Below are 45,030 nucleotides of genomic sequence, written 5' to 3' on the forward strand. Positions count from 1 at the left end.
TTCCCCTGTGGCCCCCCCCCCCCCACACCCACTGGTCAGCGCCCCAGGGCGACTCCGCCGCCCGCCGTGGGGCGGGCAAATCGAAGGTGCCAGAGACTTGGTGACCTTGGAACGAATCTTTTGCGCGTCAGGAGGCAGGGATGGCGGTCACCAGACCGCCGCCGACGGTGCCGCTGTCCTGTGGCTCGGTGACGATGGCCGAGCGGGACATGCCCCCATGGCGGCTCTGGTGGGTGACTGGGGAAATGTCAGGCCTGGCGGGTCGGCAGGACGATCGACTGGCGCAGGTTGACGTGCTGGCGACGGCTGACGGTGTACGCGATGAGGTCGGCGATGTCCTCGGCGACGAGGGCTGGGATCGCCGTGAACATACCGCCGAGCTGCTCGCGCAGTTCCGGGTTGTCGATGTGCTCACCGAGTTCGGTGTCGGTCAGGCCCGGCTCGATGGTGCTGACCCGGACGTCGCGCGGGCCCAGCTCGGTGCGCAGTGCTGCGGACAGCTGGGTGAGGGCGGCCTTGGTGGCCCCGTACACGGCGTAGTCGGGGAAGGGAACATGGGAGGCGATGGAGGAGACGTTGACAAGGTCGGCGGTGCGGCCGTCGGCGGCGGCTGCGGTGAGGTCGGGGGTGAACGCGCGGATGACGCGCAGGGCGCCGGTGAGGTTGGTGTCGATCATGCGGGTCCACTCGTCAAGCCGGCCCTCGGCGAGGGGGTTGGGAAGCATCACGCCGGCGTTGTTGACCACCAGGTCGACCCGGCCGTAGGCATCGTGGACGGCCTTGGCGGCGGCGTCGACGGAGGCCTGGTCGGTGACGTCGGCGGTGACGGCCAGGGCTTGGCCCCCGGCGGCGGTGAGTTCGGCGGCCAGCGCGTCCAACCGATCGGTGCGCCGGGCGAACAGGGCGACGCGGGCGCCACCCGCTGCGAGCAGGCGGGCGGTGGCCGCGCCCATGCCACTGGCCGCTCCAGTGACGACGGCGGTACGGGCGGCGAGGGCGGGATAGCTCATGGGGTGCTCCTGGGTCTGCTACGCGGGCCGGTCCCGGTGGACCGGCCCGGCGGGTCGGTGCGGTAGGGCGGATGCGGACCACTCTGCGCCCGGCCGGGACGGCCAACTAGGGCCTGCCTTTCCCTGGGAGAGCCAGTACCCCCCTGGGCCGGGCGGCCGGGTCTGCGCTGCGGGCTGGAGAACGCGGGCTTGGAGATGGCGGGCAGCCGCTCGGCGACCGTATCGACCAGCTCGCTATGGCGGCCGGGTACGACGCGGCGGCCTGGTTGCACATCGCAGACCGGCACGAGCAGCCCAGCGCGCGGGGGCGGCGTCGCTCACGCCTCCGTACGTTCCTCGGCCGACTTCCCATCGCCCGCAGTGCGGGGGCCTGGCACCGCAGCCACTGCGAGATTGAGGCGAGCGTCCATGTCGAGGTTGACCTCTCCGTAGGGGCGGACATGGGACCAGAACAGCGGGGCCAGGCCGCGCCGGTCGGCCGGTGTCAGAAGGTCGGCCCACTCCGGCTCGCCGAGGATGTCCTGGAGCATGAGGGTGTTCACGTAGACCAGAGCGGACTGGAGGATCCGCAGGCAGAGGACGAACATTTCCTGCTCGTCGCGCCGGTTCGGGGACTGTAAATCGTTCGGGTCTGTTCCGTAGTCGGTGGTGACGGAGGGTGTCGTCAGCCCAGGAGGAACCGGTGGCGGAGGAGAGAGAAGCTCGCGCGACCGTACATCTGGCACTTGATCAGCTTGGTTTTGTTGTTGACGCCTTCGGTACCGCCGTTGTGGTGCGGCAGGGTGAGGGCGGCGTCGACTGCGGCGCGGTCCTTCTCGAGGCCCCGGGTGAAGGCATGCAGGTGGGGCAGGTCCTCGGCCTGGACCGAGGTGATCCAGGTGCTCAGCAGGGTGGCATTGCCGTCGGCGGGATCCAGCAGCACGGCGAAGTGGTGGATGAGGTCGGCCAGAGCGGTCATCTCGTGGCAGGCGGTGCCGGCGGCCTCGATGCGTTCCCGCTGGTGGTCCTTGAGCCGGTCGGGTCGGGTGAGCAGCTAGCGGGCGAGGCGCCGGGGCGAGAGTGCGGGCCGGTCGGCCTCGACTCGGCCCTGGTTGATGTAGCGGACGAGCAGGTTCGAGCTGCCGGTGTAGCCCAGTTCCCTGATCTCCTGGAGGAGATGGGTGACGGGGACGGCTGGGTTCTCCAGCCGGCGTCGGCGCAGGTGATCGCGGTAGGGATCCACGAGGGTGGGCCGGTACTTGGGGGCGCGGATGAGGCGCTCGGGCTCGGCGACGCGGTCGTAGCGCTTGACGGTGTTGAGAGCCAGGTTCAGGCACGCGCGCACTCAAGAAGTCCGACTCCGCGCTCGCGCAGGGCGTGGACCTGCTGCCAGCGCTCGCGGGTAGTGGCCGGCCTGTCTCCCCTCGGCCGGGGGCGGGCCCGATTTCGCCCAGCAGGTGCTGTGCGCGGCGACCTCCTTGCGGACGGCCTCGGCGTAGGTGGCCGATCCGTCCCGGCACACGGCCTCGATGCCCGCGCAGCCAGGCTTCCAGAGTGGCGGCTTCGCGGCCGGGCAGTACCTCGATTCGCTCACCAGTCTCGGCGTTGATGATGATCGTGGCGTAGCTGTGCCGGCGGGGCACCGACGGAATGCGCTGGTCAGCAGCTCCCCGCGTGCAACGGAGATCGTTTCCCGGGAAGAGATTGATCGTTTCCCACCGTGCAGGTCCCACGGGCTCCCGGTCAGATCAGGCAGGTGGCCTGTCCTCTCAGATCTCCTCAATCAATGCCGACAGACTCTTCGTCACATTGGAGGTAAGCAGTGTTGTCTTTCTGATCTTGAGAGCTTCTGATCATGGACAGAGTTTGGATCGAACCGCAGTGGCAAGAGTTCGGCATCGGCCCCCTGGCTGCCTCGGAGGCCATTGAGCGACTCTGTCGGTGATCTTGAGATTCCCCGGCGCGATGGCGTGATCATCAGGCAGGCTCGGCTCGGTTTCGAAGGTCGGACGTCTTCGTGAGGTGAGTTGGTGTCGCTGCGTGCTCGTCCGGGTGGGCAAGTTCCGTCGTTGACCGCGCAGGTGGCGCGGGCGAGTAACCCGAACGGGACGACCGCGATGTGGGTCCGTGACAGGCTGGACGGGTTGTGGCGTGATGAGGACTTTGCCGCCTGGTACTCGCGCAACGGGCGGCCGGGATTGTCCCCGGCCCAGCTCGCCACGGTGAGCGTGCTGCAGTTCCTGCTGAACCTCTCGGACCGGCAGGCGGCCGAGGCGGTGCGGTGTCGCATCGACGTGAAGTACGCCCTCGCGCTGGAACTGGACGATCCGGGCTTTCACCACAGCGTGCTGTCCGACTTCCGGGACCGGCTCGCCGAGAACGGCCGCGCTGACGCCCTGTTCGATCTCGCGCTGGCACGGCTGAAGGATGCGGGCCTGGTCAAGGCCCGTGGGCGGCAGCGCACCGACTCCACCTGCCTGCTGGCCTCGGTGCGTGAGCTGACCCGTCTGGAGCTGGTGCTGGAGGCGGTCCGCGCCGCGCTGGAGGAGACCGCCCGCACCAACCCGCAACTGCTGGACGGTCTGGTGGACGAGGACTGGGCCCTGCGTTACGGCCGACAGGTCCGCCTGGTCAGCCAGCCCAGCCGGCCGGCCACGCGGCTCAAGCAGGCCGGCGCCGATGCCTTCCGGCTCCTGGACCACGCCCGGGGCGCGGGGACCACTCCGGGCCCCGCTGTGGAGGCACTCCGCCAGATCACGATGCAGAACTTCCTCGTTGACGCTCACGGCAGGCCATGCCCGCGGGCTGAGAAGGACGGGCTCCCGCCCGCCCGCTTACGCATCGAGTCGCCGTACGGCCTGCAGGCACGCTGGGTGCGCCGCGGCCACCGACGCTGGACCGGCTACCTCGCCCACGTCACCGAGACCTGCGACGACAGGGGCGTCAACGTGATCACGGACGTGGCCACGACCGTCCCGACCGCGGACAGCACCGCCTTGCCCGGCATCCGCACCCGGCTCGAACGGCGCCACCTGCTACCCGCACAACACCTGGTCGACGGCGGCTACACCTCCGTCGCGCTGATGGACACCGCCGCCCGCACCCACCGCATCGAGGTCATCGGTCCCGTCGCGCCCGACAACTCCTGGCAGAGCAAGGCCGGCACCGGCTTCACCCGCGAGGACTTCGCTGTCGACTTCGACCGTCGTCAGGTCACCTGTCCCGGCGGAAAGACCAGCGGAAACTGGACTGAACCGCCCTCCCAAGCGCCCTATACCCTCGTGGCGTTCGACGCCCGGCACTGCAGCCCGTGTCCCCACCGCAGCGGGTGCACCCGCTCAACCGATCCACGCAAGGGACGAACCGTACACTTCCTCCCTCGTCGCCTCCACGACCTCCAGGCCCAGAACCGCGCCGACCAGCAAGATCCGCAATGGCGGCGCCTCTACGCCTCCCGCTCCGGCGTCGAGGGCACGGCCAATGTGCTGGCCAACGCCCATCAGATGCGCCGCTGCCGCTACCGGGGCACAGCCAAAGCGCACATCCAGCACGTGCTGACCGCGATCTCTGTCAACATCGCACGCCTCAGCACGCAGGAGCCAGACGACTCCACCTACCGGCCCCGACCGCCGACAGCATTCCAGCAGTACCTCGACGCCCAGGAACTGCCCCGCCCCCGCTGGTGGCGCCAAGGACAGTGACCAAGGAAAACCAAGATCACCGAAAGAGTCGCTCATTCGCCGCTTGGCGGGCGGCTACTGCGCGGTTGCGTGTGAGCCTGCAACGACCGACCGGGACTTCGGAACGACAAGGCGGGCTACGCCAAGGCTCAAGCCAAGATCGCCAAGGCGTGGGAAGCGGTGGCTTTGAGCCTTTCACCAGGGGCGTGTACCTGCTGGACCTACCCTGCGCCATGCCTCCGACTCCCGGGAGAGGTGGCAGAAGCGGTTCGGCCGGTGAAGGGCCTGAGGTGCGGGAGGCTTCAGCGCACCCGCGGTCTGGCCCGTTGAGGCCGCCGCCACATCTCTGACCAGGGATCGGCCGCCCGCAGCTTGGGAGTTGTACACCTGCCAGCCCGCTTGTCGACCTTCTGCCGTTCGGGGCCGCCGTACTCCAGGGGCTGCCCTGCTTGTCGTCGGTCTCGGGGCTGATGTGCTCAGTGCATGGGTGTCGTCGGCGCGTTCGACGATGGCGAGGTTGGCTGAAGCTTGTCGGTTGCCCAGGCCCACTCGGCACCGTCCGTTCACGGGTGATGAGGGACTCACCACGCCCTGATCACTGGACCAAGACTCCTGTTCGGCCAGCCAAGCCCCATGCTCGGAGGGATGCCATCTCACCCATGTGAACCACTGATCCACCCCCGCCTGGTCGCGTGAACAGCGAGTTCGAAGCGGCTGCGGGCACTGACGCGGCCCATCAGGTCAGCGGTAATGCGGCGGGCAGTGCGGACCGAGACGCCGAGACGGCGGGCGACGGTCTCGTCCGTGTGCCCGTCGGCCAGCAGATCGAGCAGGGCCCGCTCCTGGGCGGCGAGATCGTCGTCGGCCTTCGGGACCCTGTGGTCCACGGTCAGCGGACGAGATTCCTGCCACAGGAGGTCGAAGAGCTGACACATGGCGACGAGGACGGCGGAGCCCTTGACCACCAGGGCGCCGCTTCCCGAGGCGTCCGCGTTGAGCGGGGCGACCGCGACCTCCCGGTCGAAGATGAGCATGCGCGAGGGAACAGTGGCTCGGGTGCGAACCTCCGCTCCCAGATCGGTCAGCCATTGCGCGTACTCAACAGATTCCCGGTCGTTTCGGAGACTGTCGAGGTAGATCGTTTTGAAATTGACGCCGCGCTCCAGAAGCATCTGGTTCAAGGGTCGTCCGGCGGAACGATTTTGCGCCGTCTGCGCACCGTCTGGCGCACAGGACAGTACCTCGCTACGGCAGTCATACGAAAGCTGCTCGATCCGTGCGCGTATGGCCTCGATGCCGATGAGGCGCTCCACATCGCCGTTTTCCTTGGCTCTGACGGACTGCACGAAATCCTCTTCGAGTCGCGCCGCGAGAACCTTGCTCGCCGCCAGGTCGCTCTGAAGCCGCATCAGGTCGACTTCTTTGCGCGCGATCAGCGCTGCCAGTCCCAGCTGAGGGCTTATGGGCTGATATGCCCCGGAAGACTCCCATGAGGGCCGAACCAGTTGCTGCTCGGCCAATTCGGCGAGAAATTTTCGCACTTCTTCAGGAGACCACCCCAGTTCACCGGCGAGCTCATCCACACCGGCACTGGGCTTGCGCAGCATCTCCTGATAGACTTTGAGCTGCCGCTCCTCCAGCCCCAGGACGTCCACAAAGCACCCCCATGTCTGCCTTGTCACGCGAACCCGGGTCGGTCGAGGCCCCAGGTTCGAACAGATTCAACATTGACGTCCGGGGGAGTTGCAAGACTGCCCCGTCTTCGACGGCAGGATGGCCGAAACACGCTTGAGGAGTGCGGTGACTCCGCGCGGGACGCGGACCAGCAGAGAGTCGGTCTTTCTCCCCTGCCGGTCCGCGGACCCGTGCACCAACAACGTGTCCGCTCAGCGCAGACGTGCCCCGAATTCCCGGTGCAGTGCTTCGACCACGTCTGCGCGCACGGTGCCGATGGACTCCGAGGTCAACGTCGTCGTCCGGGACCGGAGCGTCACCCGGAGGGTGAGCGACCGGTGCCCCTCGGGCACCCACCCGTCACGGAACTCACCGATATAGGAAACGGCAGAGATCGCCTCGTCGACTTCCCTGACGGACTTCTCGATCCGTTCCCAGGCCACCTCGTCGGCGACCACCACCGATAGATCGAAATCCGCATCGGGCAGCTCGGGGATCGACCGGAAGGTGTTGTGGCGCGACGCGTGCCGGTGCAGCGGCCCGAGATCGAGTTCGAGGCAGGCCACCTGCACCCCGTCGATCCCCGCCGCCCGCCGGATGCGGGGCGGCAGGAGCGCGAGCGTGCCCACGGGGGTCTCGTCCGACCTGACGGCCAGCCGCGCGGTGCCGTCCGCCCACGCCGCGTCGCCCCCGCGCGCCCAGCCCACCCGGTCGAGGTGGGCATGGCGGACGATCAGCTCCAGGACGCCCTTGGCCCGCCGGAAGAGGACCGGTCCGTCCTCGCCCACGAGGGCGAGGACGAGCGCCTTGCCCATCCGCGGAAGCGGTTCGTACCGTCCCTGGTACGGCTGGAGCGGACCGGCCGCGAAGACGGTGCCGATCTCGAACACCCCGAACTCCGGGGTGTGACGCAGGTTGGTGGCGACGGCCTCCAACAGGCCGGGGACGAGCGAGGGGCGCAGCGCGCCGCGGTCGGGCGCTGGCCCGCCCTCGAACCGGACCAACCGGTCCACCGGGAAGCCGACGGCGGCCATCAGCTGCTCCGGGGGCCAGGGGTAGGTGATGACCTCCTGCAACCCGGACCGGTGGGCCAGCACTTCCCGGATCACGCGGTCCACCGGCGCGCGGTTCAGCGACCGCACGGGGTGCAGGGTCACGCTGGTCCGCGTCCTGGGGAGCCGGTCGTACCCGTGGATCCGCGCCACCTCTTCGAGGACGTCGTGGGCCAGGGTGATGTCGCCGGTCGAGCGCCAGGTCGGTGCCGTGACCCGGAGCGTCGTGTCGTCGATCTCCGCGTCGAAGCCCAGAGCGGTCAGCATGCGGTGCAGCTCGGATGTCTCCAGGGCCTCGCCGATACGGCTGTCGAGGAACTCCCGGGTGAGCTGCACCCGCGCCCGCTCCGTGGGCTCCACGGTCACATCCTGCATCCCCGTGATGCCGGCGCCGGGCACGACCTCCCGGAGCAGGTGCAGGAAGAGGTCGACGGCTTGGTCCACACGCTGGGTGTCGAGCCCCTTCTCGTACCGTGCCGACGCCTCGGTCCGCAGGCCCAGGCGCTGCGTGGCCGCCCGCACCGGTCCGGGCAGGAACGTGGCGGCCTCCAGGAGGAAGCGGCGGCCGGCCGCGTCCACCGCGGTGGCCTCGCTGCCCATCACGCCGGCGACGGCCACGGGCGTCGCGTCGTCCCGGACGACCGGGGTGGCCTCGGTGAGCTGGGCCTTGTGGCCGTTGAGTAGTTCCAGGGCGGTGCCCGCCTCGGCGCATCCCACCGACAGCGGCGGGGCGAGGCGGTCACGGTCATAGACGTGGGTGGGCTGGCCGACCGTGAACATCACGTAGTTGCTCAGATCGACCAACAGCCCGTTCGTGCTCTCGCCGATGCGGCGGAGCCGGTCCTGGACGTACCGCGGTGTGCCGGCCACCTGGTCGACGGTGAACTCCACGGTGGTGAAGCGCCGGCACAGCGCCGGGTCCAGCGTGCCGATCAGGCCGTCGACCGCCCCCGGCCGCGCGGCGGCTGGTAAGGTCCGCAGCGGCAGGCCGTAGATGACCGCGAACTCCCGCGCGATGCCGTAGTGCCCCCACAGGTCCGGCCGGTTGGTGAGCGACTTGTTGTCGATCTCCAGGACGACGTCGCCCTCGACCTCGACGACGTTCTCCACCTCGACCGTCTTCAGGGTGAGGTCGTGGGCGAGCTGCGCGGGGCTCCTGTCGGCGGGGAGGTCGACGAAGTCGGAGAGCCACTCGAGCGATACCTTCATCGTGCCCTCCTAGGCGAACTGGCTCAGGAACCGCAGGTCGGCGCTGTGCATCAGCCGGACGTCGTCGATGCCGTAGCGCATCATGACGAGCCGGTCCAGACCGACGTTGACGTAGAAGCCGGTCCAGCGGTCCGGGTCGAGGCCGCCCGCGCGCAGCACGTTGGGGTGCGGCATGCCGCCGGGCATGATCTCCAGCCAGCCGACTTGGCCGCAGGTGCGGCAGCCCTGCCCGGCGCACACCTGGCACTCCATGTCGATCTCGAAGCCAGGCTCCACGAAGGGGAAGAAGCCCGTCCTCATGCGGGTGCGGACGGGCCGCCCGAAGACGGTGTCCAGGATCGTGTCGACGAGGAACTTGCCGGCCGTCATCGGCATGTTCTCGTCCACCAGCAGCACTTCGTACTGGAAGAACGCGCGCTCGTGCCGGGCGTCCGTGCTCTCGTTCCGGTAGACCCGGCCCGGATATACGAACCGGAACGGCGGCTCGTGCTCACGCATGTACCGCACGCTCGCCCCGGTGAGGTGCGGACGCAGGCACAGGCGCTCCGCCCCCTGGCGTTCCTCGGTGCCGCCGAGCCAGAAGGTGTCCATGCTCTCCCTGGCCGGGTGACCGGCGGGGAAGTTCATGTGGTCGAACTCGTACAGCTCGGAACTGATCTCTGGGCCTTCGTAGACGTCGAAGTTGAGCGCGGCGAACGCGTCGTTGAGGTCGTACATCAGCTGCACGGTCGGATGCATGCCGCCCGTGCCGGGGCCGGGCCGCAGGCCGGGGAGCGTGACGTCGAACGGCGCGGACAGGGCGGGTTCCGCGTCGAGCAGCTCCCGCTCCCGCGTGTCCAGGGTGGCCGTGAGCAGTTCATGCGCCTCGTGCAGGGCCGCACCGATCACCTTGCGGTCCTCGGGTGCCAGGGCGCCAATGCCGCGCCGGAGCCGGAGCAGGGAACCAGACTTGCCCAGCACGTCGCGCCGGACGTCCGCAACGTCGGCCGGTGCCGAGGCGCCGCTGATGTCGGCGAGCGCCCTTTCCCTGATCTCCTCCACCTCACGCAGCAGAGATGCCGGATCGCGGGTGCGATCGGTCATGAAAGTCTCACTCTCTGGAAGTCATGGCCCGTCCACCGGGCAGGGCTTGGGTCGGCGCACCGTGGAGAAGGGGGGAGAGTGCCCCCGGGGCTGCCCTACGGTGCTTGCCGCTGGCGCCGGGGAAGGACTGCTAGCTCGACGCGTCGTGGCACCCGGCAACCCCGGGGCACATAAATCGGAACGCGGAGACCTTCATGGGCCGCAAGTGTGCCAGCCGCACCGCGAGCAGGCAAACGGACCGGCGGCCCGGCAGGTCTCAAATGGCTTGATCCCGCCCCGCCTTGCCGGTGAGCACGGAGGCGACGCGGGCCAGCGCCGGGGGGCTCGCCAGCTGCTCGTGGACCGCGTCGACGGTGTGCTGCTCGATCACGCCCGTGACGTACGGCCGCCACAGCTCGGCCGAGCCGGCGGCCACGGGCCGTCCCCGCCCGGCGTCGAAGGCCAGCACGTCTCCCGCGTACGTGCCCGGGGTGTGGTGGCGCATCAGCCGCACATGGTGGGCCGACGCCTTCATCAGGGCCGCAACGGCCTCCTCATCCAGCTCGGCGAGCGGGCTGCCCACGGTGCGGGCGGCGTGCAGCACCTGGCCCGGCGTCGTCCCGCCCTCCGGCAGCAGGGCGGGGTCCAGGCCCAGCCCTTCGGCGAACAGCCGGTGCTCATTGGCCGGGGTGGGCGCCGCGTCGTCGGCGGCCCGGGGGAAGGAGTCCAGCAGGGCCAGCAGCTCCACCCGTTCCCCGCGTTCCTGGAGTAGGCAGGCCACGGCGTGGGCCACGACGCCGCCGAACGACCAGCCCAGGAGCCGGTAGGGGCCCGTGCCCTGCACCCGCTGGAGCAGGCCGAGATAGTGCTCGGCCATGGTCGCCACGGAACCGGGTGCCGCGCCGGGGTCCGTGAGAACGGCGGCCTGCACGCCGTAGAGCGGCTGGTCGGGGCCGAGGAGGCGCGCGAGTCCGGTGTAGCACCAGCTGAGGCCGCTGCCGGGGTGGAAGCAGAACAGCGGGGTCGGACCGCCCTCGCGGCGGATCGCCATCAGCGTGTCGAGGCCGGCGGTCGAGGAGCTGCGCGTGCCGTCCTCCGAGGGGGCGGCCCAGGCCAGCATCCCGGCCACCGTCGGTGCCTCGTAGAGCCGGCGGACGGTCAGGCGCAGCCCCGCTTCGCCGTTGACCCGGCCGACGATCCGGGCGGCGGTCAGCGAGTCGCAGCCCAGGTCGAAGAGGTTGTCGTCGAGGCTGACGTCCGGGACGCCGAGGATGTCGCCGACGGCCGCGCACAGCGCCTTCTCCCGCGGGGTGCTCGGCGGCCGGCCAACCTGTGGAAGGGCGGCGTCGGGGGCTGGCAGGGCTTTGCGGTCCACCTTGCCGTGCACGGTGACCGGGAGGGCGTCCAGCCGCACGAACACCTGCGGCACCATGTAGTCGGGCAGCAGGGCGGCGAGGTGGCGCCGCAGCTCGGCGTCGCCGGGATCCTCGTCCGGCCGGGCGACGACGTAGGCGACCAGCCTGCGGCGGCCCGGCGTGTCCTCCCGGGCGAGGACGACGGCGCCGGTCACCGACGGGTGGGCGGCGAGAGCGGCCTCGATCTCCGCCAGCTCGATCCGGTATCCCCGGATCTTGACCTGGTGATCGGCCCGGCCCAGGTACTCCAGTTGCCCGTCGGCCCGCCAGCGGGCCAGGTCGCCCGTGCGGTACATGCGGGTGCCGGGCGCACCATACGGGTCGGGCCGGAAGGCGGCGGCCGTCATGGTCGGCCGGTTGAGGTAGCCGCGGGCGATCCCGGCACCGGCCAGGTACAGCTCGCCCATCACCTGCGCCGGCAGGAGTTCCCCGGCCGGGCCCAGGACGTAGGCCCGGTCACCGGGAACGGGCCTGCCGATGGGGGCGATGGCGCCCGGCGGCACCGGCGCGCGCTCGCGCGGGCTGTTGTTCCAGCGGTCCAGCAGGTCGCGGCGCTCCTCGTCCCCGACGACGTCGACGTCCCCGACCGGCAGGTCGGGCCGACGGGCCATCTGCTCCAGCACCAGGGCCAGCCGGGCGAGCAGCCGATCGGCGCCCCCGGGCACGGCGGCGCCGGACCGGTACGTCAGGTCCAGGAGCAGCTCCTCACCGGGCACGGCCATGAGACTGACGGGGTAGTGCGTCGCGTCGTGGGCGTCGACGGTGCTCACGCGCAGCCCGTGGACGGGCGTCTCCTCGTCGGGGCCGCCGGGGTAGTTCTGGAAGACCAGCAGCGTGTCGAAGAGGTCCCCGGCCCCGGCGAGGCGCTGGATCTCGGCCAGTCCGAGGTGCTGGTGGTCCAGCAGGCGTGTCTGGGCGTCCCGCAGCCGCCCGAGCACCCGGGCGACGGATTCGTCGTGGCGCATGCGCACCCGGACGGGGACCGTGTTGATGAACAGGCCGACCATCCGCTCTGCACCGGGCAGCTCGGGGGGACGCCCGGAGACCACGGTGCCGAAGACGACGTCGTCCCGCCGGGTCAGACGCCCGAGCAGCAGGCCCCAGGCGCCCTGCACGACAGTGTTGAGGGTGAGCCCCTGCCCATGGGCGAGCCGCGTCAGGGCGGCGCTCGTCCCGGCGCTGAGGGTCCGCCGCAGCTTGCGGGGGGCACCGGTGGCCCGCCCGCCCGGCACGAGATACGTGGGGCCGTCGACGCCGTCCAGCGCCTGGCGCCAGTGCGCCCGGGCCGCCGCGTCGTCGCGGGACTTTAGCCACTTCAGATAGTCGCGGTAGGGCACGGCGGGCGGCAGACCGGCGTCCTCGGGCAGCCGTCCGCCCCGCACCGCCGTGCCGTAGAGCGTCATCAGGTCGTCGACGAGCAGCGGCAGGGACCAGCCGTCCAGCAGGATGTGGTGGCAGGTCAGCAGCAGCCGGTGCGCGTGGTCGCCGAGGCGGGCGAGGGCGAACCGCACCGCGGGAGGGCGGCGCAGGTTGAAGCGGGCGGTGCGCTGCTCTTCGGCCAGCCGGGCCAGTGCGGCGTCCTGGTCGTCCGCGCCGAGTCCGGACAGGTCGTGCTCGGTGCGGGGCACGCGGACCCGGGTGGGGATGACCTGGATCGGCTCGCCGGTGCGGCGGTGCCGGAAGGCGGCCCGCAGGGAGGAGTGCCTCTGGAGCAGGGCGTCCGCGGCGCGCCACAGCGCGGCCGCGTCCAACGGCCCGTCCAGCCGGAGCACGAGCTGGATCGCGTAGGAGTCCTGGTCCGCCTCGTCGAACTCGGCGTGGAACAGCAGGCCTTGCTGGAGCGGAGAGAGTCCCAGGACGTCCTCGATCCGGGGTCCGCCGGCCTGTGCGGCCGACGGGGCGGCGGCCCCGTGGGGGGTGGTGGTCGGGGGAGTCGTCATGACAGAGCCTTCTCGTCTCGTCGCACCCACACGGCCGAACTCCTGCCGAGTTCCGTGCCATCGTGGCGGAAGATCGCAGTCTCGCACCGGACGGCCCGGTCGGCGGACGGCACGCCGCGGGCCGTGAGGACCGTGGTCTCGCCCGCGCGCGGCAACGCGCGGACGCGTGCAGTCATCCGGCCGAGGACCATCGGCGTGGCCACCGGGTCGAACGTCCAGCCGCCCGGGCAGTCCAGCACCGCCCAGACCAGCTCGGGCCGGACCAGTCCGTCGTCGCCCGTGTGCTCGTCCCCGGGGGTCCAGGTGCACGCCGTGGTGCCGGCGCGGCCGGCTACCGGTCCTGGCGCCAGCCGCAGCCCGTGGTCGTCGTGCCGGGGGCCGCAGACGTAGCAGGTGTCGAAGGGGTGGCCGGCGCGGCCGGCGTAGCCCTGCTCGGCCCGGCGCGCCGTCGGCGGGTCGACGAAGCCGACGGGCTCCTGCGGTACGGCGCCGACCGCGGCCGAGGCGATGAGGTCGTCCCCGTCCCAGAAGGTGACGCGCCGTCCGGCGACGACCCTCAGGTCGGTCTCCAGCGGCGGCGGCGCGAGGAGCTGGACGACGACGTCCCCGGTGCCACCGCGCCCGCCGGTGCCGAGCACGGGGCGCGCCGCCTCGGCGAAGACACCGCAGGCGTAACCCCCGTTGGCGCTATCGGGAGGGCCGTTGTAACGCCGGCCGATGCGTACGTGAGTGGGCACGGTCCCTGGCTCCCTGGTCGGTGGAGAGGCGGACGGATCAGTCGCCATTCCCGCACCGCACCGAGGCGCGTCACAACCCCTACCACCCCCCTGCCCGCACCCCGGGAATCCGGAATGCGCAGGGGGCGAGGTCCCATTCTTCGCCGACGCGCGTTGTCCGCCGCGCAGGCCGTGTCTACGGTCGTCGGGCGAAAGGGTGTGTCGTTCTGAAGCAGTGCTTCCCGCAACAGAATTCGAGGCCGTATGAATGCCGAAAACGCTTCATGGGAAGGGCGCACGGCAGGCGCTCTCTTCCTGGCTCAGGCGGCGCGCCGGCCCGGCGCGGAAGCCGTTGTCGACGGAGAGGCCCGCCGCACGTACGGCGAACTGGCCCGGGACGTGGAGAAGCTGGCCGCCGATCTGGTGGCCCGCGGCGTCGGGCGGGAGGTGTCCGTCGGCGTCCTGCTGCCCCGCTCGTACGAACTGGTCGTCTCGATGCTGGCGGTGCTCGTCGCCGGCGGTGTCTACACGCCGCTGAACCCGGCGCTGCCGGACTCGCGGCTGAGCGCCCTGGCCGAGGACACCCTGCCGCCCGTGGTGCTCTCCCGTCACGCGCTGGACGACCGGCTGCCCGGCCTGACCGCCGCGCGGGGCGTGGCGCGCGTCGAGGTCCCGGCCCTGCTCGCGGACGCGTCCGCGCCGACGGCGGGATCCGCGGTCGCCGACCGGCACGCGTCGGCCGCCGCCGCGTACGTGATCCAGACGTCCGGTTCGACTGGCCGGCCCAAGAGCGTGCAGGTCGGGATGGCTTCCCTGATCAACACGCTGACCTGGTGCCGGGACGCATGCGGCATCCACGAGGACAGCCGGGTCCTGCAGGTGATCGCCTCCAGTTTCGACGCGTCGATCCGCAGCTATCTCACGCCCCTGCTCACCGGCGCCGCCCTGGTCCTCTTCCCCGAGGGCCCCTTCGACCCCGCCGCGCTGCTGGAGCACCTGGCCCGGGAGCGGATCTCCGTCTTCAACCCGGCCGTGCCCAGCCAGTTCCACCCGGTGGTGGAACTCGCCGCGGCGGAGGGCTTCCGGCATCTGGACGCGCTGCGCTGCCTGGCTCTGGGCGCCGAATCCCCGGACCTGACGGCCCTGCGCCCGTGGATCGACTCCGGGCACTTCCACGCCCGGATCCTGAACGTCTACGGCCCGACCGAGGCCGCGGACATCGCCTGCTACGCGGAACTCGTCACCACCCGCTGACCCCACGAAGGAGTTCCCATGGCCCCCCTCCACTCCGACACCACCGTCTTCGAGTCCGTCGAGTCCGAGGTGCGCAGTTACTGCCGCACCTGGCCGACCGTCTTCACCCGCGCCCAGGGCAGTCATATGTACGACGAGGACGGCAGGGCTTTTCTCGACTTCTTCGTGGGCGCCGGAACCCTGAATTACGGGCACAACAATCCGGTGCTGAAACGGGCTCTGCTCGACTACCTGACGCACGACGGCATCACGCACAGCCTGGACATGTACACGGAGGCGAAGCGGACGTTCCTGGAGTCGTTCCGGGACCTCATCCTGCGCCCGCGCGGCCTCACCTACAAGGTGATGTTCCCGGGGCCGTCGGGCACCAACGCGGTGGAGGCGGCGCTGAAGCTCGCGCGGAAGGCGACCGGCCGCGAGGCCGTGGTGTCGTTCACCCACGCCTTCCACGGGATGACGCTGGGCTCCATGTCGGTCAGTGGCGCCGCGGCCCGCAGCGAGAACCCCGGCATCCCGCGGCTGCCCTCGTACCACCTGCCCTTCGACCGTTACCTGGACGGTGACACGGGCGCCCCCGACGTCCGCTGGTTCCGGCAGCTGCTGGACGACAAGGGGTCCGGCTTCCCGCATCCGGCCGCCGTGATCGTCGAGGCCGTCCAGGGCGAGGGCGGCGTCAACGTGGCCCGCCCGGAGTGGCTGCGCGAGCTGAGCCGGATCTGCAAGCAGCACGACATGCTGCTGATCGTCGACGACATCCAGATGGGCTGCGGCCGGACGGGAACGTTCTTCTCCTTCGAGGAGTCCGGCATCGAACCGGACATCGTCACCCTCTCCAAGTCGCTGAGCGGGTACGGCCTTCCGCTGGCCGTCACCCTGCTGCGACCCGAACTCGACGTGTGGCGGCCCGGCGAGCACAACGGCACGTTCCGGGGCCCTAACCCGGCCTTCGTCACGGCCACAGCCGCCCTGCACACCTACTGGTCGGACAACCAGCTGGAGAAGCAGGTATTCACGCACGGCGACCAGACGGAGCTGGCGCTGCGCCGCATCAGCCACACCCGGGCTGGCGAGGGCGTCTCGGTGCGCGGACGCGGCCTGGTGTGGGGGCTGGCCTTCGACATGCCCGAGCATGCCGCCGAGGTCCGCCGCCGGTGCTTCGAGCAGGGCTTGGTCATCGAGACGGCGGGCCCGCGCGACGAGGTGGTTAAGCTGCTGCCCCCGCTCACCTGCACCGTCGACGAACTGGAGTGGGGGCTGGACGTGATCACCCGGGCGGTCGCCGAGACGGGGTGACCACCGCACCCGGCCATCAGGACCGGACGATCCGTACGGTACGGCGGTGCCGTACGGGCGGCCGGTGCGGCAGGTGCGCCGCTCAGGAGGCCAGGACCGCTGCGGCGTGGGGTCCGGCCGGGGAACCTGGCAGATGGGTCGGCAGCTCCTTGCGGCTGCGCACCCCGAGCTTGCGGTACACCCGGGTCAGATGCTGCTCGACCGTGCTGGCCGAGACGAAGAGCCGGGTGGCGATCTCCCGGTTGGTGTGCCCGCGGACGGCGAGCGCCGCCACCCGGATCTCGGACTCCGTGAGCACGGCCGCACCGTCCCCGTCGGCCGGATCCGCGGCCGGGTCGCCGGCCGGCAGAGCCCCCGGCCGCACCGACGGCACCGCCGGGGGCGCCGCGCCGTGCACCTCGGCCATGCGGCGGGCGCGCCGGGAGTAGGCGCGGGCGCGGGCCGAGTCGCCCAGCCGGTGACAGACCTCGCCCAAGTCCATGAGGACACCGATCGGCTCGTACTGGTCCCCGCAGGACTCCAGCACCTCCAGCGCCTCGGTCAGCAGCGGCAGCCGCCGCTCCAAGGGCGCCGCGGCGGCCCGCAGCCGCAGGGCACGGCCACGGTCGGCAGGGGCGCCGGCCGCCGTCGCGAGCTGCTCCGCGGTGAGCTTCGCCGCCTCCTCGGGGCGGCCCAGCAGGAACCAGCACTCGGCGGCGGCGGTGCGCCAGGGCACGACTCCGGGCACGTCGACGCCCCAGGCGCGCATCAGTTCGCCGCATCGGTGGAAGTCCGCCAGAGCGGCATGCGGGCGCCCCGCCGCGAGGTGGTGGCGGCCGCGGGCGTACAGGTACTGCAGGCCGTAACGGGTCTCGAACAGGGCCGCGGGGACCGGCCTCGCCAGCAGCTCGGCGGCCTCGTCGAGGTGGCCCGTGCGGACGGCCGTCAGCACGGCGACGCTTAGCGGCAGCCCGGACACCACTCCCCAGGAGGCCGGGGGCAGCGCGTCGAGGGCGGTGCCGCTGTGCTCCCGCGCCGCGTGCAGATCACCCAGGTGAAGGGCGGCCTCCGCCCGCACGGCGTGCAGGAGGGCCCGCCAGGCGGGGGCGAGGAGACGGGCCGGCCGGGGCAGCTGCAGGTCGCACCACTGGGCCGCCGCGCCGGCCCGGCCGGCGGCGACGAGCACGGTCAGGGCCGCGCAGGTCGTTGCGGTGGCGGTCAGGTCGCCGGACCAGGCGCAGCGTTCGGTGAGCACCTGCTCGGCCCGCGCGACGGCCTCGCCGGGACGGCCCCGGGTCAGCGCGTCGAGCAGGTGAGCGGTGGGGCGCAACCACAGCTCGGGGCCGGTCTGTGGAGGCGGGCTGGCGATGGCCCGCTCGGCGGCGGTCACGCCCGGGTGGGCCCAGGCGATCCATCGCGTGGTGTCGAGCAGTCCGGCGTTCACCGTGGGGTCGCCGCCGGCGCGGGCGCGCAGCGTGGCGAGCGCCCGGCGGGCCGCGTCGTGCCGGCCGTGCCACAGCGACTGATGGAGCAGGGCGCGGGTGTCGGGCACGCCGAGGTGCCCGTCCTCGGCGGCGCACACCAGGGCGTCGAGGTGGGCGCAGGAGCCAGCTGGGGACACCTCGAACTGCGCCGCGGCCAGCGCCGCCCGCACGGTCGCCCGCTCCCGCTCGTCGGCGCATCCCTCCAGCGCCAGTTCCAGGGTGGCGACCGCCCGCTGCCGCTCGGCGTCGCGCCGGTCCCGCTCGGCGGACTCCAGCAGCACAGGCACGGCCCACGGCTGCGGGGGCAGCCCGCAGGACAGCAGCAGCCGGGTCACCCGGGCGCCGTCCGCTCCGTGGTCGTGCAGCAGCTGCGCGGCCCGCAACCGCAGCGTCGCGCGCTCGCGCACCGGCAGCGCGGCCAGGATGCCCCGCCGGGCGGCGTCCCGGCGGAACACCCCGCCGGACAATAGGCCGGCGCCGGTCAGCAGGTCCAGGCACTGCGCGGCGGCATCGGCCTCCACGCCGACGAGTTGGGCGACCAGATCCGGGGAGGCGTCGTCACCGAGCACCGCCAGCGCCTGGGCGGTACGCCGCAGGCCGGGCGGGGAACCGCGGTGGATCAGGGACAGCACCGCCCGGACGTACGCTGAGTCGCCGTATCCGGCGGCGCCGCCCGCGCGGACGTCCTCGATCAGGGCCCGCAGCAGCAGCGGGTTGCCGCCCGCGTCGGCCAGATCCTCCGCCAAGCGGTCGGCTCCCCGCTGCCCGAGCGCGGCACGCGCCATCCGCAGCGCCCCCTCGTGCGACAGCGGGGCCACGCCCATGCTCTCGCAGTGCGGCTGGCCGAGCAGCTCCGCGCGGAAGGCGGTGCGCACGGACGGGGACTCCGGGCCCTCGGCGGGCAGCGCGCTGGCGGTGAGCACCATGGTGATCCGGGTCGAGCGCAGCCGGCGTACCAGGTAGAGCAGGCAGTGCAGGGACGGGGCGTCCGCCCAGTGGACGTCGTCGACGGCGATCACCACGGCCGTGCCCTCGGCGAGTTCCAGCAGCGGCAAGGTCAGTTCGCGCAGCGACCGGGCCAGTTCAGGGCCGACCGTGCCGAACCCGTCCGTGTCCTGCGGCGCCCGGGCGGCCGCCCGCTGGAGCGACCCGGCGGCCTGGGCGGCAAGCCCGTCGGGCAGCCGGACGCTGTGCAGCAGCTGCTCGAACACGCCGAACGGCAGGGAGTGCTCGGCTGCCGAGCAGGCCGCGTTCAGGACGAGGGCGCCGGCGCGGCCCGCGTCCTGCACGGCCCGGTGCAGCAGCTCCGTCTTCCCGGCCGACGGGGCGCCCTCGATCAGTGCGGCGCCGCCGGTGCCCACCGCACCGCGCCGGAACGACGCCTCCAGCCGGAGAAGTTGTTCGTCCCGTTCGACCAGGTACACCGGTTGATCCCCCCCAAGGTGCGCGCGGTGGTGAGCGGAGCGGGCCGGTCAGGCCACGGGCGCCTCGCGGTTGCCGAGCACGTACAACAGGGCCGCCGCCGCCGCGGACTCCTTGTGGTAGGCCTGGCTGCGGACCAGCGACAGGGGGCCGTCGATGACCTCGGAGGTGGCCTCCAGCTCCCGGATGGCTGGCAGGTCGTGCATGAAGAGGGCCTCCGTGCCGCCGCTGAAGCGGCGCATGGTGTCCGCCGTGACGGCAAACGGACGGAAGGCGTCCGCCCAGTCGTCCTCCTCGTAGGGCACGCCCATGGACTGCCAGCGCGTGGTGTACACGGCGTCCACCGGGTCGGGCGCGGCCGGGAGGCGGTCGTATTGGGTGATCGCGTCCCGGTCCGCCAGGGCGTTCAGCGCCTTGACCTCATCGTCGGTGAACCCGCGCCCGACCGGGCTGTAGACGTCGAGGGTGAGGCCCGGCGTCCTGGTCGCCAGCAGGGCCAGCGCCCGGGCGGTGTTGTTGACCAGCCCGAGGTAGGCGAGGCGCAGGCCGCGGCCGGAGGGGCCGCCGACGGGGCCGAAGTGGCCGCGCAGGGCGCACAGGTCGGCGATGGCCTGGGTGGGGTGCTCCTCGTAGCTGAGCGCGTTGACCGTGGCCGGCAGGGAACGCGCCAGCTCCTCCATCTCCTGCTGCGGGCCGTTGGTGCGGACGACCGCCGCGTCCAGGTAGTTGCCTAGGACCAGGCCGGTGTCGCCCCAGCTCTCGCCGGTGCCGACCTGGAGGTCGGCCGCGCCGAAGTGCAGGGTGTCGCAACCCAGAGTGCGGGCCGCGCTCCAGAACGAGGTCCGGGTGCGGGTGGAGGGCGCTGTGAAGAGCAGACCGACCTTGGCGCCGTCCAGCAGGCCGCGAAAGGGTGCGCGGGAGGTGCCGTAGGCGAACGCGACGTCGCCCAGCGCGGCGATGTCGCCCGCCGACAGGCCGGACAGGCTCAGCAGGGGCTGCCGGGGCGAAAACCTGGTGGCGTCCATGTGCTCTCTCCGATTCTTCTCGGTACTAGTGGGCGCTGGCTTGGGGGAAACCCGCGCGGGCAAACGCGTCCAGTCCGTCGGGGATGTCGAGCACGCCGCACTCCTCGAACAGCGCCACGGTCCGGGCGGAGGCGTGGACGATGCCGTTCAGCACGGACACACGGTCGTAGGACTCGTTGATGACGGTGGTGACGGTGTCGTCGCTGAGGCCGGCGTGCCGGAGCGCGGCACGGGCGGACCGGGTCGCCGGCTGCAGGGACTCCACGACGATCCCGGGCAGCAGCCGGGCGACGAGGCGGCGCTCGCTCGTGCTGAGCTGCCCCCACAGGTGCTTGAAGAACTCGGCGAAGTACGCGTGGTGCCGGCCCTCGTCGATGGCGTGGTCCTTGACGATGTCCCGGACCAGGGTGATCACACCGGTGTCCTTGGGCACATCGTTCAGCAGGGCCGTGATGAGCGTCTCGAAGACCACCACCTGGAGCAGCTGCACCAGTCGGCGATGGTCCGGGTGGGCGTCCGCGACGCCGTCGAGGCGGGCCAAGAAGGGCTGGAACTCGTAGTCCAGCGACTTGATGCCCGACCGGTGCTCCAGCTGGTCGACGGCGTCCATACTGTAGAGCGCGTGGTAGTTCTCGTCGACGCAGATCTTGAAGGCGTCCATGCGCAGGCGCCGGGAGAGTTCGAGCCCGCTCTTGTTGTCGGCGATGCGCTGGGTGGCCCGCAGGACCACCGAGACCTCGAACTCGGCGGTGAAGTTCAGCCACTGGTAGAGGTGCTGGGCCTCGACATAGCGCCTCAGCGGTGCTTCCTGGGCCGCGACCAGCGGGTGGTTCAGGTGCGGGATCAGGTGCTTGGGGAAGAAGTGCTTGAGAACGTCGCGGTCCTGCGGGGTGAGACGGCGGGGCGTGGCCCGCACTCCCGCCTTGTCGTACCAGTTCTCGAACACCTTCAGTTCGGCCATGGTGTACGTCATCGGTCAGCCACCCGGGGCGTCGGTCGCGGCACGGTCACTGCCAGCCGACGTCGCCGGCCGGACCGTCGCTGACCGCCACCCGGACATCGTGACCGACTGGCGTCTCCCCACCCGCCGCGAGCGGCAGCACGGCGGCGGCCACCAGGGCCGGGGCGATCCACCTGATGATCGTCTTCAGAACGGTCATGGCTCGTCCTTACCTTCATCGGAACAGGGGTCTGCTGCGGCATGACCGGACCGGACCCCCCGTGCCGGCCGGGCACGGAGGGGGCCGTCGGTCTCACAACAGAAACTTTGTTGGCTGTGAGGCGTGGAGAGAAGACGTAACCGCTGGCAGACAGGTGCGATGGCAAGGTGATGCCAGGTACCGGTCCGGCCCGTCAGGGGGCTCAGGCCGCCTGCTGTCCGGGCTTGCGCCACGGCACGCGACCACCGAGCGTGAGCCGTGTGCCCACGAACGAGGGCACCACCACCAGCGCGCCGAGCAGAATCCAGCCGGCGCCGTGCGGAACACCCAGCACCAGGCCGGTGACGAGCATCGGCCCGACGATCTCCTGGGTGTCCAGGCTCAGCCCGAACACCGCCTGGTACTCGGTCACCCGGGACTCGTCGGCGAGCATGTACGACAGCCCCCAGGCCCCGGCCGACTGGACCATCTCGCTCACCGTGAGCAGGACGACCGCCCCGGTCAGCAGGGCGTACTCGGTCACCCCGAACCCGCCTGCGGTGAAGCACAGCAGGGCACAGCCAGCGCCCATGGCGAGCGTGCCCCGCCACTGGGCCAGCGCCGCGCCCCCGGTCGTGTCGGTGCCGCGGGTCAGCCGGGTCTGCAGCAGCACCACCAGCACACAGTTGGTGACCGTGATCGCCGGCACCGTCCAGTGCGGCGCCCCCGTGCGCTGGATCAGCCACAGGGGCAGCCCGATGAACAGGGCCGAGTCGTGCAGGCAGCCGAAGAGGTTGGTGACCGTCGCGACGAGGAACGGCCGGTCCCGCAGGGCGGCGTACCCGCGCCGGGGCGGGGCGTCCGGCTCGGCCGCCGCCGCGGGCGGCAGTGTCATGGTGAGCACGGCGCACACCAGCAGTGCGGCCACGTCGACCAGCAGCAGCACCTTGTACGCCTGCTGAGTGCCCACGCCGATGGCCCAGGCGGCGCCCAGACTGCCCAGCGCGAACCCGCCGTTGAACGCCACGTAGGTGGCCGCGCGGACGCGTACCCGGGTCGCCGGGAAGATCACCGCGATCAGCCCGGACCGGACCGGCGACAGCAGCCGCTGCACGATCACCACGGCCCCGGTGACCACCACGAACCCGGCCAGGGAGACGGGCAGCAGGTAGCCGAGGAAGGCCAGCCCGCTCGCCAGGTGGAGCAGGGCAAGCAGGCGCCGCCGATCCAGCCGGTCCGCCGCCTTGCTGAACGGCAGGACGAAGACCATGGCGACCGCGCCGGCGGTGCTCAGCGCGACACTGATCTGCCCCGGGGTGCGGTGCAGCGACTCGGTGAAGAACAGCACCTGCGACGCGGTGAAGGCGCCGGCGCCGAAGGAACCGATCCCGAAGATGGCGAACAGCCTGCGCTTGGCCCGCCGTAGCCGGGGGTCGTTCTCCTCGGCCTCCATCGCCGCCTTGCGGCGCTCCTCCTGGTCGGCGTCAGTGCCGGTGTCGACGCTCATGCCCGCTCTCCCTTCAGTGCCGCGGCGCTCGGCAGCTCCCAGCCCGACAGCGTCACCTCACGCTCGACGCCGTCCTCCTCCCGGAGCCGCACGGTGAACCGCAGCAGATGGTGCACCCGTTCCAGCAGGCTGTACATGGCGTCGTGGTCGTCGGCCACCGCGTTGAGCATGTCCAACTCCTGGGTGCTGACCCCCGGCCGCATCGGCCGGCCCGGTGCCAGCAGCAGCCGGTGGTTGATCACGCCCGGCAGCTTCTTCAGCCGGTCGGTGCCCTCCACTCGCACCAGGCAGGTCGACGTGGGCGACGCGAGGTGGCTGAACTGGAAGGCGAGCCGGTCCTCGGGCGGCGGCGTGAACGGGGGGTTCTCCCCTAGCGCCAGGCACGCCGCGTGCATGACCAGGCTGGACCCGCCCGCGTGGGAGATCACCTCGTTGGTGTAGCCGCCCATGCGGCCGTTCACCTCGATGATCCGCGGCCCCCGCGCGGTCAGTTTGATCTCGGTGTGGGTCACTCCCCAGCGGAAGTCGAGCGCCTTCAGCGCCCGGTCGGCGAGATCCGTCACCTCGGCCCGGGCGGCGGCGTCGAGGTGGCTCGGGCAGAACTGCCCGGGCTCCCGGAACGGGGACACCAACCGGAGCTTGGACAGCGGCAGATGGACCGCCTTGCCGTCCGCGACGATGCTCTCCACCGAGCAGTAGTCGCCGTGGTGGCCCTGGTCAGTGCCGATGAGCATCTCTTCCAGGATCAGCTCCCGCTCGGGCGCACCGCCCTCCCCCGGGGTGAGCAGCTCCCGCACGAGCGCCGCACCAGCCGCCGCGTCGGTCACCGGGAAGGTGTTGCGGCTCGCGGAACCCACCGTGGGCTTGACGACCGCGGGCAGCCCCACGGTCGCCACGGCCCGCTCCCAGTCCCGAGGGTGCCGCAGCAGCGCGCAGCGGACCGCGTCGACGCCGTGCTCGGCCAGCGTGGTGCGCTGCACGAACTTGTCGGTGAGGGCGACCGCGGTCTGCGGCGACTGCCCGGGCAGGCCGTGCCGCACGGCGAGGTCCGCCGCCGTGCGCACGAGGCTGTCGGAATACGTCACCACCCCGTCGATCCCGGACATGTCCGGGCCGGGGCCGTCGGGGTCGTAGAACACCGGCGGGAGCATCTGCGACAGCATCGCGATGCCGGGGTCGTCCCGCAGCGGCCGCGGCACTGCGACGACGAGGTCGGCCACCGGCCTGAGGGTGCGCATCAGCTCCACGGGGCCCAGGGCCCCGGGCGCGTACAGCACCTTGAGGACCTTGCGCCGGCCCGTCACGCCGCCCTCACCCTCTCGTGCACGGCACCGGCGAACTCGCCGAGGGTGGGGTGGTCGAAGATGTCCCGCATGGACAGCTCCACTCCGTAGTGCTCGTTGAGCCGGCTGACCAGCTGCAGCACGGCGAGGCTGTGGCCGCCCTCCTCGAAGAAGTCGGAATCCGGCCCGACGTCGGTGAGCAGCACCTCCTTCCAGATGCCGGCGACCACGTCGAGCACCTCGGCCATGTTCTGGGTTCCTTCCGCTGTCGTCATACGTAGTGCATCCATTTCTGGGGATCGGGGGCCAGCCCTCGTTCAATTCCGGAGAGCAGGTCCGAGAGCATTCCGGCCACCAGTCCGGGCCGGCCGTCACCGACGCTGAACTCGTCGCGGGCCGTGCGGACCGTGCCCACGGAGGTGACCTGTGCGGCGGTGCCGCAGGCGAAGACCTCGCTGATCCGGCCGCTGCGGCAGCCCTCGCGCCACTCGTCGACGGCGATGCGCCGTTCCTCGACGTCCAGGCCCAGTCCGGGCGCCGCCCGCAGCAGGGTGTCGCGGGTGACGCCGGGCAGGATCGTCCCGGACAGGGGCGGCGTCACCAGCTTCCTGGCAGGGCCGTCCCGCTCGACGAAGAAGACGTTCATGCCGCCGAGTTCCTCCACCCAGCGGCGCTCCTGCGAGTCCAGCCAGACCACCTGGTCGCAGCCGTGCTCGCCGGCCTGGGCCTGCGCCGCGTACGAGGCCGCGTAGTTGCCGGCGTACTTGGCCGCCCCGGTGCCGCCGGGGGCCGCCCGGGTGTGGTCCTCGCTCACCCACACGGTGATCGGGCGGGGTTCGCCGAAGAAGCCCTCGGTGACGAAGGCGATCAGCAGGAACCGGAACTCGTCGGCGGGGCGCAGGGCCAGCCCGGTCTCGGAGGCGAACATCAGCGGGCGCAGGTAGAGGCTGCGGTGGGGCTCGCCGGGGACCCATGCCTCGTCGGCCGTGACCAGTTCCTCCACGGCGCGGACGAAGGTCTCCTCGGGCAGTTCCGGCATGAGCAGCCGGGCCGCCGAGCGGCGGAAGCGTTCGGCGTGCGCATGCGGACGGAACACGGCCGTGCGGCCGTCCGCGGTCCGGTAGGCCTTGAGCCCCTCGAAGACGGCCTGCCCGTAGTGCAGGCCGACGGTCGCCGGGTCCAGGGCGAGCGTCGCGTACGGCTCCACCCGGCCGTCGTGCCAGCCCTCCTGGCGGGTCCACCGCAGGGTGACCATGTGCTCGGTGAAGGCGGTGCCGAAGGACGCGTCCGCGGACCGCGCGGCCCGCTCCTGCGCGGTGGCACGCCGGGTGCTGAGCCGCCGGGTGAAGACGGCCGGTGCGGCATGCGTGGCCTCCGTGGCCGAGTCAGTGGTGATCATGAGGCATCACACCATCGGGGTGAAGAAGAAGGTGTCCCGCTCGGTGAAGCGGCCGTCGTCGTCGAGCGTGAAGAAGTCCGCGAACCGCAGGCCCACCTCGCGGCCGTCCTTGACCGTGCCGTTGAACGTGCCGTTGACGGCCACCCTGTTGCCCTCCGCCACCAGGGTGGTGACGGAGTGCCGGCCGTCGACGATGACGCGTTCGCCGCGGTAGAAGGCGGCCAGCGCCTCCCTGCCGACCAGCGGCTCGTACCCGGGCCGCCGGTAGACGGCCGTGGGCGTGAACAGTTCGACCAGTCCGGTGAAGTCCTTGGCGTCCACCAGGCTGTAGTAGGTGCGCACGGCTTCCTCGGGGGTGACGGCGGCGGGCGCGGGCCGGGCGGACGCCGCCCGCTGGAGCGCGTCCGAGACGATGGCCATGACTGCCTCCCTGTTGGTGTCGTCGTGGTGAAAGAAGTGGCCGCCGGGCAGGACCGAGATCGTCGCCGGCAGCCGGGTGAGGTCGCGCCAGGGGCCGAGGGAGTCGACCGGGGTGCCGGCGTCGGCGTCGCCGCCGAGGACGACGAGCGGCACCGACAGCGGGGCCTCGTCGCCGTGGACGTACGTCTCGCACGCCCGGAAGTCCGCGCGCAGGGCGGGGACGACCAGCTCCAGCAGGTCCTGGCTGGTGAGCACGCTGCTCGGGGTGCCGGCCAGCGCGCCGAGATGGGCCATGAGGGCCTCGTCGGACAGCAGGTGGAGCGGCTGGTCCCGCACGACCGGCAGGCTCGGGGCTGGCGCACCGGAGGCGATCAGCACGGCCGGCGGGCGGCCCGCCGCCTCCAGCAGGCGGGTGACCTCGTAGCCGAGCCACGCGCCCATGCTGTGGCCGAAGACGGCGTACGGCAGGCCGGCCGCCCGCCGGGCCAGCGGCTCGGCCAACCGGGCGGCGAGGCGGCGCATGTCCCCTTCCGGGGGCTCGGCCACTCTGCTCTCCCGCCCCGGCAGGTGGACGGGTACGACCTCCACCTCCGGCCCGAGAGCCTCCTGCCAGCCGCGGTACGCGGAGGCGCCGGCGCCCCCGTGCGGCAGGCAGAACATCCTGACGCGGGGATCGGTGACCCGGCGGCGGCCCGGGAACCAGGCGGCGTCGTTCATGTCAGGTCAGCTTCTTCCGTGAGCCTGGCGGACGCCTCGTCCTCGCTCATCGCCAGCAGCTCCAGCAGCAGTTCGGCGGCCGGTTCGGCGGCGTCCGGGCCACCGAGTTCCGTGGTGAGCCGGGTCGCGAGACGGCCGATGGTGGGGGCGTGGAACACCACGGCGGCCGTCAGCGGCAGGTCGAACATCTCCTGCAGCGAGCCAGCCAGGGCGACCGCCGACAGCGAGTGGCCGCCGAGGGCGAAGAAGTCGTCGTCACGGCCGAGTTCCGGCACCGCGGTGTCCAGCATGTCGCTCCACAGGACGGCCAGCAGCCGCTCGAGCGCCGTCACCGGCTCCTCATCGGCGCAGCCCCGAGGGCCGGCCGGGACCGGCAGCCGGGCCCGGTCCACCTTCCCGTTGGGGGTCAGGGGCAGCGCATCGAGCAGGACGAACGCCGACGGCACCAGATGGGCCGGCAGCTGTGCGGCCACGTGCGCCCGCAGCTCGGCGGGGTCCACGGCGCCGCCCGGGACGGGCACCGCGTACGCCACCAGCCGGCGCTCGCCGGGGGAGTCCTCGCGGGCCACGACGACGCCCGAGACCACCTCGGGATGGCCCACCAGCACGGCCGTGACCTCGGCGGGTTCGATGCGGTAGCCCCGGATCTTCACCTGGTCGTCGTTCCTGCCGAGGTACTCCAGGGTGCCGTCCCTGCGGTAGCGGCCGCGGTCCCCCGTCCGGTAGAGACGGCCACCGGGCCGCGTCCCGTACGGATCTGGCACAAAGGCCGCCGCCGTCAGCGCCGGCCGGCCCAGATAGCCGCGGGCCAGCTGGTCACCGCCGATGTACAGCTCGCCGGTGACACCCGGCGGGACGGGCAGACCGGCCGCGTCGAGGACGTAGATCTGCGTGTTCCACGTCGGCCGGCCGAGCGGCGGTGCCTCGCTGCCGCGCAGCGGTTCGCTGATGGTGACGCAGACCGTGGCCTCCGTCGGGCCGTAGGCGTTGATCATCGTGCGTCCGGCGGACCACCGCCCGGCCAGCTCGCCCGGGCAGGCCTCCCCGGCGACGACAAGGGTGCAGCCCGGGGGCAGCGCGTCGTCGGGGTCCAGCACAGTCAGCACCGCGGGCGGCAGGACGGCATGGGTGATGCGCCGGCGGTGCAGCAGCTCGCGCAGCGGCGGCCCGGGCACGCGCTCCTCGTCCAGCGGCAGCACCAGCGCGGCGCCGGCGTACAGAGCCATCACGAGGTCCCCGACCGACGCGTCAAACGCGGGGGAGGCGAACTGCAGCACCCGGCTCTCCGGGGTCAGCGCGAACCTCTCCGCGTGGCTGCCGGCGAAATTGTCCAGGCCGGTGTGGGACACGAGGACGCCCTTGGGGCGGCCCGTCGAGCCGGAGGTGTGGATGAGGTAGGCGGGGTGGGCGGTCAGCAGCGGCGTGGTGCGCTCGGCGTCCGTCACATCGGCCGCGGAGAGCCCCGCCAGCTCCGCGCGGATCTCCGGCGCGTCCAGCACCAGGGCCGGGCAGCCGGGGGGCGCGGCGGGATGCGCGGAACCGAGGGACAGCACGGCGGCGGGCCGGGAGTCGGCCAGCACGGTGCGCAGGCGTTCCTGCGGATGCGCCAGGTCCAGCGGCTGGTAGGCGGCACCCGCCTTGACCGTGGCGAGGAACGCGACGACGTAGTCGGTGGTCCGCGGCAGCGCCCCGGCGACGATGTCCTCGGGTCCGATGCCCCGTGCGATCAGCAGCCGGGCCAGCCGGCTAGCCGCGGCGTTCAGCTCCTCGTAGGTGAGCCGGTTCTCGCCGCACTCGACAGCGGTCGCGGCGCCGAAGCGGGTGGCGGCGTCCTCGAAGGCCTGGGGCAGGGTTCGGTTCGCCACTTCACGCGCGCTGTCGTTCCACTCGCGCAGCACCTGGTGCGTGAGCACCGGTCCGAGCAGGTCGAGCGTGTCGGCGGGGGCGTCGGGACCGGCCAGGGCCGAGTGCAGCAGCTGCCGGTACCGCTCACTGAGCGCGATGACCGACGCCGCGTCGTACAGGGAGGGCGTGTACTCGACGAGGAGGTCGAAGCTGTCCCCCTCGTCGATGGCCGCCACCAGGAGTTCGTACTGCGAGTGCCCGTTGTCGACCTGCTCCACGTTCCGGACGGCCAGACCGCCGGGGCGTCCGCCCGCGCGGACGGGGGTGCGCATGCCGAACAGCACCTGGAACAGCGGGCTGTGGCTGAGCGAGCGGTCCGGCTTGAATTCGTCGACGACCGTGTCGAACGGCAGCCGCTGGTGGTCGACGGCGTCGAACACGGTGGTGCGGGCCTGGCGGACCAGCGTGCGGAACGAGTCCCCGGCGCCGATCCGGCCGCGCAGCGCCACCGTGTTCACGAAGAACCCGATGAGCGGCTGGTACCGGCTGTGGGTCCGGCCGGACACGGTGGAGCCGACGACGACGTCCCGCTGACCGGAGAGCCGGGCCAGGAGCAGCTGGAACGCCGCGAGCAGGACCGTGAAGGGCGTGGTGCGCTCCGCCCGCGCAAACTCCCGCACCTTCTGCGACAGTCCGGCGTCTAGGCGCAGCATGTGCTCGGCGCTGGCGTACGACTGCTCGGGTCCGCGCGGCCGATCGGTGGGCGGGCCGACGAGCGGCGGGGCGTCGGCAAGCTGACGGCGCCAGTACTCGGCCAGTACGCCGCGTCCGGGCCCGGTCAGCAGCGCCTCCTGCTCCTCGCAGTACTGGTCGTAGGTCGCCGGCAAGGCGGCCAGTTCGGGCTGCCGTCCCTGGGCCGTCGCCGCGTAGCAGGCGTCCAGCTCGTCGAGCAGCAGGTCCAGCGAGACCGCGTCGAAGACGATGTGGTGGACCACCAGCAGCAGATGGTGCGTCGTGTCGGCGGTGCGCAGCAGCCGCGCGCGCAGGAGCGGGCCCCGCGCCAGGTCGAAGCCCGCGGCGACGTCCTTGGCGCAGGACCGCCGCAGTTCCGCGGCGCGCTCCGCGAGCGGCACCGTCCGCAGGTCCTCGACGACGAAGGGCACGTCCACCTGGTCCTCGACGAGGCGCACCGGCCGCCGGTCGCGCTCGGGGAACCTCGTGCGCAGGCTGTCGTGGCGGGCCACGACGGTCTCCAGCGCCGTGCGCAGCGCGTCCGTGTCGAGCGCCCCCTCCAGTTCGACGCGCCAGGCGAGGGAGTTGAGGGGCCGTCCCTGCGCCATCCGGTCGAGGAACCACAGGCTGCGCTGGGCCACCGACGGCTCGCTGCCGGCGGCCTCGTGCCTGGCCTCACTGATCACAGTTCTTCCTCTCCTGCCATGGCGAATTCCGCCTCCAGTTCGTCGATCTCCTGCTGGCTGAGCCCGCCGAGCGTCAGGTCCGACGGGGTCGTTCCGCCGCTGCCGGGCCGGGCCGCGTGCCGGGCCAGCCCGGCCAGGGCGCGCTCCCACAGGCCGGCGAGCGCGGCGACGTCCGGCTCGGTGAACCGGCCCGCGGGCCAGGAGAAGCCAGCCGTCAGCCGGGGACCCTCCGGCCCGTCCTCGGTGATCGCCACGATGTCCAGCGGGTGGGGCACCGGTGTGCCATCCGGGACACCACCGCCGACCAGCGGCTCGCCAGGTACGGCCGCCCAGTCCCGCACGGTCACCTCGGCGCCGGTGGCGGCGAACCGGCCGAGGTAGTTGAAGCCGATCAGCGGTGCGGGGGCTGCGGACAGGGCGGGGGCGGTGGCCGGGTTGAGCCACCGCAGCAGTCCGTGGCCGATACCCCGGTCCGGCACCTGGGCCAGTTGTTCCTTGACCCGCTTCAGCGCGGTGCCCGCGGCGGGGCCGCCCTTGAGGGCGTCGTCCGTGTCGATGCCGGTGACATCGAGCGCCACCGGGTAGAGGGTGGTGAACCAGCCGACGGTCCGGGACAGGTCCAGGCCGCCGAGGGACTCCTCCCGGCCGTGGCCCTCCAGGTCGACGAGGACCCGGCCGGACGCCGCGTGCCCGTGACCGGCCCGCCAGGCGGTGACCGCCAGGGCGAGCCCAAACAGCAGCACCTGTTCGGGGCCGGTGCGGAAGGCCTCGGGCACGGGCCCCAGCAGCTGCGCCGTGAGGCCGGCCGGCAGCGTCCGCTCCAGGGTGACGACCTCGTCGGCGGTGCGCCCCGGCACGCTCTTTGCCTGCTCCGCGCCGGCGTCACCGGCCTGCCCCACCCGCTGCCAGTACCCGGCCTCGGCCTCCCGAGCGGGGTCGATCGCCGTCCGGTGCAGCAGCCGCGCCCAGCGGCGGAAGGAGACCGGGACCGGATCGAGCCGGGGCCGTTCGCCCCGGGCCACCGCCTGCCAGGCCTGCGCCAGATCGTCCCCGATGATGCGCCAGGACACGCCATCGACCGCCAAGTGGTGGACGAGGAGCAGCAGTTGTCCCGGCGCGTCGGGACCGGCGTCCCACCATACGGCGTCGACCATGCGGCCCGCCTCGGGGACCAGCCGGGCGGCGGCCTCCGCTTCGTGGCGGTCCCGCAGACTGGCTCCCGCCGCCGCCCCGGCCGGGTCCGCCTCGACGCGGGTCAGCACGTCCTCGGCCGACCGGGAGCCCGGTGCGGGCACCTCCAGCAGCTCCTCGCCCTGCTCGGTCGTGACCAGCGCGGCGCGCAGCATGTCGTGCCGGTCCAGCAACGCCTGCAGAACCTCGGCGAGCTGACGATCCGTCATCCCGAGCGGGGTGCTCACCAGCAGGGACTGGTGGAAGCCCGCGGTCGGGCCACCCTGGCCGCGCCACCAGCACATGATCGGCGTCAGCGGGACCGTGCCGCTGCCGTCGTCCTCCGCGGCCCCGCCCTCGTCGGCACCGGTGACCGCCGCCACCTGGGCCAGGGCGCGGGGGGTCCGGTGCTCGAAGACCTGCCGCGGAGTGAGCTGGAGACCGACCCGCCGGGCCCTGCCGACCAGGTGGATCGAGCCGATGCTGTCGCCGCCCAGGGCGAAGAAGTCGTCCAGCGGTCCGACTCCGTCCAAGCCCAGCAGGTCGGCGTAGAGCGCGCACAGCACGGCCTCCCGGTCCGTCGCCGGCCGCTCGGCGGCGTCCTGGCGCGGTGCCGCCGGCGCGGGCAGGGCAGCACGGTCGACCTTGCCGCTGACCGTGGTGGGAAACCGGTCGAGCACCACGATGTCAGCGGGGACCATGTACGCTGGAAGCGCCGCCGCGGCCAGCTCCCGCAGCTCCTCCGGGCCGGGGAGCGCGTCGCCGGCGCCGGTGACGTAGGCGGTCAGTCGCTGCTCCCCCGGCCGGTCCGTGCGGACCGTCACCACCACGCGCGCCGCGGCCGGATGCCCGGCCAGTACGGCCTCGATCTCGCCGAGTTCGATCCGCAGACCGCGGATCTTCACCTGGTGGTCGGCCCGGCCGAGGAACATCAGCGCCCCGTCGCCGCGCACCCGTGCCAGGTCCCCGGTGCGGTACATCCGGGACCCCGGCGGCCCCCAGGGATCGGGGACGAACCGCTGGGCGGTCAGTCCCGGCCGGCCGAGGTAGCCGAGGGCGAGCTGGTCGCCGGAGAGGCACAGTTCACCGGGGCTGCCCGGCGGCATGGGCTGGAAACCGTCGTCGAGGACGCGCGCCGCCGTGTTCCACACCGGCCGGCCGATGGGGATGTCGGCGCCGGACCCGCCCGCCGGGCAGGGCCAGGCGGTCACGTCGACGGAGGCCTCGGTGGGGCCGTACAGATTGTGCAGCTCCACATGGGGCAGCACCGCGTGGAACCGGTCGGCCAGCGCTGCGGGAAGGGCCTCCCCGCTGCACAGCACCCGCCCCAAGCTCCGGCAGCCGGCGGCCGTCGGTTCCTGGAGGAAGACATCGAGCATGGACGGCACGAAGTGCAGCGTGGTGACGCCCTCACGCCGGACCAGCTCCGCGAGGTAGGCGGGATCGCGGTGGCCGTCGGGCCGGGCCACCACCAGGGTCGCCCCCTCCAGCAGCGGCCAGAAGAACTCCCACACCGACACGTCGAAGGACGACGGGGTCTTCTGCAGCACCCGGTCGGCCGCGGTCAGCGGATAGGCGGACTGCATCCAGCGCAGCCGGTTGAGGATGCCCCGCTGCGGCACCAGCACGCCCTTGGGGCGCCCGGTCGAGCCCGAGGTGTACAGCACGTAGGCGGGGTCCAGCGGATGCCGGGGCGCGCGCAGCTCATCGTCGAGCAGCGGGCCGGCCGGCAGCGCGGCGAGCCGCTGTTCCAACGCGGGGTCGTCCATGGCCACCCAGGGCAGCGTGTCCGGCCGGGGGCAGGGCGACCGGCTGGTGGTCAGCAGGCAGACCGGCGCGGCCTCCTCCAGCATGAACCGCAGCCGGTCCGCCGGGTGGTCGCGGTCCAGCGGCAGGTAGGCGGCACCGCTGCGGGCGATCGCGCCGAGGACGACGATCAGCTCCAGGGACCGCGGCACGTCCACGGCGACCACCCGGCCGGGACCAGCGCCCTGCGCGATCAGCAGCCGGGCGAGCCGGGACGCCCGGGCGTCGAGTTCCCGGTACGTCAGCTCCGCGCCCTCGAACCGGACGGCCACCGCGTCGGGCGTCCGCGCGGCCCGGTCGGCCAGTGCCGTGCCGAGGGCGTCGTCGTTGATGCGGACCGTCTCACCGGTGCCCCCCGCGAGCACCTCGCGCAGCTCGTCCTCCGGCAGCGGCGGCAGGTCCGCCAGCGGCAGGTCCGGCTGGGCGGCCAGGTAGCCGAGCAGCCGGACGAAGCGCGCGGCGAGCCGCTCGATCGAGTCGGGGGCGAACAGGTCGGTGCGGTAGCCGAAGAGCGCCTCCAGCCCGTCCTCGCGCTCGGTGAGCCCGAGGCTGAGGTCGAACTTGGCGTAGGGGGCGGGCAGCGGGTACTCCCGCCAGTCGGTGCTGGCCGCGGCCGACGCGGGTTCCCGGGCCGGGGTGACGTCCAGGTAGGCCTGGAACAGCGGGTTGTGCGCGGCGGTGCGGTCAGGGCACAGCGCGGCGGTCACCTGGTCGAACGGGACGTCCTGGTGGTCGTAGGCCTCAGCCATGGTCTGCCGGGCCGCCCGGACCAGACCGCGGAAGGTCAGGGTGGAGTCCACCCGGCCCCTGGCGACCACGGTGTTGACGAACAGGCCGACCATGTCCCGCGTCTCGGGCCGCGAACGGCCCGCGACCGGCACCCCGACGCAGATGTCCCGCTGCCCCGAGTGCCGCGCCAGCAGCACCTGATAGGCAGCGAGCACGGCCGTGAACAGGGTCGCCCCTTCCTCCCGGCACAGCACGCGCAGCGCGGCGGTGGCCGCCGGGCCGACGACGGTGGCGGTCTCCGCCCCCTCGAAGCGCGTGCGGACGGCGGGCCGTGGCCGGTCGGTGGGCAGCTCCAGCAGGGCCGGCGCGTCCGCGAGGCGCTCCTTCCAGTAGGCGAGGCGGTCCTGGACCTCGCTCTCCGGCCCAGGCTCGCGTGTCCAAGCGGCCCAGTCCCCGAAGCGGGCGGTGAGCGGCGGCAGGTCCTCCCGGCCGCCGGCCGCCCGTGCGGTGTACACCTCGGCCAGTTCACGGAGCAGGATCTGGACGGACGCCCCGTCGCAGACGATGTGATGGACGGTGAGCAGCAGGATGTGGTCGTGCGGGCCGAGCCGGAACAGCACGGGGCGCAGCAGCGGGCCCGCCTCGAGGTCGAAGGGCTCGCGCAGGGCCGCCACGATCGCCTCGTCGGGCCGTGCCGGATCGGCGTCCCGGACCGGCAGCGCCACCGGCCCCGGCGCGGAGAACCGCTGGCGCAACCGGCCGTCGACGGTGCCGAACGTCGTCCGCAGCGCCTCGTGCCGGGCAACCAGCGCGGTCAGGCACTCCGCGAGCAGCCCGACGTCCAGGTTCCCGGGCATTCGCAGCGCCGACCCGAGGTTGTAGGCGGCGGCCTCGTCCCCCAGGTACTGGTCGAGGAACCACAGGGACTCCTGGGCGTGGGTCGCCGAGGCCGTGCCAGGATCGGGGCGGCGAGGCAGGGCGGGGCGCGGGGTCGGCGCGGGCCCGGTCCGCTCGCCCCGCAACTTCGCCAGCAGGGCGAGTTTGGCCGGCGACAGTGATCCCTGCGCACGGTCGGTGAGAGCCATGGGCTGTCCGTCCTATGCGGTCGCGGATATGTCGGTGAACAGGCGGAGCAGGGCCTCGGGCGCGGCGACGAACGCGTAGTGGTCGCCGTCGAGGACGACCTGCTCGGTGTCGCCGCAGGCCGTCCAGCCGCCCATCAGGCGCGGCTCGATCCCGGTGTCACGGCTCCAGCCGACGGAGGTAATGGGGCACGGCAGCCGGCGCGGCTCGGGCACGTGGTAGCGCTTGTTGACCTCCACGTCGTGCCGCAGCACGCCCAGGGCCAGGTCGATAAGCCCCGGATGCGGCTCGCCTCCCATGCCGACCAGCAGGTCGCGCAGCTCCTCGGCCAGTTCGGCGTCGGTCATCTCCAGGAACCGCCCGTACGGGCCGTCCTGCGGGGCGACCTCGGAGGAGACGACGAGCCGGGCGGGCGGCGGGGCACCGCGCTCGGTCAGCCGCAGCGCTGTCTCGTACGCGGCGAGCGCGGAACTGCAGTGGCCGAACAGGGCGTAGGGCCGGTCCAGGTACAGCAGCAGCTCCGAGGCCAGGGCGTCCGCCATGGCCTCGTAGCTGTCGAAGGGCTCCTCCCGCATGCGGTTCTCCCGGCCGGGCAGCTGCACCGGGCAGAAGTTGACGCCCTCATGCAGCACCGGCCACTGCCGGTACATGCTGGCGCCGCACCCCGAGTAGGGGAGCAGGAAGACCCGCGCCCGGGCCTCGGGCAGCGGCTCACGCAGAAAGAGTCGGCTACGCCGTGTGGTGGTCGATGTCATGGGTCAGTCCTCTGGTGGGCTCTGGAGACGGACGGGTCAGTACGCGACGGGGGCCCGCTTGAGCCGGTTCCGCGCCGTGATCGGCAGGCTTTCCCAGCCGTTGATGATGTTGGAGTGCAGCCGCCTGCCTGGGCCCGCCGGCGCGAACTCGGTGAAGCGGCTGAAGAGTTCGGCCATCACGACCCGCAGCGAAACCCGGGCCACGGTGTGCCCCACGCAGTAGTGCGGTCCGATGCCGAACGCGATGTGCTTGTTGGGCCGACGCCGGATGTCGAAGGTGAACGGGTCGGGGAAGACCTCCTCGTCCCGGTTGGCCGAACCGAGCCACACCACGACCGGGTCGCCCGCGCCGATGCGCTGGCCGCGGAGTTCGACGTCGCGGGTGGCGTACCGCATGAAGTGGTTGGTGGGCGACGACCAGCGCAGCGCCTCCTCGACGCCGGTGGCGAGCGCGGAGGAATCGCCCGCCCAGTCGTCGAGGGTGGGGGTGCCCATCAGCTCGTCGAGCGCGGTGACCGGCACCTGGGCCATGGTTACGCTGGCGCCGAGCAGCAGGCTGTAGCAGTTCGCGACGATCTCGCCGAGCGTCAGCCGCCGCCCGTCCAGCTCCATCCGCAGCAGTAGGCTGACGAGGTCGTCGCCGGGCGCCTTCTGACGGCCCTTCACCAGGTCCTGAAAGTAGGCGAACAGTTCGCGGTGGGCTGCCTTGAGGACGGCCTGCGTGCCTCCGGGGCGGGCGAAGCGGGGGTCGTCGGGGGCGATCGCGGCGGCGGTGAGTTCGATGAGCCGGGCTCGGTCCGCGTGCGGCAGGTCCATCAGGGTGCCGATGACCGCCATCGGCATCCTGGTCATGCGCTCGGCCAGGTCGTAGGGGCCGCCGTCGCCGAGCGGGGTGATCAGGGGGAGGACCGCGGCGCGGATCTGCTCCCGCTTCGCCTCAACCTGCTTGATCGCGAGGGCCCTCTGCAGCGGCTCCCGGAGGTCGGCATGACGGGGCGGGTCGGTCGCGGCCATCTGCCGGCCGCCCGCCGGGTCGTCGCGGCCCAGGAGCACCAGCAGCGTGCCGCGCTCGGAGGTGAACGTCGCGTGGTCGCGCAGGACGTGGTCGACGTCGGCGTACTTGGTGATGGACCAGTACGGCTGGCCGTCGGCCGCCGTCCGGCGACTCACCGGCGCGTGGGCCCGCAGCTGGGCCCAGGTCGTGTGCGGGTCACCGGAGCTGTACAGGCCGGGATCGGTCAGGTCGCCGAGGTTGTGCGCCACGGGGCAGCGCGCCGCCGACGGGGTGATGTCCAGCATGGTGGGTGGTCCTGTCCTTGGGTGAGGCCGGGCGAAGGCGGGGCGGCCGGACGGCCGCGCACGGCCGGGCGTCGGCTTGGTTCAGCCGTCGGTGGGGGCGGCGGCCTCGATCGCGGTGGCGAGTTCGGCGATCGTCGGGCGCAGGTAGAGCGTGCGCGCGGGGATGTCGACGCCGAACTGCTCGTGCAGGGCGGACAGCAGCTCCGCCGCCATCAGGGAGTGGCCGCCAAGGTCGAAGAAGTCGTCCTCCACCCCGACGGGTTCGATGCCGAGGGCCTGTCCCCACAGGTCGGCGAGCCGCTGCTCCAGTTCGGTGGTGGGCGCCACGTACTCGTTCCAGACGGTGCGGGGCTGCCGGCTCACCGCGGGCAGGGCCCTGCGGTCCACCTTGCCGTTGCGGTTCAGCTCCAGGTGCGGGCGGACCAGGACCGCCCAGGGGACCATGTAGGCCGGGAGGCGGGCGGCGAGCCGGTCCCGCAGCAGCGTGCCGAGGGCGGCCGGGTCGGTGGTGCTGGCTGCGGACTCCGCCGGGACGACGTAGGCGATGAGCCGCTGGCCCGTTCCGCCGTCGTCCTGCGCGGCGACCGCGGCGACCGAGACCTCGGGGCAGCCGGTCAGCGCTTCCTCGACCGCGCCGAGTTCGACGCGGTAGCCCCGCACCTTGACCTGCCGGTCCGCCCGGCCCAGGTACTCCACGGTGCCGTCGGCCCGGCGCCTGGCCAGGTCGCCAGTCCGGTACATCCGCTCCCCGGGGCGCCGCGGCGACGGGTGCGGGAGGAAGCGGGCGGCGGTCGCGGCCGGCCGGTTCAGATAGCCCCGGGCCAGTCCCTCGCCCGCGGTGTACAGCTCGCCCGCCACCCCCGGCGGCACCGGGTCGAGCCCGGCGTCCAGGATGGCCACGGACGTGCCGCTGACGGGGGCTCCGATCGGCACGGACGCGCCCGGCGGCGGGGTGTCGCTCGTCCAGCAGGTGGTGTACGTGGTGTTCTCCGTCGGGCCGTACCCGTTGGTGTAGACCACACCCGGGTGGGCCTCGAAGAGCTGCCGCACATGCGGGGCGGAGGCGACGTCCCCGCCGGTCAGGACATGGCGCACGCCGGTGAAGACGTCGATCCGGGACGCGATCGTCGCGTGCAGCAGACCGGTCGGCAGCAGCAGGACGCTGACCTGCTCGTCCCGTACGGTTGTGGCCAGCTGCTCCATCTCGATGCGCCCGGCGGGCAGCACCGCCAGCCGACAGCCGTTCACCAGGGCACCGAAGATCTCGAACGTGGCGGCGTCGAAGGAGACCGGGGACAGGTGGAGGAAGACGTCGTCGGGCCGGATGTCCACCCAGTCCGTGCCGCGCACCAGCCGGGACACGGCACGATGCGGTACGCCGACGCCCTTGGGCTCGCCGGTCGAGCCGGAGGTGTAGCAGAGGTAGGCGAGGTGGTCCGGCGTCAGCCCGGTGGGCGGCACGAAGGCCTCGGCCTCGACCGTGTGGTCGGCGGGGTCCAGGACGGCGATGCCCTCAGGCACGAGTCCGGCCAGGCCGGGCGGGGCGACGGCGACCCGCACCCCCGCGTCCTCGGTCAGGGCGGCCAGCCGCGGCGCGGGATCATCGGGGCTGAGCGCCAGGTACGCCGCGCCGGACTTCAGCACCGCCAGCAGCGTGACGATCAGGTCGAGGGAGCGCTCCATCAGCACGGCGACGACGCTCTCGGGGCCGACGCCCTGCGCCTGGAGGGCAGCCGCCAGCGCCCGGGCGCGCCGGTCCAGCTCCTCGCGGCTGAGGCTCTGCCCGGCGTGGCTGACCGCCGGCTCGCGCGGCCCGCGGGCGGCCTGCTCGGCGATCAGCTCGTTCAGCCGGACGGCCTGCTCCGGGGCCTGGGCCGAGCCCCAGAAACCGTCCGTGTTCGTATCGGGCGAGGTCAGCCGGAGCTGGGCGAGGGGGGTCCCGAGCGCGGCCCGCCCGGCGCTCAGGACGGCTCGTACGACGTGCTCGAACAGCTCCGTCTCACCCGGCTCCCACTCCTGGCCGTGCCCGCCGGACACCTCGACGGTGCCGTCCGCCGCGAGCCGGACCAGCGGACGGTTCTCCGCCCGCCCCTCGGGGTCGGCGGGCACACCGCTGAACCAAACGGTAGGCTCCGGCGACTCGCCGCCCGTCCGCGCCTGGTCCCCCAGGTCGACCAGCGCCTTCCCGGCCTGCGTCACCAGCCCGGCGAATGTCTCCGACGCGTCCGCCTCGAACTCGGCACAGCCCTCGCGTGTCTCCGGCCCCTCTGTCACCAGGCAGCCGACGGTGATCCGCTCTTGGAGGGTACGGCGGTACAGGGCGGCCACGACCGCCGCGAGGGTCTCCTCGATGCTCGTGTTCACGCCCCGGCCGTCCTGACACTCAGCGGACGCATGTCCGTCCAGACTCGGTCGATGTGCGCCAGGCATTCCTCCTCGGTGCCCTCCGTGCCTTCGGCGCGCCAGCCCGCAGGAATCTCCCGGGCGGCCGGCCAGATCGAATACTGCTCCTCGTGGTTCAGCACCACGAGATAGCGCACCGAGTTGTTCTCCGTCTGCGATATGGACACAGGGGTCTCCCCTTGGTGATTCATTGCGTTGACTGTTCTTCTGGGTTTTCCCGGGGCTCACAGCCCCTGCGAAGCGCTGCCTTCCTGGCCGTCCGCGGCCACTTCCACCAGGACCCAGGACGGCGAGAGGTGATGCTCCGTCACCTCCGAGCACAGGCTCTGAGCGGTCTCCAGCGCCGCCTGCTGGGTGAGGCTGCGCAGGAACATCGTCACCAACAGAAGCCCGTTCGCCGGATGCACATGGACGTACTGGAGTTCATCGCCGTAACGATCCGACTGGCGAAAGAGGTGCCCGATGTCGGTCGGTTTTCCCGGCGGTGGAAGAAAGAATGCAACAGCGATCCGCATGGCCTCGCGCTCGCGTGAGAGGGTGGGTGACAAAGAATTACGGCGTCATTCCGCTGTGCATACCTCCACCCGGTTGTCGTGATAGACGGCTCCGCCCCCCATGTCGGCGTCCCGCTCGGCCACCGTGGCGTTGACGCCCGGCGCGCCGCCCATGAGCCTCGACCAGTGGCCCTTGGTGGTCCTGGCGACCCCGGGGCGGACGGACCGCCCCACCCGCAGTTCCGCGGTGAAGGCGCCCCGGTTGTTGAAGACACGGACCTCCTGCCCCTCGGTCAGCCCACGGGCCGCCGCGTCGTCCGGATGGAGTTCGACCGTGGGGCCGCCGGCCCGGCGGATCAGCGACTCCTTGTTGGCGAAGGTCGTGTTGAGGAAGAAGTGCGACGCGGACGAGATGAGCACCAGCGGGAACCGGCGCGCCAGCTCCTCGTCGGCGGCCTCCCGCGGAGGGGTGTAGCCGCACAGCGGGTCGTGTCCATCCGCCGCCGCCGTGGCCGACACGAACTCCAGCTTTCCGGACGGGGTGGGGAAGCCCTCCGCGAACGGCAAGAAGGGGCTCGGGTAGTTCAGCCGGGCCCAGCCCTCGCGGCGCAGCCGGTCCAGGTCGATCCCGTCCAGCGACGGGTGCCCGCTGGACAGCAGCTCCCGGGCCAGTTCCTCGTCCGACGCGTACAGGCATGGGTCCTTCAGGCCGAGCCGGGCCGCCAGTCGGCGGAACGTCTCGGTGGTGGACAGGCAGGCGCCGGGCGGTTCGACGGCGGGCTCGTTCCAGGCGATGTACAGGTGGCCGTACCCGTCGTGCAGGTCGGCGTGCTCCGGCTGCATCGTGGCGGGCAGCACGATGTCCGCGTAGTCCACCGTGTCCGTGTGGAAGTGGTCCATGACCACGGTGAACAGGTCCTCGCGCAGCAGGCCGGCGCGCACGGCGCCCTGCCCGCCCACGGCGGCGGCCGGGTTCGCCCCGTACACGAACAGCGCCTTGACGGGCGGATCGTCGACGGTGGTGAGCGCCTCGCCGAGACGGGTCATCGACAGGCTGCGCACCGGATGGGGCAGCAGATCGTCGCGGTAGAGGGCCTCCCGGTCGCCGCCGAAGTAGCCGTCCGTCGAGTACGCGATACCGCCCCCCGGGTACTTCCAGTCGCCGGTCACCCCGGGCAGTGCGGCGAGGGTGCGCAGGGCCATGCCCCCGCCGGCGTGCCGCTGGATCCCCTGCGCGGCCTTCATCCCGGTGGGCCGGGTCACGGCCAGCCGCTCCCCCAGCCGCACCACGCTCTCCATCGGCAACCCGCAGATCCGCGCCGTGCGTTCCGGCGTGAACTCCTCGATCCGGGTGCGGAACTCGGGCCAGCCCAGGGTGTGCTTCGCCAGATACGCACGGTCCTCGGCGCCGAGGGAGACCACCACGTGGAGCAGTCCGAGGGCGAGCGCGGCGTCCGTGCCCGGACGGAGCGGCACGTGCTCGTCGGCGAGTCGTGCCGTACGGGTCAGGACGGGATCGATGGCCACCACATGGGCCCCCGACCGCTGGGCCTCCGCCACCACCTTCCACAGGTGGTGGCTCGTGGTGAGGGTGTTGGTGCCCCACAGCAGGATCAGCCGCGAGTGACGCAGGTCCTCCGGATCCATGCCGCGGCTGGTGCCCAGCGTGTACTCCGTGCCGACCAGTCCCGCGATGGAGCAGATGGTCATGTCGTGGCGGGAGGCGCCCAGCGTGTTCCACAGCCGGCTGCCCGCCCGCCCCTGGAGCCCCTGGACGTACCCCAGGTTCCCGGTCCCCTGGTAGGGCCAGATCGCTTCGCCGCCGTACCGGTCGATCACCTCCGACAGGCGTCGGGCGATCTCGTCGAGGGCGTCGTCCCAGCTGATGCGGACGAACCTGCCCTCGCCCTTGCGGCCGGTCCGGCGCAGGGGGTGGAGCAGGCGGTCAGGCGCCCGGGTGTGCTCCAGGTACTGGTTGACCTTCACGCACAGAGCGCCGCGTGTGTACGGGTGGTCAGGGGTGCCACGCAGCCCGACGGCCGTTCCGTTCTCGACCTGGACCTGCCAGGAGCATCCGTCGGGGCAGTCCAGTGGGCAGGCTCCGGGCACGATCTTCAGGCCGGACCTTGTGCTCGCGGGCGCGCCTGACATGGGAACTCCCCTCGTCCGGTTCATGGTTGCCGCTCCGTGCTCAGCAGCGACAGGAACTCGTCGGCCAGGGTCGTGGTCCCGACGCGGGAGCAGGGCCCGGTGAGCAGCACCCGCTCGTCGCCGGTGATCTGCACCTTCACCGACCCACCCGGCATGACCACAGTGACCCTGTCGTCGATGAGTCCCAGCCTCCGGGCGGCGCAGGCGGCGGCGCAGGCCCCGCTGCCGGAGGCCAGGGTGTATCCGGCGGCCCGCTCCCAAATCTCGATCCGGATGGTGCGCCGGTCCTCGACGGTGAGGAACTCGATGTTCGGCCGTGCCGGGAAGTGGGAGTGGCCGACGAGCGCGGGACCGAGGCGCGCGGCCAAGCTGACGTCGGCGTCGTCGACCGGTACGACGACATGCGGCACGCCGTTGTACACGGCCGTGATGTTCAGCCTGACTCCCGGGGCGAGGTCCACTGGTACGTCGATCAACTCGGCGCCGCCGGGCTGCCCGGGGTCGTGGTGCGTACAGGTGCCCAGGTCGATGGTGCCGACGCCGTCCGGACGGCCGCCGAGGCGCACGTGCACGCTCCCGCCGGACGTCCTGAGCGTGATCTCGTCCCGCTCGGTGTGGCCGTACTCGCGTAGGTACCGGGCGAAGACGCGGAGGCCGTTCGCGCTACGCGCGCACTCCGAGCCGTCCGAGTTGAAGACCCGCACGTCGAACACGTCGTCCCCGTCGGCCTGGGCGGGGAGCGGGCCGTATAGCACTCCGTCCGCGCCGATTCCGGTGTGCCGGTCGCACAGCAGCCGGGTCGCGTCCGCGCCGGGGGCGGGCGCCGCCTGTGCGGGGTCGGCGATCAGGTAGTCGTTGCCCAGGGCGTGGTACTTGACGACGGTGCTCATCCCTGGCTGACGGCCTCGGTCTCGAAGTCCTCGCCGTACCAGCGCTCGCTCCAGCGCGAGAAGGACACGACGGTGATGTCCCGGTACCCCTCGTCCTCGACCGGCACGATGTCTGTCACGTAGTGCCACAGCTGGCGGTCGTCGAAGGCGACGGCCTGGCCCTCCTGGACCGTCGTGGTGAAGATCGGCGTCTCCTTGTCCTCCGCGTTGCGCAGCGTGAGTTCCGCACCGGTAATGCCGGCCCTGCGGTAGACGGAGATCACCACGAACTCGTGGCCGTCCTGGTGGACGCCTTCGGGAACGACGACACCCTGCAGATCCTTGTTGGTGATGACCCGGTACTGGTGGACGTTGATCTGCCAGACGTCGTCCTCGGGCAGCGGGATCTGGGCACACGCCTCCCGGATGTGCTCGGTGAAGTCGACCTCGATCGGCTTGTAGTGGCGGCGGATCCCTCCCGCGATGGGGTTGAACTTGGAGTAGGTGACGTACGGGCGGTGCGGGAGCAGCTCGAAGTCCCAGGCACCGTCCTTGTGCACCAGCTTGTACTGGGAGAAGCGCCGCCAGCGGTTGCCGTTGCCGATGTACTCGTCGAAGCCCAGGTCGTCGAAGCTCTCCAGGATGTCGCTGCCCGTCTCGGGAAGGGAGAACACACGGAAGCCCTGCTCGTTGAGAGCCATGGGTGATGCCTTTCTGGTGGGAAGGCCGGTGAATGAGTCGCAAGCCGGTCTGACACCGGCACATGGGCGGGGTGGGGCGCGGGCTCAGGCGGCCGCCGACTGCCTCTCGCAGTGCTCAAGAACCCGGTCGAGGTACCGCTGCGAGCTGTTCAGGCGCACGCAGGTGCCTAGGGCGATCTCGCGCCCGGCGTCCGGATCGCGCTCGACGACCGGACCGATGACGTTCTTGTACCAGCCGGCCGCGTGGCGGGCGTCTACTCCGATGTGCACGTCGTGGTAGATCTTGCCCTCCGCCGGAAGCCCCAGCCGGTCCCACGCCGTAACCAGCTGACGGAACCTGCGGGGCGCCAGGAATTCGGTGACGCCGTAGTACCCGATGGCTCGCTGGTAATTCCGACGGGACAAGGCAATAGCGGCTGATATGTTGCCGCACTCCTTGGCTTCCAGCAGAAGATTCCGGTCGATGTAGTCCTGGTCCACATCAATGGAGGCGAGGCACTGGGAGAACAGCGTCGTGTGTACCTCTACGAAGTCGCCATTGCCCATCTCGTCCCAGTAATTCGCCGCGATCTCCATCTTCTCGGCACCCTTGGTGCCCACCTGCATGACGGCCAGGATGTCGTCGAAACGGGGATCCAGAGACGTCTCCTGAGCCAGCAGGAAGCGGATGTCCTCGGTGGTCGCCGACTTGGCCAGATGGCGGGAGTACATGGGGTGCGAACTCGCCGGGTGCTCCTGGATGAGGGCCTTGAGCCAGCGGACGTACTCCTTGCCCCCGGTGGGGTAGCCCTTCAGCCACGCCTCCGGGACCTGCCGGAACTCGTTCTCCAGCATGGCGTTCTCGAGGATGCTCGTGACGTCCCTGATGACCGGCTGCGTGTCCTGGTCCGGGCTGCTCGCCGCGGTCTGGCTGAACTCGTACGCGTAGACGTCCGTGAGCACGTCGTGCAGATGCTCGTGGCTCCGGGGGTCCCCGTCACGGAACGCCCGGTGCGCGAGTTCCCGGCATTCCTGGGTCAACTCGGCCCGTTCGCTGTAGTTCTCGGTCAGCCCTTGCCATATCGCGCTGGAAGGAGATTTCACCGCCTCCCTGAATATCTGCAGCAAGGGCAGGGCCATGCGCCGGAAATTCGACATGCCACCATCCTTTCGACCATCTTCCCTGTGAGCCTCCGGGTTCTCGACCCATTGGCAAACTGCGGTACGTAGAAAGGATTGAGCACGCCCAGGGCAACTGTCAGCCGCTGCGCCTGGCAGGGTGTTGCCACGTCAATACCCTGCCACGAGAGGGGGCAGGTGGGTCACGTTCGCTGGGGCGGCGAATCCCCTTGTTCAGGCGGCCCTCGGACTGTTGGACGACATCCGCCGCTGGAGCTCCCGCCCGAATGCACTCCGTCGCTGACGGCGTCGGCCTGAGCGATCTGCGAGGAGAGTTGTGCGGGGATGGTGGATAACCCCTTGCTGGAGGAGCGCTGGGACTGCTCGGTCAGTCTCAACGCCACTGCCATCGGCACCACGCCAAAGGGCTGCCTCCCACAGCCCCGTCACCTCCATCGACCCCGACGCCGGATGGTAGGTCCGCCCCACCCGCCACCAAGACCTCCCTCACCCTGGACGACCTGATCCCATGAACCGCCCCGTGTCAGGT

30 protein-coding genes and 1 pseudogene are annotated in these 45,030 nt (G+C 72.0%); 3 read left to right on the top strand and 28 right to left on the bottom strand.

Annotated features, from left to right (window positions below; all coding sequences use genetic code 11):
- Positions 1-248 precede the first annotated feature (248 nt).
- From AC3ET3_RS31805 to AC3ET3_RS31815, 3 genes and pseudogenes are all read right to left on the bottom strand, one after another.
- Positions 249-1,010, bottom strand: coding sequence for an SDR family oxidoreductase (locus AC3ET3_RS31805; protein WP_432159206.1), 762 nt, complete (start codon positions 1,008-1,010; stop codon positions 249-251).
- 317 nt (positions 1,011-1,327) lie between these two features.
- Entirely contained in the window at positions 1,328-1,597 is a 270-nt protein-coding gene (locus AC3ET3_RS31810; RefSeq protein WP_432159207.1) for a Tn3 family transposase, read from the bottom strand.
- Between the two features lie 77 nt (positions 1,598-1,674).
- A pseudogene (locus AC3ET3_RS31815) lies at positions 1,675-2,626 on the bottom strand (transposase); the annotation flags it as partial.
- A 444-nt stretch (positions 2,627-3,070) separates the two neighbouring features.
- Here AC3ET3_RS31815 and AC3ET3_RS31820 point away from each other — a divergent pair.
- Complete coding sequence (locus tag AC3ET3_RS31820; RefSeq protein ID WP_488191841.1) at positions 3,071-4,690, top strand: IS1182 family transposase; 1,620 nt, start codon at positions 3,071-3,073, stop codon at positions 4,688-4,690.
- A 632-nt stretch (positions 4,691-5,322) separates the two neighbouring features.
- On the opposite strand, the gene AC3ET3_RS31825 is transcribed toward AC3ET3_RS31820, so the two are convergent.
- The 5 genes from AC3ET3_RS31825 to AC3ET3_RS31845 all read right to left on the bottom strand — a co-directional run bounded on the left by AC3ET3_RS31825 (position 5,323) and on the right by AC3ET3_RS31845 (position 13,758).
- Entirely contained in the window at positions 5,323-6,324 is a 1,002-nt protein-coding gene (locus tag AC3ET3_RS31825; RefSeq protein WP_435613358.1) for a helix-turn-helix domain-containing protein, read from the bottom strand.
- A gap of 231 nt (positions 6,325-6,555) precedes the next feature.
- On the bottom strand, positions 6,556-8,604 hold the full coding sequence (locus tag AC3ET3_RS31830; RefSeq protein ID WP_435613359.1) for a phenylalanine--tRNA ligase subunit beta: 2,049 nt from the start codon (positions 8,602-8,604) through the stop codon (positions 6,556-6,558).
- A 9-nt stretch (positions 8,605-8,613) separates the two neighbouring features.
- Entirely contained in the window at positions 8,614-9,687 is a 1,074-nt protein-coding gene (locus AC3ET3_RS31835) for a phenylalanine--tRNA ligase subunit alpha (protein ID WP_435613360.1), read from the bottom strand.
- 256 nt (positions 9,688-9,943) lie between these two features.
- Positions 9,944-13,021 carry a condensation domain-containing protein gene (locus tag AC3ET3_RS31840; RefSeq protein WP_435613361.1) on the bottom strand — a complete coding sequence of 1,026 codons (3,078 nt, stop codon included), beginning with the start codon at positions 13,019-13,021 and terminating at the stop codon, positions 9,944-9,946.
- On the bottom strand, positions 13,018-13,758 hold the full coding sequence (locus AC3ET3_RS31845; RefSeq protein ID WP_435613362.1) for a hypothetical protein: 741 nt from the start codon (positions 13,756-13,758) through the stop codon (positions 13,018-13,020). Before AC3ET3_RS31845 ends, AC3ET3_RS31840 begins: the two co-directional genes overlap by 4 nt.
- Before the next feature lie 243 nt (positions 13,759-14,001).
- On the opposite strand from AC3ET3_RS31845, the gene AC3ET3_RS31850 reads away from it, so the two are divergent.
- Both AC3ET3_RS31850 and ectB read left to right on the top strand, forming a co-directional pair.
- Entirely contained in the window at positions 14,002-14,991 is a 990-nt protein-coding gene (locus AC3ET3_RS31850) for an AMP-binding protein (protein WP_435613363.1), read from the top strand.
- A gap of 18 nt (positions 14,992-15,009) precedes the next feature.
- The gene (ectB, locus tag AC3ET3_RS31855) at positions 15,010-16,284 is read left to right on the top strand and encodes a diaminobutyrate--2-oxoglutarate transaminase (protein ID WP_435613364.1); all 1,275 of its coding nucleotides are present in this window, start codon (positions 15,010-15,012) and stop codon (positions 16,282-16,284) included.
- An 82-nt stretch (positions 16,285-16,366) separates the two neighbouring features.
- Here the strand turns inward: ectB and AC3ET3_RS31860 are convergent, their stop codons facing one another.
- The 20 genes from AC3ET3_RS31860 to AC3ET3_RS31955 all read right to left on the bottom strand — a co-directional run bounded on the left by AC3ET3_RS31860 (position 16,367) and on the right by AC3ET3_RS31955 (position 44,519).
- Positions 16,367-19,171 carry an AAA family ATPase gene (locus tag AC3ET3_RS31860; RefSeq protein WP_435613365.1) on the bottom strand — a complete coding sequence of 935 codons (2,805 nt, stop codon included), beginning with the start codon at positions 19,169-19,171 and terminating at the stop codon, positions 16,367-16,369.
- Between the two features lie 48 nt (positions 19,172-19,219).
- Positions 19,220-20,194, bottom strand: a complete 975-nt coding sequence (locus tag AC3ET3_RS31865) for an ornithine carbamoyltransferase (RefSeq protein ID WP_435613366.1) — start codon at positions 20,192-20,194, stop codon at positions 19,220-19,222.
- Positions 20,195-20,219: 25 nt separating this feature from the next.
- The gene (locus tag AC3ET3_RS31870; RefSeq protein WP_435613367.1) at positions 20,220-21,167 is read right to left on the bottom strand and encodes a diiron oxygenase; all 948 of its coding nucleotides are present in this window, start codon (positions 21,165-21,167) and stop codon (positions 20,220-20,222) included.
- A 34-nt stretch (positions 21,168-21,201) separates the two neighbouring features.
- A complete protein-coding gene (locus AC3ET3_RS31875) occupies positions 21,202-21,354 on the bottom strand; it encodes a hypothetical protein (RefSeq protein ID WP_435613368.1) in 153 nt (50 codons plus the stop codon).
- Between the two features lie 202 nt (positions 21,355-21,556).
- Positions 21,557-22,840: an MFS transporter gene (locus AC3ET3_RS31880; protein ID WP_435613369.1), complete on the bottom strand. Its 1,284-nt coding sequence runs from the start codon at positions 22,838-22,840 to the stop codon at positions 21,557-21,559.
- Positions 22,837-24,144 carry an ATP-grasp domain-containing protein gene (locus tag AC3ET3_RS31885; protein ID WP_435613370.1) on the bottom strand — a complete coding sequence of 436 codons (1,308 nt, stop codon included), beginning with the start codon at positions 24,142-24,144 and terminating at the stop codon, positions 22,837-22,839. Before AC3ET3_RS31885 ends, AC3ET3_RS31880 begins: the two co-directional genes overlap by 4 nt.
- Complete coding sequence (locus AC3ET3_RS31890; RefSeq protein WP_435613371.1) at positions 24,141-24,398, bottom strand: acyl carrier protein; 258 nt, start codon at positions 24,396-24,398, stop codon at positions 24,141-24,143. Before AC3ET3_RS31890 ends, AC3ET3_RS31885 begins: the two co-directional genes overlap by 4 nt.
- A complete protein-coding gene (locus tag AC3ET3_RS31895; RefSeq protein WP_435613372.1) occupies positions 24,395-25,522 on the bottom strand; it encodes a branched-chain amino acid aminotransferase in 1,128 nt (375 codons plus the stop codon). Before AC3ET3_RS31895 ends, AC3ET3_RS31890 begins: the two co-directional genes overlap by 4 nt.
- 6 nt (positions 25,523-25,528) lie before the next feature.
- Positions 25,529-26,659, bottom strand: a complete 1,131-nt coding sequence (locus AC3ET3_RS31900) for a thioesterase domain-containing protein (protein WP_435613373.1) — start codon at positions 26,657-26,659, stop codon at positions 25,529-25,531.
- Positions 26,656-29,922 (bottom strand): non-ribosomal peptide synthetase, encoded by a 3,267-nt coding sequence (locus tag AC3ET3_RS31905; protein ID WP_435613374.1) that lies wholly within the window; start codon positions 29,920-29,922, stop codon positions 26,656-26,658. Before AC3ET3_RS31905 ends, AC3ET3_RS31900 begins: the two co-directional genes overlap by 4 nt.
- Positions 29,919-34,712: an amino acid adenylation domain-containing protein gene (locus AC3ET3_RS31910; RefSeq protein WP_435613375.1), complete on the bottom strand. Its 4,794-nt coding sequence runs from the start codon at positions 34,710-34,712 to the stop codon at positions 29,919-29,921. The genes AC3ET3_RS31905 and AC3ET3_RS31910 overlap by 4 nt, the downstream gene beginning before the upstream one ends.
- A gap of 12 nt (positions 34,713-34,724) precedes the next feature.
- Positions 34,725-35,465 carry a thioesterase II family protein gene (locus AC3ET3_RS31915; protein ID WP_435613376.1) on the bottom strand — a complete coding sequence of 247 codons (741 nt, stop codon included), beginning with the start codon at positions 35,463-35,465 and terminating at the stop codon, positions 34,725-34,727.
- A gap of 36 nt (positions 35,466-35,501) precedes the next feature.
- On the bottom strand, positions 35,502-36,764 hold the full coding sequence (locus AC3ET3_RS31920) for a cytochrome P450 (protein ID WP_435613377.1): 1,263 nt from the start codon (positions 36,762-36,764) through the stop codon (positions 35,502-35,504).
- 81 nt (positions 36,765-36,845) lie between these two features.
- A complete protein-coding gene (locus AC3ET3_RS31925; RefSeq protein ID WP_435613378.1) occupies positions 36,846-39,128 on the bottom strand; it encodes an amino acid adenylation domain-containing protein in 2,283 nt (760 codons plus the stop codon).
- Positions 39,125-39,358, bottom strand: coding sequence for an MbtH family protein (locus tag AC3ET3_RS31930; protein WP_435613379.1), 234 nt, complete (start codon positions 39,356-39,358; stop codon positions 39,125-39,127). The genes AC3ET3_RS31925 and AC3ET3_RS31930 overlap by 4 nt, the downstream gene beginning before the upstream one ends.
- Before the next feature lie 33 nt (positions 39,359-39,391).
- A complete protein-coding gene (locus AC3ET3_RS31935) occupies positions 39,392-39,682 on the bottom strand; it encodes a hypothetical protein (RefSeq protein WP_435613380.1) in 291 nt (96 codons plus the stop codon).
- Between the two features lie 45 nt (positions 39,683-39,727).
- Positions 39,728-41,812 carry a molybdopterin-containing oxidoreductase family protein gene (locus AC3ET3_RS31940; protein ID WP_435613381.1) on the bottom strand — a complete coding sequence of 695 codons (2,085 nt, stop codon included), beginning with the start codon at positions 41,810-41,812 and terminating at the stop codon, positions 39,728-39,730.
- Between the two features lie 20 nt (positions 41,813-41,832).
- Positions 41,833-42,702 (bottom strand): diaminopimelate epimerase, encoded by an 870-nt coding sequence (gene dapF, locus AC3ET3_RS31945; protein WP_435613382.1) that lies wholly within the window; start codon positions 42,700-42,702, stop codon positions 41,833-41,835.
- Positions 42,699-43,382, bottom strand: a complete 684-nt coding sequence (locus tag AC3ET3_RS31950; RefSeq protein WP_435613383.1) for a 2OG-Fe dioxygenase family protein — start codon at positions 43,380-43,382, stop codon at positions 42,699-42,701. Before AC3ET3_RS31950 ends, dapF begins: the two co-directional genes overlap by 4 nt.
- Positions 43,383-43,466: 84 nt before the next feature.
- Complete coding sequence (locus tag AC3ET3_RS31955) at positions 43,467-44,519, bottom strand: iron-containing redox enzyme family protein (RefSeq protein WP_435613384.1); 1,053 nt, start codon at positions 44,517-44,519, stop codon at positions 43,467-43,469.
- Positions 44,520-45,030: the final 511 nt, after the last annotated feature.

It is taken from the genome of Streptomyces sp. bgisy159, assembly GCF_057707805.1.

Coding starts and splice junctions, on each gene's coding strand:
- AC3ET3_RS31910 (WP_435613375.1), bottom strand. CDS start 34,712: ATGGCTCTCACCGACCGTGCGCAGGGATCACTGTCGCCGGCCAAACTC.
- AC3ET3_RS31915 (WP_435613376.1), bottom strand. CDS start 35,465: ATGACATCGACCACCACACGGCGTAGCCGACTCTTTCTGCGTGAGCCG.
- AC3ET3_RS31810 (WP_432159207.1), bottom strand. CDS start 1,597: ATGTTCGTCCTCTGCCTGCGGATCCTCCAGTCCGCTCTGGTCTACGTG.
- AC3ET3_RS31955 (WP_435613384.1), bottom strand. CDS start 44,519: ATGTCGAATTTCCGGCGCATGGCCCTGCCCTTGCTGCAGATATTCAGG.
- AC3ET3_RS31805 (WP_432159206.1), bottom strand. CDS start 1,010: ATGAGCTATCCCGCCCTCGCCGCCCGTACCGCCGTCGTCACTGGAGCG.
- AC3ET3_RS31870 (WP_435613367.1), bottom strand. CDS start 21,167: ATGACGTACACCATGGCCGAACTGAAGGTGTTCGAGAACTGGTACGAC.
- AC3ET3_RS31850 (WP_435613363.1), top strand. CDS start 14,002: ATGAATGCCGAAAACGCTTCATGGGAAGGGCGCACGGCAGGCGCTCTC.
- AC3ET3_RS31835 (WP_435613360.1), bottom strand. CDS start 9,687: ATGACCGATCGCACCCGCGATCCGGCATCTCTGCTGCGTGAGGTGGAG.
- dapF (WP_435613382.1), bottom strand. CDS start 42,702: ATGAGCACCGTCGTCAAGTACCACGCCCTGGGCAACGACTACCTGATC.
- AC3ET3_RS31865 (WP_435613366.1), bottom strand. CDS start 20,194: ATGGACGCCACCAGGTTTTCGCCCCGGCAGCCCCTGCTGAGCCTGTCC.
- AC3ET3_RS31940 (WP_435613381.1), bottom strand. CDS start 41,812: ATGTCAGGCGCGCCCGCGAGCACAAGGTCCGGCCTGAAGATCGTGCCC.
- AC3ET3_RS31900 (WP_435613373.1), bottom strand. CDS start 26,659: ATGAACGACGCCGCCTGGTTCCCGGGCCGCCGCCGGGTCACCGATCCC.
- AC3ET3_RS31840 (WP_435613361.1), bottom strand. CDS start 13,021: ATGACGACTCCCCCGACCACCACCCCCCACGGGGCCGCCGCCCCGTCG.
- AC3ET3_RS31875 (WP_435613368.1), bottom strand. CDS start 21,354: ATGACCGTTCTGAAGACGATCATCAGGTGGATCGCCCCGGCCCTGGTG.
- AC3ET3_RS31880 (WP_435613369.1), bottom strand. CDS start 22,840: ATGAGCGTCGACACCGGCACTGACGCCGACCAGGAGGAGCGCCGCAAG.
- AC3ET3_RS31920 (WP_435613377.1), bottom strand. CDS start 36,764: ATGCTGGACATCACCCCGTCGGCGGCGCGCTGCCCCGTGGCGCACAAC.
- AC3ET3_RS31890 (WP_435613371.1), bottom strand. CDS start 24,398: ATGACGACAGCGGAAGGAACCCAGAACATGGCCGAGGTGCTCGACGTG.
- AC3ET3_RS31935 (WP_435613380.1), bottom strand. CDS start 39,682: ATGCGGATCGCTGTTGCATTCTTTCTTCCACCGCCGGGAAAACCGACC.
- AC3ET3_RS31895 (WP_435613372.1), bottom strand. CDS start 25,522: ATGATCACCACTGACTCGGCCACGGAGGCCACGCATGCCGCACCGGCC.
- AC3ET3_RS31830 (WP_435613359.1), bottom strand. CDS start 8,604: ATGAAGGTATCGCTCGAGTGGCTCTCCGACTTCGTCGACCTCCCCGCC.
- ectB (WP_435613364.1), top strand. CDS start 15,010: ATGGCCCCCCTCCACTCCGACACCACCGTCTTCGAGTCCGTCGAGTCC.
- AC3ET3_RS31950 (WP_435613383.1), bottom strand. CDS start 43,382: ATGGCTCTCAACGAGCAGGGCTTCCGTGTGTTCTCCCTTCCCGAGACG.
- AC3ET3_RS31930 (WP_435613379.1), bottom strand. CDS start 39,358: ATGAATCACCAAGGGGAGACCCCTGTGTCCATATCGCAGACGGAGAAC.